Here is a 57,671-nt window from a genome sequence, read left to right as displayed (position 1 = left end):
TAATCACGCCCCATCCAGATACTGAGCATATCAACCGGATCGAATTTCAAGCCATTCCGGAACTCTCCGGCAGGCAGCGGAACCGGAGAAACCGTATTAGCTAATGCATAAATGCGTATCTCTTTCCGCCCTCCTACCGACGAAAGCACTTCGTAATTGCTCACCACACGGCTAGAGGAATTGGGTAACAGCTCCGATTCAGTGCGGTCCTCCGCCACGACCAGACGTTCTCCCTTATCCGTAACCAACGTTTGCAACCGACCGTCTGCTCCCGACTCTGCAGTCAGAAACTCCAACCTCACGGAAGGGTAAGGAGCACCATCATCTTCGTTACAGGAAAACAGGAAGACGGAAAACAATACAGACAGGACGATATGTAACGTCCATATTCTCATTGACGAGCGGCCAAATAGTTGGTCAACGGATTGGCATACATCAACAACAGCTTTTCACGCAAGAAAGAAATATCTTTGTTGGGAATCTCTATCTTTTCAAGCTGCTTTTCCACATAAGCCTCGAAACGTTCCTTCTCGGCCAACGTATAGTGGGATTCAAAATCATTCTTACCAGTCAACAGATCGTGAGCTACATAATTGCCCGGATAAAGACGGTAATTGCTATGAATGCGCTGATCGATCCACGTAGAGATACGTGCAAACAACTCTGGTTTCGGTAAAGAGCGATCTACTGTCGAAAGCAGGTCATTGAGGCAAGCTCCCGTCTGGAAATGCACCCGGCCTTTATAGCCAAACAAACCGGTCTGCATATTTTTCAGGTCATCTGCCATCGTTTTCTTATAGCCCTCTATATCACGCTTCAGCTGGAACTCCTGTGCTTTCAGGTAATCGCAGGGATCATATTCGTAGGAAATAGCGAGAGGAGCAATATTCATCTCCATCAGACGGCTGACCACATCCCCTTCGCCCCCCATTGCCAGCATCTTGAGTACACTGTCCTGAGTACGGTCGTTAGAGTCTTTGGCACGTCCTTCACGTTGTGCAATCCAAATGGACTGATTCTTTTCTCCGATTGTATAGTGCATATAACGGGACATGCGGGCAGACGACTCAAGCATTTGCCTCATGGTCAGTGCACGCTGCACGATAAATGATTTATTGACCCGGACAAACTTCTTGATCCACGGATAAATCAGCAGATTATCGCCAATGGCAATCTCCACCGTATCCATCCCCTGGTCGACTAACAATACAGATAAGAAACCGGAATCAAGAATGATGTCACGGTGATTCGAGATGTAGGTGTATGCTTTGCTCTTGTCCGGAATAGCCGTATGATCCAATGAAATACCATCCGTACAGTCGCCTGCAAGTTTCCATAGCAAACCGTAGCAAAAGGTTTTCTGAAATTCCAGTTTCGTTCTACAGGCACGCATCTTTTGTGCCAGCATCTCAAAGGGTACATCCGGTATCACCCCGGCAACCACCTTCTGAAAAGCCGGATCGGCAATCAGTTCTTCGAAAACCCCGGAGAGTTCTTCGTCGTTGTAAGGACGGATTTCATCAAACTCTGTTGTATTCATAGCTTTTATTCTTTTATAAACTACAAGTGACGAGCAACGAGTTACAGGTAATCAACGATAAGCTACAAAGGCTGCACCGCTCTATCCCGTACGGAATCGGTGCGGCTTGCCGACTGTAGCTCGTGGCCCGCAGCTTACAGCTAAAATTTATTTTCTATAATATCAGTCATCACGTCTTTTATATCCAGTCCGGCGGCACGCACCTGCTGGGGAATAAAACTGGTAGCGGTCATACCCGGTGTGGTATTCACCTCCAGAAGATTGATCTTCTCACCTTCCGTAATGATATAGTCCACTCGAATAATGCCGGAACATCCCAATATATCGTAAATAGCCGAGGTTAAAGTCTGGACACGCCGGGTCAGTTCTTCCGATATACGTGCCGGAGTGATCTCGTCCACCTGTCCGTTGTACTTTGCATCGTAATCGAAGAATTCATTATGTGTCACGACCTCGGTCAACGGAAAGACTACCGATTTTTCTTTCGTCTTATAACAACCGCAAGTCAATTCTGTTCCGCCCATAAAGGCTTCTATCATCACTTCCTCAGCTTCACTGAAAGCCTTGGCAATGGCAGGTTGAATCTGTTCGCGCGTCTTCACCTTAGTCACACCAAAGCTGGATCCTCCCAGATTGGGTTTGATAAAGCAAGGCAGGCCAATTTTTTCCACCACATCTTCATCGGAGACAGCCTGTCCCTGACGTAGCAACAACGATTCGGAGATACGCACACCAAATGCTTTGAGATACTGGTTGCAGACAAATTTATCGTAAGTGATGGCAGCGGCCAGTACGCCACAACATGAATACGGAATGCGTATCATGTCGAAATAGCCCTGCAAACGTCCGTCCTCTCCCGGTGTTCCGTGAATGGTGATATAAGCAAAGTCGAACACGACCTTCTCCGCCCCATTCATAAAACTAAAGTCGTTTCTGTCCACCGGTGTTTTACTTCCGTCCTGCAATTGCACTTCCCAACGCCGACCTTCCATTTCTACGATGTACAAATTATACTTCTCCTTGTCGATAAAGGAGTAAATGCCCTGTGCACTACGCAGGGAAACTACGATTTCGGAGGTATCGCCTCCTGCCACAATGGCAATGTTGCGTTTCATTCTAAATCTCTGTTACTAATATAACCTCTCCACTTCTCTATCAACCGGGTCATGTCGTCCGGCAACTCCGAAGTAAAATGCATCTCTTCGCCAGTGACGGGATGCACAAACCCCAGCGTCATGGCGTGCAAAGCCTGCCGCGGACAAGTGTCGAAGCAATTGTTTACAAATTGTTTGTATTTACTAAAGTGAGTCCCTTTCAGGATTTCGTGACCGCCATACCGCTCGTCATTGAAGAGTACATGACCGATATGCTTCATGTGCACACGTATCTGATGCGTACGCCCGGTTTCAAGAATACATTCCACCAAAGTGACATATCCCAGACGTTCAAGCACCCGGTAGTGGGTGACGGCATGTTTCCCTTGGGTAGGATCGGCCATAACGGCCATTTGCATCCGGTCTTTCGGATTGCGGGCAATACTGCCTACGATGGTACCTTCATCCTGATCGACAATGCCCCATACCAGTGCGCGGTATCTACGCTTAGTAGTTTTATTAAAGAATTGGACGCCCAGATTGGTTTTGGCATCCGGTGTCTTAGCGATAACCAGTAATCCAGAAGTATCTTTATCGATGCGGTGCACCAATCCCACATGTGGGTCGTTGGCATCGTAATCGGGGTTATCCTTGAGATGCCAAGCGATGGCATTGACCAACGTACCATGATAGTTTCCGTGTCCCGGATGCACCACCAGTCCGGCCGGCTTATTCACCACCATCAGGTATTTATCTTCATAGACAATATGAAGTGGAATATCCTCCGGAATAATCTCATTGTCATAACGGGGACGATCCATCATCACCGTAATCACATCCAGAGGTTTCACTTTATAGCTGCTCTTCACCGGTTTACCATTGGCCATGACAAAACCGTCTTCAGCCGCTTTCTGTATGCGATTGCGCGAAGCATTGACGATGCGTTCAAACAAATATTTATCGACCCTGACCATTGCCTGCCCTTTATCCACTACCACGCGGAAATGTTCATAGAGCTGGTTTTCGTCACCTACGGGTTCTATATCATCCAATTCGTCCTGTTCAATATCGTCAGGCAATTCTTCTATCATGCGTTTTTTCTACGTATACGTTTCTTATATTAAAACCAGGAATCATCATCTGTTCCGGAATCCTCAACAGACATAGCAGCATTTTCCACCATATCGACAGAATCGGTTGCGGTAGACTGCACTCCGTCACCTACCATCAGAGTCAGCGTAGCGCCGATGGGAGCTTTATCTCCAATCTGCAATTGGCGTCCCTGATAGATCACGCCATATACCCAGTCCTTCTCTCCGCTCACCATCCGGTTTTCGGTAAGTTTAAAGCCTGCGGCGATCAACTTTGCCTGCGCCTGACGCACGGAACTGTTATCGGCCACATCAGGCACCACACTCAAAGGAGTACTGAGGGTATTTATTGTCAGATAGATTGTTCGTCCTTCTTTCACTTTCTGCCCGACCGACGGGTTAAGATCCAGGATAATGCCGGAAGGTTTATTTTTTACGTAACTGGAGTCGGACACCACACAAGTCAGTCCATGATTCCGGAACATCTTTTCCGCTTCGCTTACAGACATTCCTTTTACGTCGGGCACTATTACAGCTTCGCCATGGCGTGTGTATATATCCAGTCCTTTAAGTGTGCCAACCACTATGAGCACAGCCACTACAACCATGGCTATGATGTTTATCCAGAAGAATCTATTGGCCTTGAAAGAAAAAAATTCTTTTATCGTCATAATTATAAGCTGTTAATGCGGACAAAGATACTATTTTCGTTACACAGTATCACAGACTTTCACCGAGTTTTTAAAAAAGCGTATCAAAACCCTCTCTTTGGGTTTTCCACCTTGCGCCTGATACCGTTATCAAATTGGAACCGGTTCTAAAACAAAAAGAAGCAAAGGAATCCTCCTTCACTTCTTCTTATTCGTTTGCAATGGCTAATACTTATGCCTTCACTCCGTTGTATTCGTCAGAAACAGTCAGTTTCTTACGACCTTTAGCGCGACGTGCAGCCAATACTCTACGGCCGTTAGCTGTAGCCATTCTCTCACGGAAACCGTGTTTGTTTTTTCTCTTTCTGTTAGAGGGTTGAAATGTTCTTTTCATTACTGTATCTTGTTTTTATGTTATTACTTCTACGGATTCGGGCTGCAAAAATAGGCACTTTTTTTAAATAAACCAAGAGTTAAGTCATTTTTAGTCAAAACATTTTGTGTTTTTTGCCGATTTAGATTACTTTTGCACCCGAAAAGGTTCAAAGATAACTCAATAACAATCTATAAAATAAAGAATATCAAGTATGATTAATGCTCAAGACATCAAGAACGGAACTTGTATCCGCATGGATGGCAAACTGTATTTCTGTATCGAATTCCTCCACGTTAAACCGGGTAAAGGTAACACCTTCATGCGTACAAAACTGAAAGATGTAGTAAGCGGCTACGTTCTCGAACGTCGCTTCAATATCGGTGAGAAGCTGGAAGACGTACGCGTTGAACGTCGTCCCTATCAGTACCTGTACAAAGAAGGTGAAGATTATATCTTCATGAATCAGGAAACATTCGATCAACACCCGATCGCTCACGACCTGATCAACGGTGTAGATTTCTTGCTGGAAGGTGCAGTAGTAGAAGTTGTATCGGATGCATCTACCGAAACCGTGCTTTATGCTGATATGCCTATCAAAGTTCAGATGAAAGTTACTTATACAGAACCGGGCTTGAAAGGCGACACTGCTACCAACACCCTGAAACCGGCTACTGTAGAATCAGGTGCAACCGTTCGTGTCCCGCTGTTTATCAGTGAAGGCGAAACAATCGAGATCGATACTCGTGACGGTTCTTACGTAGGTCGTGTGAAAGCATAAGTATACACAGACTCATTAACACAGCCTCCCTGCATTCTGCCGGAATATCCGGTTGGAATGCAGGGAGTTCTATTTTATCGCCACCTTTCATCCCCCCCAAAAAGCACAAAGACTACAGAGATTGGAACTATGATATATGCATATCTAAAAGAGAGAAAAACTCTATGACCTCCCTGTCCCCTACGATAAGACAAATTCAACCATTCTACAGAAATCTTTACCAAACTTATGGAAAGAAGCCTGAAAACATCGAAAGTGGAGAAGCCGCGCTCCTATCTTCAAAGGCTGTACCCACTACCTTTAAAAACCAAAGGCTTCCTGGTTTTAAACCAACACCACTTTGACCCCAAAGGTATTCAAGACAAAGCATAATGGACAAAAAGAGTGCATTAAAAGAGATTATCGGAAAATAATAATTTATCTTTGCCAATATTAAATATGAAGATTAACTATACATATATGATGCGATACTCCGTTATTATTCCCGTTTACAACCGTCCCGACGAAGTGGACGAACTATTGCAAAGCCTGACAGCCCAACACTTCAAGGATTTCGAAGTCGTGGTTGTAGAAGACGGATCATCTGTCCCTTGCGAAAAGATAGTGAACCAATACCAGGGAAAGTTGGATATACATTACTACAACAAACCGAACTCCGGTCCCGGACAAACCCGTAATTACGGTGCCGAACGTAGCAACGGCGAATATCTCATCATACTGGATTCGGACTGTATCTTGCCCGAAGGATATCTCGATGCAGTAGAGAAAGAACTGCAGACCGCCCCGGCCGATGCCTTTGGAGGGCCGGACCGGGCACATAGTTCTTTCACCGATATACAAAAAGCCATTAATTACTCCATGACTTCTTTCTTCACCACGGGAGGCATCCGCGGAGGCAAAAAGAAAATGGATAAATTCTATCCGAGAAGTTTCAACATGGGTGTCCGCCGGGAGGTTTATCAGGCATTAGGAGGTTTCTCCAATATGCGTTTCGGCGAAGACATCGATTTCAGTATCCGCATATTCAAGGGAGGATACCAATGCCGTCTCTTTCCCGATGCCTGGGTATACCACAAACGACGTACGGATTTTAAGAAATTCTTCAAGCAAGTGCACAACTCCGGTATTGCACGTATCAATCTCTACAAAAAATATCCCGAATCGTTGAAAGTCGTCCATTTGCTGCCGGCTGTATTCACGTTAGGAGTTGCACTTCTACTATTATGCACTCCCTTTTGCTTGTTCAGCCTCGTCCCGATTCTGCTTTATGCCTTACTGGTCTGCCTGGATTCTGCGCTGCAAAACAAAAGCTTACGCATCGGCATCTATTCCATCGCTGCTTCTTTCATCCAACTTATCGGATACGGCACAGGATTCTGGCGTGCCTGGTGGGAACGCTGTATACTGGGAAGGAACGAATTTGAGGCTTTCCGCAAGAACTTCTATAAATAAAGATGCTTCAACAAAACCTTATCCCGCAAAACACATTAAATCATGAACAAACAGAAACTAAACATCAAGCAGTGGTCCAAAGCCGATCGGCCACGCGAAAAAATGATGACAAAAGGTTCCGAAGCATTGAGCGACGCTGAACTATTGGGCATCCTGATAGGTTCGGGCAATACGGAAGAGAGTGCCGTTGAACTGATGAGAAGAATACTTGCCACTTGCGACAACAACCTGAATGAACTGGGGAAATGGGAAGTACGGAACTTTTCTTCATTCAAAGGCATGGGACCGGCCAAAAGCCTCACCATCATGGCCGCTCTGGAACTAGGCAAGCGGCGTAAACTGCAGGAAAGCAAAGAACGGGAACAGATCAGATGTTCAGAGGACATCTACAAGCTGTTCCATCCACTGATGTGTGATCTGCCGCAAGAAGAGTTCTGGATTCTGCTTCTGAACCAAGCATGTAAAGTAATCAACAAATTACGTATCAGTACAGGAGGCATTGACGGAACTTATGCCGATGTACGCACCATCTTACGAGAAGCACTGATAGGACGTGCCACACAAATAGCCCTGATTCATAATCACCCATCGGGCCATGCGAAGCCCAGCCAAGAGGACAAACGCCTGACGGGCGCCATACAAAAAGCGTCGCAAACGATGAACATCACCTTGGTGGATCATGTCATTGTCTGCGACGGTTGCTTTTATAGTTTTGCTGACGAAGGGCTTATCTGACCCGGCATAACGATTGGAATCCGGAAAAGTTAAAGTTGGGTTTCTCCTTCGATATAGTTCTCAAGAAACAGGTTCTCACCATCGAACACAGCATAAGAGAAGAAGTTGATCCAGTCCCCCAAGATAAGTATTCGCGCCGTAGCACTCAACATCAGGTCAAGTTCGATATGGCGATGACCGTAAATAAAGAAGTTAATATTAGGATGACTTTTCAAGTATTCCTTGGTATAAAGCACCAAAAACTCTTTATTTTCTCCCATATAATCCGGTTCTTTTCCACCCTCACGCTTCAGCCGGCTGTGTTTGGCCCAATTCAATCCCAAGTCAATGCTCCATCGGGGATGAATCGCAGAGAACAAAGTCTGTAACGTACGACTATGGAACATAGTACGTAGCAACTTGAACTTTTTATCCGGATCTCCCAGCCCGTCACCATGTGCCAGGTAGAACTCTTTTCCATAAATCTCAGTGGTAACCGGTTCACGATGAATCGTCACCCCACACTCCTTAGTCAGATAGTCGCCGCACCAGATATCATGATTTCCCGTAAAGAAATGCACCTCTACTCCCATATCAGTCAGTTCGGAGAGTTTCCCTAAAAAACGGGTATAACCTTTGGGAACAACCAAACGGAACTCATACCAAAAGTCGAACATATCGCCCAGCAGATATACTGCGGCAGCTTTGTGCTTAATGCTGTCGAGAAAATTGACCAGGCGCCGCTCCTGCGTACGTCCATGCTCTATGGCACGTGACCCCAAGTGGGCATCAGAAAGGAAATATACGTTTTTCATACTGTAAGAATGGATCGTTTAAGAATAGAGGTAAACTGACAATGGTTACAAAAAGCCCAATTCCAACTTAGCCTCTTCGCTCATCATATCTTTATCCCACTCCGGCTCAAAAACCAGATTGATTGTGGCAGAGTTTACCCCGTCAATCGACTCTACTTTCTGACGTACATCTTCCATAATGAAATCTGCCGCAGGACAGTTAGGAGCAGTCAAGGTCATATCAATAGATACTTCTCCATCCTCGGAAACATCTATTTTGTAAATCAGTCCCAGATCGTATACGTTTACCGGAATTTCGGGATCGAATACGGTTTTGAGCATATCTACTATCTTTTCTTCTATTTCAAACTTAGTCATATCTGTATTTCTTTGAAAATTCATAAGACAAAGCTAAAGAAATTCTTTGAAAGATAGAGAATATTGAGGATAAATTAACGGGTTATTTATACCCACCGGCTTTTGCGATGCGTTTCGGTATCTCCGTATTATCCATTTTACCGATGAACAGATCGGAACCGGCACCGATAGCAAATACCGGCACATATCCTGCAGAATGTCCGCCGCTTGTCCAGCCTACCATAGCGATTTGATCCATCACTTCTTTGGCTTTAGCAGCCATCGGCTCAGTCTTGGCATACATACTTTCGGCAAATTCCACTTTATTTCTTACAAATGACTTTTCATATTCGTCACGCAGTTTCTTCTCTTGCGCCCAGGTGATAGGAAGTACAGACCAGAAGCCCATCTCTTCGGACAGCAGATTCTTAATGTCTTCCCAAGCTACATGATTGTTCTTAGCTTTGCGCAAATCACTGATCTTTTTAGAGAGTACTTCGGCAGATGCTTTCTGGTTCTCAAGTGCTTTGAGATTCAAGGCATACTTTCCGGTTCCCAATGCGATACCTCCTGTTTCATGGTCGGCAGTTACCACAATCAAAGTTTCTTTCGGGTGTTTCTTGTAAAACTCATAAGCAACTTTGATGGCATTATCCATATCCGCCACTTCGTGGAACACCGTAGCGGCATCATTCCCGTGACAAGCCCAGTCTATCTTACCCCCTTCTACCATCAGAAAGAAACCTTTGTTTTTGCCTTTAGTCAAAAAGTCAATGGCGCTTTCTGTAATCTGTGCCAGAGTCAGGTCTCCTTCTTTACTATCGATAGCATAAGGCAAAGAGCCCGTATCGGCACCTTCTTCTTGAATCAATATCATCTTACCTGCCGCAGCAGCTTTGGCTTTATAATCGTTATACCCACGAGCAATGGTGTAACCGGCTTCTTCAAACATCGGGAAAATGCTCGGAGCTTCTTTCTTATCATAAGTAGTGGTTGGTTTCAGGAAACCGGCACCGGCATAAAAATCAAAACCTGCTTTAGGAAGATCGGTAGCTATTTCATAATACATATTCCGATCCGGCTGATGTGCGTAGAAAGCAGCAGGAGTAGCATGATCGACACTGACACTGGTAGTAACTCCCACCCTTTTACCGGCTTTCTTTGCTTTCTCGGCAACTGTCTGCAAAGGATTCTTCTGATCATCCATCCCAATGGAACCATTATAAGTCTTTTCGCCGGTGGAAAGAGCAGTTCCCGCAGCCGAAGAATCAGTCACGGAATTAGTGGCAGAGAAAGTAGTAGCCATTGTCCCCACCGGGAACTGTGTAAAAAGCAAAGGCTCTACACCAATGCGGCCCTTCTGGATTTCGGCACGATACATTTCCGTACCATTCACTTGATTGACACCCATTCCATCACCAATGAAATAGAAAACATATTTTGCCTGAGCATTGGCTATAACTGCCACACAGACAAAAAGAAAGAAATAAAAAAGTCGTTTCATTCTTGTACTATTTTAAGTTTATTCGAGTTAGTGATAGCAAAGATAAAAATTTTAAAAAGAAGAAAAGGAGAAAGAGATATGAATATTCTGTTAAATAGATCACCGAGCATCAATTACCCTTCAACCCAAACTGCCATCTCTAACCTGCCTCATATAAAAAAGCCGGAAAACAGAGAGTAGATCTCCGCCTCCGGCTTTTTATCTATAATTACTTATCAACCTTTATTTATCCAAGATAGCCATTGTATCAGAAGCAATCAGCAATTCTTCATCAGTCGGGATCACTACTACCTTCACTCTTGAATCATCAGTTGAGATAATAGCCTCTTCACCACGAACCTTGTTCTTTTCCGGATCGAGTTTCACACCCAGGAATTCCAGTCCTTCACAAACACCGGCACGGCAAGTCGCCTGATTTTCACCAACACCACCTGTGAACAGAATAACATCGACCCCACCCAAAGCAGCGGCATACGCACCAATATATTTCTTAATGCGATAGAAGTACATCTGTTCAGTCAGGATAGCCTGCGGATCACCTTTGGCAACGGCAGCTTCCAAGTCACGCATATCACTTGAGCCGTTCATCATACCGGCTACACCACTTTTCTTATTCAGCAGGTTAGAGATACCCGTAGTAGTCAGGCCCTCTTTATCCATGATGAATGTAACAGCTCCGGCATCGATATCACCGGAACGAGTACCCATCATCAATCCTTCCAACGGTGTCAGTCCCATAGAAGTATCGATACACTTACCATCTTTGATAGCAGCAATCGAACCACCATTACCGATATGGCAAGTAATCAGTTTCAAACCTTCCGGTTTAATTCCCAGGTATTCGCATACGCGCTGAGAAACATAACGGTGAGAAGTTCCGTGGAAACCATAACGGCGCACACCATACTTCTTGTACAATTCGTAAGGAATAGCATACAGATATGCATGCTCCGGCATAGTCTGGTGGAATGCAGTATCGAATACACCGATTTGCGGAACATTCGGCAGAATAGCTGTAATGGCGTCAACTCCTTTTAGGTTAGCAGGATTGTGGAGAGGTGCCAGATCATTGCAGGCAGCAAAAGCCTCAAGCACTTCCTTAGTCAGCAGTACTGATTTACTGAAGCGTTCACCTCCGTGCACCATACGATGACCTACGGCATTGATTTCTTCGAGTGATTGGATAGCACCATATTCGGGACTTACCAGTGTATTCAAGATAAATTCCACACCTACGGTATGTTCGGGGATATCCTTCTCCAAAATTTTCTTTTCACCATTCGGCAAAGTCAATTTCAGGAATGAATCTTTCAAACCGATCTTTTCGATACCACCCTGGGCAATCACTTCTTTGCTGTCCATATCGAACAGCTTGTATTTGATAGATGAACTACCACAGTTCAATACTAAAACTTTCATATCTGATTTTCGATTTAATTATTTACCATTCTTTGCAGCAATCGCCTGATTAGCTGTGATTGCAATCATTCTGTATACGTCTTCAATAGAGCATCCGCGTGAAAGGTCGTTCACCGGACGTGCAATACCTTGAAGAATCGGTCCTACCGCATCGGCATGCCCCAAGCGCTGAACCAGTTTATAAGAAATGTTACCAACTTCCAAACTAGGAACAATCAGTACATTAGCCTCGCCGGCAACCGGAGACCCCGGAGCTTTGCTTGCACCTACCGAAGGCACTAATGCAGCGTCTGCCTGCATTTCACCGTCGATATTCAAATCCGGTGCCATTTCTTTAGCTAATTTCAATGCCTCTACCACCTTATCCACGTTCTCATGTTTTGCCGAACCTTTAGTAGAGAAACTAAGCATTGCCACTTTCGGTTCAGCAATTCCTGCTACAGCCTGTGCCGTACGTGCAGTACAAACAGCGATCTGTGCCAACTGCGAAGCATCCGGAACCGGAGTTACGGCTACGTCACCCATCACCAGCAAACCATTCTGACCACATTCCGGAGCATGTGTCAACAACAACATAGCACCCGAAACGCATGTAATTCCCGGAGAAGTCTTAATAATCTGAAGTGCCGGACGAAGTACATCACCCGTAGTGTTGCGGGCACCTGCCAACTGACCGTCAGCATCGCCACTTTTAATGATCAGACAACCCAAGTACAACGGATCGAGCACCAACTTACGGGCTTCTTCGATAGTCATACCTTTTTTCTTACGAAGCTCGCACAATAACTGCGCATATTCTTCTTTCTTCGGATGGTTCTCAGGATCTATAATAGTAGCCCTATTAATATTTCCGAGTCCCCATTTGGCAGCAGCTGCATTAATTTCTTCCGGGTTACCCAAAAGAATCAAATCTGCAACTTCATCTGTCAAAATCTGGTTAGCAGCTTTTAAAGTACGTTCTTCCGTACCTTCGGGAAGGACAATGCGCTGACGATTTGCTTGCGCACGCGCAACGATAGAGTTAATTAAATTAAGCATAGATATTTAATATTGTATATAAATTCAGTAGGGTGTGTTATTTCACGCCGCAAAAGTACACAATATTGCAATATCAACATTGCAATTCGGGGTATTTTTTACCCCGAACTTGCAATTATTATAATATTTAACACTAGCGGATTATTTCCGGGGGTACACTCTTGAAACGGTCCATACACATTCCTATCGGAGCACCGATATAAGTCGGATCACAAATAAGATATTTTTTACCATCCAACAGGATGTAGTCACCCGAAATATCTTCGTTGAACCGTACAGCCGAAGCGATATGATTCGGATAGTCGAGCAACACAGCATCCAGTCCCAACAAATCTTTCACCAAGTTAGAAAACAGGATGGCTCGATCCTCACAATCACAAGCCGGATAATAAAAATTTTCGTCCATGAAGAAAGGCTTTTCATACCCAAATTGTTCACCATCCGTCTGATATTGGAATGAATTCTGCACAAAATCAATCAGGATATTCGCAGCATCTTTCTCCGATTTCCCCTTTATTGCCGCCTGCAAAGGCGGGTAAAGAGCACTCTTCAACTCCTTGCTCATAGGGGTTTTGTAGTAAACAGCAACTTCACATTGCGGATAGTCCTTATAGAAATCCATCAGATTCTTATTGACTGCCGTATTGACTTTAAGGAGAGATTTTTCGGATGGAGACACTGTCTTGCTAAACTCCTGCATGCCGAATTGAGGCACGGCGCTCAGATCCATACATACCAGATTCTTCGCATTGGCAAAATCCTGACTATATGTATAAACAGCCATTGACCCATCTTTATCCGCCTCAAAGACATAGTACTTCACACCTTTGAAGGTAATATAAGGTATGCCGAAAATAGTTCCTGCCGGAGCCACCAATAATTTTAATTTATCGTTTATCTTGGACAAACGCACCTTATATCCACATTTATTGAGGATGAACATCTGCAGAAAAGCTACATCGTCTTTTTTGGCAACACCACACACCTGCACTCCCAACTGCTTGATGAACATTAAAAATGCCCAGTCGTTCATCTGATGCTCCTTCTTTAAACGAATACAATCGTTAATCAACTGTTCATGATCGGCTTTACACAAACGACTCCAGGCACCTGCCACTTTACTTTCGCTTGTTCCACCCAATTCAAAACCGTCAATCACGTCTGTAGCCACTTCAAACCGTGTTCCATAAAACTCAATCGCATTGCGATGCGCTGAACTTCCGGGCAACGGAGCTGGGATATCTACCTTTACAGGGGTATAAGGTTTGCCCGGAACATAAACACCCGGAGCCGGTTTATCAGCCACTACCGGCAGATCCTGCTTCTTGACTTCCACATTCACTTCGCCTCCTACACCCGGTTTATCGGCTATGGGTATCTTAGGCACCGCCGGCTTAATCTCTACCGGAGCAGGAACCGGCTTTTTTTTATCAAAAAGTGTCGGTTTCACCGGTTCCGGCCGAGTGGGCATCGAATCCTCCATAGAGGCATTATACTTTTGCCACGCTTCCTTCAGGAAAGTGGCAAACTCTTCGTCTGCTTTATTCTTAAATTCTTTATATTCTTTTTGCTGTTTCTCTTGAAAAGTATCAAACTCCTTCTGATAGTTCACGTCCTGTGCTGTGATAACGGACGGTATCAGAAAAAGTGAAGCAAAAACGAAAGAAAAGTAATGTTTCGTTTTCATCATAATAAGTGATTAATGATTAACGGTCAGTGATTCGGGAATCACTATTTTATCAATACCATATCATAAAAAGCACAACGCTGAACCGCCGGGATAGAGTACACCCACTCCAATACATTCTGATAAGTGACTTCTTTAGTAAATGGGATATCTTCCTTGGTAGCCACCATCATCATATTTATCTTCTCGCTTTCCTTACCATGCTGCTTCTCCATACGATAGTCGACAGCATTACTAAAAGGGATCGCATATTCTTTACCGGCTTTCAACAATGTATTCGGTTCATAACTGTTAGGATAAAGCAGAGCCCCCCCATTACTGTCGAACCAGAAAAACTTCAAGTATGAATCCGTACCATGTATAGTCAGCTTACAGTGAAACACATCCCCTTCACGATAGAGTGTTTCCACTCCTTTCACCTCAAGGGCATACGAACTATCCGACTTGTCCTCTTTCCGAACCTCGGCGTCAATGGTCACTACCTTATACAGGCTACGGGTATCCGTGTCCCAAACCTCTTCAACTTTTTTATTAGTAACATTCACCATTCCCCCGATAGCCAGCACATTCATTTGCGAATAAGCTTCATGAAGCTCCTGGCCGTCTTCCTGGGTGATCTGGCCAAATACCGACCACACATTTTCCATCACACCCGCTTTCTGCAGAGCAGCTTTCTTCGCTTCCATGAAAGCCCTCTCTTCCGCCTGCTTCAATGTGATGTCATCGCTAACCTGCCAACGCCCCTGTACGCCTTTCACCTTCACGGGTTTCTGTGCATAAAGAGCGTTGGCGGCAGTCAGTAAAAGTATAGCTAAAATTCCTAATAGCCTGTTTACGTTCATTCAGTTTGCCTATTTATATTAAAACTTACTGAGCGAGTTTATCCAGTTCCTTTGCCAATTCCGGTGATTTTTTAGCCAATTCTTCGCTAAGTGCTTTGACAGCTACTTTGTTTGCAGCTTCCAGGCTATAACCGATGGTTACCATTACCTCTACATTTTTGTTAGGCAACGTTCTATATACTTCAACCAAAGGAATAGTACGTCCCAGCGTTCCACTGATAATACTCTTACCGGCAGCTACTGCGCTCGACAGACTGGCAGCTTCCTCCTGCCCCATATCGTCATTGGCTACTTTCGATTCGATCAACTGTGTAACCTTTGTCTGAACCTGTCCGGCGATATCAATCTTGGCCGTGTTGGTAGCCTGCATAGCTGCAGCCGACTGGTTTCCACCAATCACTCTTGATGTGGCAATATACCAGTATGGATTGCCATTCATATCAATTTCCATCTGTTTTTCCCATGAATTCTCCAGTTGTTTGTCCAACGGTAACTTTCCTACCGGAGTCTTGAATCCTTCTTTCGTCAGTTCCTTCGCTTGTTTGCGTGCTTCTTTAATGGCTTTTTTCTGCAAATCTTTGTTGATTACTTTTTCATCTTTCTGAATAGCTTTATAAGCCTTACCTGTCGCTTTTTCTTGTGCAAGTGCATTTAAAGAAATCATCATTGCGAGTGTTGCGAAAACACTGATTAACAAACTCTTTTTCATATCAATTCTGTTTTTAGTGGTTAATATTCGTTATGTATATTCGTTTTTCACTTTGCAAAAATATATAAAGTAATCCATTTCGTTTACTTTTTCTTTATTTTTTTGTAATTCCCCACTGTTAAATAAGAATCTTCGTGCCTTATTAGTTGCTACCCTAACTCTATTTTTCATAACTTTGCAACGTTTTCAAAAATCAATAGGTAATAGTATGATACGTCAGTGTGCCATTTTATTTGGCTGTTTGGCTTTGGGTGAATTGATTGTTTATCTCACGGGGATTAAGCTCCCGTCCAGCATCATCGGGATGTTGCTGCTCACCCTCTTTTTGAAATTAGGTTGGATCAAATTGCATTGGGTGCAGGGAATGTCCGACTTTCTAGTTGCTAATCTTGGTTTTTTCTTTATTCCTCCGGGAGTAGCCCTGATGTTATATTTCGACATCATTGCGGCACAGTTCTGGCCGATTGTGATAGCTACTCTAGTCAGTACCCTTCTTGTGCTTGTCATCACCGGATGGGTCCATCAATTAACACGTAAACTCAAATGAATTATTTAGAAAATGAATTCTTCCTGCTGGCAATCACTTTCGGGATTTACTTCTTTGCCAAGCTTTTACAAAAAAAGACAGGAATACTCCTACTCAATCCCATCTTGTTGACTATTGCAGTCATCATCATTTTCCTTAAACTGACAAATATCTCCTTCGAAACTTACAATCAGGGCGGACACTTGATTGAATTCTGGCTAAAGCCCGCAGTCGTAGCTCTTGGAGTTCCTCTATACCTGCAACTCGAAACGATTAAGAAGCAGCTGCTTCCTATCATTCTGTCCCAATTGGCCGGCTGCATCGTAGGCGTTATTTCAGTCGTACTGATAGCTAAGCTTATGGGAGCCTCACAGGAAGTCATCCTGTCACTTGCTCCCAAATCAGTCACCACTCCGATTGCAATGGAGGTAACCAAGACATTGGGTGGAATCCCGTCTCTGACAGCAGCAGTAGTTGTTTGTGTGGGTTTACTGGGTGCAGTATTAGGTTTCAAAACGATGAAGATCATGCATGTAGGCAGCCCTATCGCGCAAGGACTTTCGATGGGTACGGCCGCTCATGCCGTCGGCACCTCAACAGCCATGGATATCAGCAGTAAATACGGTGCCTATGCAAGCCTCGGTTTAACCCTCAACGGTATTTTTACTGCATTGTTGACCCCAACTATTCTGCGATTATTAGGAATTCTCTAACAAAATAGCTTTATCTTTGTTATATATAAACAGTTAAAAAGGAAATAACAACTTTATGATCGCATTCAGAGATATAACGATCCAAGACAAGGATACCATCACAGCCTACACGATGAATAGTTGCCGTCGCAACTGCGACCTCTCTTTTTCCAACTTATGCAGTTGGCGGTTCTTGTATCACACCAAGTTTGCCATTATCAATAACTTTCTGGTTTTCAAATTCTGGGCCGGCGATGAATTGGCCTATATGATGCCGGTTGGTGAAGGCAATCTTGAAGAAGTACTGAACGAACTGATTGAAGATGCCCGACAGGAGGGTGAACCTTTCTGCATGTTGGGAGTCTGCTCATGTATGCGCGAAGATCTCGAGGCCATTATGCCCGGTCAGTTTGGCTTTACGGTTGACCGTGATTATGCCGATTATATTTATTTACGTAGTGATCTCGCAACACTGAAAGGAAAAAAATTCCAGTCCAAACGGAATCACATTAACAAATTCCGCAATACATATCCTGACTATGAGTATTCTCCGATTACCAAAGACCGAATACAGGAATGCCTGGAGTTAGAAGCCAAATGGTGCAAAGCCAATGACTGCGACCAACAGGAAGGGACCGGAAACGAGCGACGTGCCCTGATCTACGCCCTCAATCATTTCGAAGAGTTAGGACTGACGGGAGGTATCCTGCACGTCAATGGACAGATTGTAGCCTTCACTTTCGGCATGCCGATCAATAAAGAAACTTTCGGTGTACATGTAGAAAAAGCAGATACCAGCATCGATGGCGCTTATGCCATGATCAATTACGAATTTGCCAATCACATCCCCGAACAATATATTTACATCAACAGAGAAGAAGATTTAGGAATAGAAGGGTTACGCAAAGCCAAGCTTTCGTACCACCCGGAAACTATTTTGGAGAAATATATGGCTTGCCTGAAAGAGCAGCCTGTAGAAATGATAAAATGGTAGCATAATCCAATGATAAAGGAGCAGGTAAAATCATTATGGAAACTTTGTTTCGATGATAGCGAGGCATTCATCGAACTTTACTTCCGGCTTCGTTACAATAACGAAGTCAACTTAGCCATTCAAAGTGGCGAAGAAGTGATTGCTGCGCTCCAAATGCTCCCTTATCCAATGACATTCTGCAATAAAATAGTACCTACTTCGTATATCTCCGGTGCGTGTACGCATCCCGATTACCGTGCGAAAGGAGTGATGCGGGAGTTATTATCACAGAGTTTTGCCCGCATGCTCCGTAACGGTGTTCTGTTTAGTACATTGATTCCTGCCGAACCCTGGCTATTCGGTTATTACGCCAAAACAGGCTATACTCCCGCTTTCCGTATCTCCCACAAAGTCTTCTCACTTTCAGAGTTGACCATTGGTCCGGAACCGGATACCATGATTGAAGAAACGACGGAATATCAAGAAGATTATTATCAATACCTGACCGGCAAGCTATCCGAACGTGCCTGTTGTTTACAACATACGCCTACAGATTTTAAAGTAGTCCTTGCCGATCTTGCCTTGACACAAAATACCGTTCTCATTGCCCGGAAGGATAATCGAGTAACGGGTATAGCTGTTGTCTATAAACACGATGATAGCTCGTATATCAACGAGTTGTTTGCTGACAATGAGGCTGTCCGGGCACAATTACTCTACCGGGCCGGACTAAGAAACGGCACTGAACGGATTATTCTTCAACTTCCCCCTGTAGAATCCCTGCCAAGTGTCCCATTAGGAATGGCACGCATCATTGATGCCCGGGCAGTTCTTCAACTCTATGCAGCAGGTTGTCCCGAAGTGGAAATGAATATCGAACTGACTGACGAACAGCTTTCGGTCAATAACGGTTATTACTATCTCTGCAAAGGAAAATGTATGACCAGTGAAGTCCGCTTGCCCGGAGTACATACCCGAATGACCATTGCCGAATTATCGGAAAAGATACTGGGTGAAATGCAGCCGTATATGAGCTTGATGATGAATTAGAGTTTTCCGTTCTTTTTCATTTAAGAATATAGCCCAACAAGCTGCATTTATCTTTTCAAATAATATTTTATAATAACAGGATTATCATCTTCCTTAATTTGCTCCATCTTACGTATTTCTTCCGAAGACATGAAGCGCTGATCAACGAGTCTGGACACATATTCAGGTTGATGTATGGAAAGCAATATATTATCGACTATAGCGAAACAACAATTCATAATAAAAGGCTTCCCTTCATTAGTCAAAAAACTCTCTTTCGTTTTCCGATTATAAATAAAGTTACTTCCGAAACCTTGAGTAGACTTTACAAAATAGACATAAACATAGTCTTCATTAAAAAATTTAATTAAGGGAACAAAGTGATTGTTAGAATGCTTCAAAAATTGAGATCTATCCTGCATTTCTTTTACAACCCTCAACCTCTCTTCATCTAAATCAGTTCTTTTACCCGCCGCACGCCCCGGTAACCCCTCTTCCTTTATCTCCGAATCACCAAAATCAAGGTATATCATCGGAGTAAATTTCATCTCTTTAGTATCTATCCGATAGAAATAATAATTAATGCCGGGAGGAATAAAATAAAAATTATCTCCTATTTTATAAAAGCATTCCTTATCCATCGAATTCCCACTGGATATCGTACCGTTATAGTTAGCATTATATATCTGCTGTGTTCTCAAATTAGCAAATGCTACCTCTTGATCTGTCCATAAAGAAGGATAAGTAAAAATATATTCTTCAGTATTGAAAGCTATAAGATGATCAATCGGAAATTCCGGCTTTATTTTTCTCTTTGCTAAAAGTTTAAAATCCAAACTATATGTATATATTGTACCATAGGGATTTAACAAATCAAGTCCTTGTAAATAAGGATTAAATTTTACGTCTATTGCCATATGATATTCATCAGGTCCCTGCCCTTGCATTTTTTTCGAATTACTAATAAAAGCCCCATTACCCGAGAATGTAAATATGACTTGCTCACGAGTATAAACAGCATAAACATCCGTTTCTTTATCATACATGACTTTTCTATATTTATGTAATAAGGATGAATCATTTGTCTCTAAAGGTACAAGTTCTATTTTATCGATAAATAATGAAGCATCTCGAGACACATTATGCACATCTATTGGTATTCTTTCAATTCCATCATTCATCTTCTGATTCATCGAAGAACATCCACAAATTAATACCAATAATAGCACGATACTCACTTTATCCATAACTTCTTTTGTAAAATTATTCATATTTAGACAATAGAACCGTTATCAAATGTTGTTTCACATTAGCCACCTTCTACTTCACAAGTAATCACAACTTATAACTATTCATCTTATTAGTACATACAATGTAGCAACCAGTTACAAATTTCAAAGCTCTTCATACATTTGCCTCCACAATCTTTAGTACTTTACAGTCCTATCACGTTTCAAATTATTTAAATCTATAAAATGCCAATACCGGATTGTCAGATTCCTGGATACTATTCCATTTATTTAAACCCAATTTCTCCACTACAACTGGGTTCAGACGACCAACTTCCGCTTTAACCCAAGAAGCCTCTACTGCATTTACCAGCGCTTCTCCTTCAACCCCGATAGCACCCCAGAATCCAAAAGAATTTTTATTTTCCAACTGGCAACCCTTTATGTCTACAACCGGCACTTCATCATTCGTTTTTGAATAAAATAGAGAATAGGCATTCCCCTTATACACAAAATCTAACACTTAATAAAATAAAAAACGGCCTCATAGTACTCTCCCAGTTAAAGTCTGACACACAAATATATACTTTTTCGGAAGAACAATTGTCTTAATCCGGTAAGTTGTTATAAATCAAATGCAAAATATTGTCTTCCATTTTTATAAATAAAGACCTGCTCTTCGCGTCCCTTTGTGCGATTCCTCAACCATAGCAGAGCATTTTGTGGCACCAGAAAATCAATTTCTCTTTCTGTAGCCACCTTGCTGCCTAACGACTTCCATCCATTTATTCCGTCCTGATAGAATAACTCATAATTATCCCCGGGCCAAATGTAATTATCATCGTTACGCGGAGAAAAAACAATTCTTTCGATCAGCGTACTTTCCCCCAAATCATAGGCCAGATAACAAGATGTATCACGTGCCTGAAAATAAGTCAGTATATTACCATCTGTAACATACTCTAATTTTGCAATCGGTTCTATACTGTTTATTCTCCCCAACCGAACCTTCTCCTTACATAATGAATCCTTAAACAGTGCCAGTTCCGCCAACTCCATTCTTTTCCCTATCGGAGCAACATAACGAACATATCTATACTTCTTTCTTAGAAGCGGAGTCAACACACAATAATTAGTGGTAAGCGTATCCTCAAATTGCCATAACAGATCCGCCTGCATAAATGCCAAATCATCAGCTGCTTCAACTTTTGCCCCTATGATAGCTCGATAAGCCCATTCCGCAATCGTCTTTTGCTGAGGCATTTTCCGCTTTAATATAGCTTCCTCCATCAAATCGATATTGGGTTTCAGCAAAACAAACCCACCCCCCGTTTTAGATATAAACGGATATCCTGCCGGATACAGTTTTCCCCCATCTCCCTGATAAAGAGTCTGATAAATCACATCGGGTTCTATATCCCGGAAAGTAACCTTACCAGCACTACCAAGTGCCATATCTATAGGAATCCATCCGCCGGGACTAAATATCCCTAAGTAGATATATTGCTCTCCAGACATTTGTATCGGTATTGTCGTATCATTACTTCCAAAATATTCAGATGTCACATCTTTCACAAATCGATTCTTAAGCACAGGAGATAATTGCCTGTTTCCCGAAGTTCCGGAGTTTTTATCCGCCTGCATACCGAAACAATAGCGATACACCTTCCCCTTTTTCCTTCCGTCATGCCGTAAGGTATCACGTGACGCTTCAAACTCATTAAATCCGAATTGAAGAAAAGTTCCCGTTGTGTCACGCAACATCGTCCAACAATGATAATGTTGATAATCGGGTGAATAAACAAAATAGTCGGTCGCAACAGGAATACCACAAGCACGCATAGCATATATTGTCAGGTCGCATGCTTCACGACAATAACCAATCCGGTTATGATAAAGAAAAACAGCATTCAAGTGAGGTACCCGAAAATCAGTATTGTAGATGTAATACAGCTTTCTCAGTTTCCCGTCAATGATCTTAGAAGCTTCAATAACATCATCCCCCTTATAAAGAGAATCGAGTAGAGTTCCATAATCTTCATAATACAATTTACGCCAATCCGATAAAGGTTCATCGGCTATTCTGTAAGGTAATATCAGTTCGCAAAAATCATCGAACGGCAAATTTCTATTCCAAGGATATTTCCTCCAAACTTCAAAAGCCAGGTCTATATTATCTATCAAATATTCCGCTGTTATCACTTGGGCGTCATATATCTTGGAGAGAGAGTCAAAGGAAATTCTGTTCCATTTATTCTTCTCCCTTTTAGATATAGAACGCCCTTCACAAACCCCAACTAATAAATGGTGAATAGAATCAAGTTCATTTCCTTCATAAGAATACCATCCCGGCATATTACGAATTAAAAAACGAGCTGCCTCCAATTTTTCCGGATCAGTTCTATAATGTTCTAATACCTTTTCAAGCTCCACGCGATTATCGCCGGCAAATTCCAAAGCATATTCCAACCGCCTATCTTTCTCCGATTGACAAGCTGCCAAAGTTAAAACTAACAGGATAAACAATACATATTTCATAGTTAAAACAAATGCTTATTTTCTATTCAGACTTATTCTTTCTAAAATATTCATGTTTTAGGATTGAATTTGACATCGGAGGCAATCCTATTATTTTAGTTGATGAATTCATAAGCCTGTGTTAGGAACCAAGAAATCATCCAGGTCTAAATAAAGCACGTCATCTATTTGGGGATTTGTCACATATAATCTATTTCGGATAGGATCTATCCACATCTGCCCAATGCTATAATCCGTCTCTATTTTTTGTACCAGATTCCCATCCCAATCATATACATGAATGATATTCATGTGTGGAGTCTCAAAACGTTCCCAACGCTCTTTTCCCCAATATACTGCATATATGTAATTGTCATCTGCCTGAACCCTTGTAAAATACGACTTTATTTTTTCATCACTTTTAAAAACAGAAAAGTCCGGTTCACCTTCCAAACGATAGCCGCTCACATGACCTGTTTCAAGATCCAGAATATTCAATTGCGCAAGATGAACCATAGCTTGCACCACTTTAGTTCCATCCGGTTTAATGGCATCATTCGAGTAGAAAAAAGACTCCGGCAGAATGGAAGCTTCATCATTCCTTATCGACTTCTTATAGCTTGAAAAGCTCTTCAGCAACTTATTCGTGTCAAGTGTCCGTTTTTGATAAGCGGGCAAAGTAGCTTCTTTATCATTAAGCGGGAACGACTGTAACTCTGTAATTAATGTATTTTCATCCTTCAGAAACATCAAATAGTATGGAGCACCTCCATTCTCCTCTCTCCAGGGATAGGAGATTTGCTTATCCATAACAGTGGTGTCCCGCTTGATCGACTGAGTTATATTCCAGATAAATAGCTTCTCTTCATTAGGAGCGAACAGTAGAGTTTTCAGATCCCCTTTTTCTTTAAAGAAATGAAAAATCGGACCCAAAGCGGCAACTTCCCCAGGACCACTTCCTCTATAACAAAAAGTGCCTATTTCTTTTCCGGTGTCTATATTAAATATATTATAAAAGCGATCCGGTAATTTAGGATTCATAAAAAACATCAGTGAGTCGTATGTGGATAGCCATCCAAAATTCGCTCCATCCAATGGAAGTATTTTCAATGTAGCTTTCTTCGTGTCTTTGATACTATCTTCAATCGTTTGAATTTTACCATTGAAGTATGCGGTGTCATCATTTTCATGACAACTAACGCAAATATTCAATATTAGTGCAAGACTAAATATCACTTTAATGATATGCATATTTTTAATTTAGTTTATATTGTGATTATTATTTGAAACAAAATAAATCAGTAGCTCTTCCAACTGTTTTTTTATCTCAAAAATAGATGTGATTTTCTCGTGCCTCTATTTGAACGAAATTTATAGGGAAGCAAGAAACCAATATCTACTTTTGAGATAATTATCTAACTAAAGACCAACTTTATTTAGTACACCGATCCTGCTTATTATCATCATACCACCCAGACTCCATTGAAGATGGACATGGATAGATTGTATTTTTATCAGTTTTACTATCGCAAAAATATTTATAACCTCTTTTTGTACTCCAAGTATCTTCCAAATAACAATAGCCGGCATTAGTTCCTTCGCCATCAGCCAATGCTTCTACATTTGCCATAGCTACATCTGACAACTGGATTGCTTTTTGTGTTTTATACACATTATAACCAGTAAACGACAGAACCATCACTGCGACGAACGCAATCGTAATTTTCATTCTTGTTTTCATTTTATTTTCTTACTTTAGTTGATTATCTTTTTATTTATTCCGCTTATCATTTCCACGGAAAAGCAACCCAATTGCCTTCTAAAGCAAACTTTTTCCATAGGCTAACGTTCTCCATAATTTTTAAGATTAACTATTAGTTTTCTTTATCAACTGCATTACCCCGAATCTTCAAACGTATTGGAGAGGTGGAAGTATTACAATATACAGTAATGGTCTTCTCAAAATGTTCGGGATGCTCTGCACGGTAAGTAACCTGAATATCGGCAGATTTCCCCGAAGACACAGGCTCCTTGCTATAAGCAAGATGTACACCCACACGAAGTATTTATGTCCTCGATAATCAGAAGATGATTGCCAAGATTCCGCAAACTAAAAGTAGCGGTCTGGGGAGTTTTCCAATCAAAATCGCCCATTTCATCGATAAAAGTCGGATAAAGGAATCAGCCCTTCGTCAATCAATGTCTATACACATACATCAATACATGAGACTGCACTATCCAGAGGAGAGAATCAAGTTTAGCATTCTATTTAGAAAGCGTTTGAATTCTTCTTCCGGTATCTCTTTATTGATTTTTAAGTTTAACCTTTTCATTGGTTCCCATCTTGGTTCTATTTCGCTAACTTACTAACAGACAATCATCCCTTCTCATACCCCTAATACTCATTTTAACCTCAAAAGGCTAAGTATCGCAGTTTGCTCATTTATCTCCTGTTGCTGATAAGCGGACGGAAATGCATCATCCGGGAATTCATCTGTATAAACTGTCACAAATGTATTAGGGATATTAGATGAAACCGGACGTCCCATTTCCGAATATCCAGGAATATCCATCTTGGTCAAATTTCCTTGCTCTATCCGCCCATCCTTCTTAAAATAGACAGACCACATTCCCTTATTGGGTGAATTAAAAGACCAAAGAGAGAAAACAAGATTCTTTCCATCCACTGTAAAAAGACTGTATGTGCACTCCTCTTTCGTTTCGTACAATTCCCGGTCCGAGCAGTGAAAATCCGCCAACATAGGCAAATTAGACTTCTGCCTCATGGTTCTTACCACCGTATCATTCACAGCATCATATTGATAATAGCTTCCATCTACCGGATTATAGATTTTTATAGTTCCATCCTCTTGAGCACACAGTGTATTCCAATAGGAGTTCTTGCAAGGAGTCCCTTTTTCATATTCTAATAAGTTCTTCACTCTTCTCCCTTTCTGATCCAGAATCCAAAGCCCTTTACAGTTTTCAGACTGAGAAGGACGATGGCAGAGAAAACGGCCATCCGGCAACTCAACAACATCATTGAAAACAAGAGAATAAGGGAAGCTCAACGAATGAAGAAATTTTCCATCAAAACTGTAAGAATAAATAGTCCGTTTACTCATATCACAGACATAAACACAATCCTTTCCCACGAAAAAAGAGTCCATCTCTCTATACTCTCCCGGTCCCTCACCCCGCTGACCAATCGCATTCAAAAAAGTACCATTCTTGCTAAATCGAAATGCCATTTCTTGCTTTCTATCCGAAATGTAATAACAAGAATCTTTTGAAATTACATTATCGACCATACCCCAAAAATAAGGAGAAGGTAATTGCAGCCTGACAGACTCAATGGTGTCCACCAATACAGACATCGGCAGATATGGATTAGAAATAGACAGATCAACGGTCATTTCAAATCCCTTATCAACCTGTTTCCGACAAGATGAAACACAATATATAAACAATATTCCCACTACAATTAAACTGAAATTTTTCATAATATAAAAATTATAACCAGTAAATACCGCCATAACCAAACATACAATTCTCTTCTTCCTCCTATTTTTTTTAACCGATAGCGATATAACGAATCTTTCACCACTCATAAAACGACAAAAGAAGTACTTTCTTCACTATCTGTGAAAACAAATGGAAATATATCGGCAGGAAGACTAAATCCATATATGGTGTGAATCATTAATCTAGCGCATAACATATTATTTTCCATCCACTTGAACTATTTTTCACAGCAGCAAACAAACTCTGTTGGGTACTATCCACTGCAATATAATAAGCATCAGTATCTAACGAATATTTTTTAATCGGATTACCATCCCAGTCAAAAACCAATACGGTATCTGATTTTCGGTTATTTTCGTACATTTTTTTATCAGAATACAAAGCATAAACATACTTAGAGGTAGCGCTAAGATCTATATAACCCGTCTGAGTATTTTCTGTTAGATCGACATAATAAATACCTTCTTCATTAACGGGTTTATTGATTGGATCTCCCAACCTCAACGATTTTATCAACTCAATTTTATTGTTTACTATTTCAAAAAAGTCTATGTTGGACGAGAAGTTAATTGAACCGGCAAATGTATGTTTCTCAGGGTTCATTACTAAATTTCCTTGATTAGAAAGATATCTGGTGTATGTTTGAAAAGCGCTATCCGCAGCATTATACACATCCACACCGTAATCCAGCACACTGTCATTTTTGTTAAATAACAGATATTGGTAACGGGATTTATATGTCCCGGCACACAAAAAAGTCGTATCGTCTATCGCTATGAGCTTTGAAATCTGTGCCTCCGGAATTTTATATTGCGCCAGACGTACCGGCGAACCATCCTTCTTGCGACTGTTGCGTAAAGAGTCAAGACTGTATTTCATCACAATGCGTGTTTGGTCATCAAAAACAGTGAAATCGCTTTCCGTTAAGTAGCCATAACAGGGTGAAGGCAGTTCAGCCGGCCCCTGTCCGATAGTCCCAAAACGAGCGATATATTCACCTGATTTTTTGTCAAACAGCGTATAGCAACATCCCGAGTGATAGTCATTAACTATGAGATTCTTTCCGTCACAACTTAATCCCTCTATTATTGCTATAGAATCTTCATTAACATAAAAGTCCTTCTTTGGAGACAGAGATTGGGATTCAGAAAACAATTCCAGAACTGTATGGGATTTCTCTTTTTCGCATCCCTCCAAGATACACATAGATAACAAGAGGAGTAGGGTGAAGCTTAAATACGGTCGTTTGATCATGATTCAATATTATTAAATGTTTTTTTATAATGGAATATATCGAATCGATATATTCCATTACGACATGAAGCTTTTCTCTTTCTAAACTATTGCATACATCTATTCTTTAATTTTATAATTAGTATTTTGTGGATACAAATTAAAGACAAATGTATTGTGCAACCGTTTGTTCTAATTAATACATGGAGAATTTAATCTAATTCCCTTGATGACAGTCGTGGTACCATTAGGTAACATAACCTTCATACAATCACCGTAATTACCACAACAATATGTTGTTGAACTACCGCCTTCACCAGTGTTAGCTAATGCTTCTACATTGGCCATTGCTATATCGGATAATAATTCTGTACTCTGTACTTTATACACATTATATCCAATAAAAGACACTGCTATCACTGCTATGAACGCAATCATTGCTTTAACTTTCTTTTTCATTTTTTTTATTTTAGTTGATTATCATTTTATTTATCCCGCTTATCATTTCCACGGAAAAGCAATCCAATTGCCTTCTAAATCAAACTTTTTCCATAGGCTAACATTCTCCATAATTTTTTAAGGTTAACTATTAGTATTCTTCATCAATCGCATTACCCCGAATCTTCAAACGTATTGGAGAGGTGGGAGTATTACAATATACAGTAATGGTCTTCTCAAAATGTTCGGGATGTTCTGCACGGTAAGTAACCTGAATATCGGCAGACTTCCTCGGAGACACAGGCTCCTTGCTGTAAGCAACAGATGTACAGCCACACGAAGCATTTATGTCCTCGATAATCAGAAGATGATCGCCAAGATTCCGCAAACTAAAAGTAGCAGTCTGGGGAGTTTTCCAATCAAAATCGCCCATTTCATCGAGGTTTTTATCCAAAACCACTTTTGTTTGGGAAGAGGTAGCGACTCCGGTTTGCCGTCCGGTAATAATTTGCAAATAAAGGTCACGCACCTTTTTATTATGGACAGGATTACCAATCGCAATCACCTTGTTCTGACTGTCCAAAAGGAAAGTTTGAAAGTTCACATCCGAAGGGAAATGATTCAAAGCATCAAAACCTCCCTTTTCATCGATAAAAACCGGATAAAGGAATCGATCTCTCTTCAATAGAAAAGAGATTTCTTTTTTGTTTTTCGGATGGAAAGCAAAGAGAAAAGATACCTTTCCATTGGCCATTGTGTCGACCATAGAAATGAAATATTTCCATGTAGGAAGTTGCAATTTGCAACTGGTGCAGCCCACCGAATCCACGTAAGTCATTATGGTATATTCATTTTGGGGAAACGAATAACCGGCACTGTCCTTTCCCAAAACACTGAATGTCATATCAGCGGGATAGACAATCGTTCTACCCTCCCATTCGTGAATCAAACGGGATATTTGCTGCTCTTTGGTCTCTTTACATGAGCAAAGTGCCATCAGAAAGCATAAATAGCCGATAATTTTAATGGGACGGCCCATTATTCTTCACGGTATACTACTTCAACTTTCAGATATGTGAACGGACAGTCCACAGATCCGTCACCGATACAGGCTATATCTCCATCGGGGAACGGCTCTCCTGTAGCCAAAGCCTCCACATTTTGCAATAGCAAACCGGCTTCTTGTACCTTTCCTTCTTTTCTCACAGAAACAAGACCTATTAGCAATAGCCCGATAAGTCCAATAGTAATTTTTGCGTTTTTCATACTCTATGTTTTTATTGCAAAGGTATGGCTTATCTCGCCCACCGCCAGTGAGAAAGACTGATTTCTCACTGATTTTTCACTGATTTCTTACTATTTTCTAAACTAAAGTGGAGTTGATAGCCTCCATTTACCAAGGTAACGCTAAGATTAGCCCCTATTTTCCTTAAATCGGTACGTAAATCAGTTATCAGTCGGTTCCTGCGTTCCATAAAAGAATCGACATTATCCAATTCTTTCCAGAATAGTTTTTTCAGATCTTCATTCAACAACAAATGGCCGGGTGCTTTAAGAAATGCCAACAATACCTCAGCAACTTGTTTTCGGAGTATACAAGTCTGATCATGATAAGTGATACTCCTCTGCAGATAATCAAATGTAAGTCCATCGACCTCCCAAACAAATTCACCTTTTTGTTGAGCAAGTGGTTGCGACGATTTAACATGATTATCTACTATTCTGAACTTAGATAAAACTTGAACAAGAAAAAGACGAACACCCGGAACATAAAACAAACAAAAGATCAGTGAAAAAAGAACATAGTTCCAAGTCCAGATATTATTCCAATGCGCTTTTAAAACAACGGTCGCCCAAAAAGGTCTTATAAAAGCATCCATTTTTATACCATAACCGACCCCTGTACTATAGGCTAATAAAAAACAATCGGGTTCATTTAGCCCACTCGATGCCGATATCCGCTCTCCGTTCTTTAGAGAATTTGTTAGTTTTATTCCGGTATTAGCACAGATTCCATCCATACGAAGTTTCAACTGCCATTTCTGATTCAGAGAATCCACATTAATAGAGTTTCGCTCTATAAGGTAAGATTGTTTAACTCTATGCACAAAAGATGTATCCGTATAAACAGTATCAATGGCAAATTGACGTACATTGTGAGTCCCGCTCTTATCTGTAAGGGTTACTTTCTTATTCTTTGTATGTTTCTTTCCGGTAACGTACGCCTGATTGGGTTTCAATTTTCGGAATCTACATTCCAAGTCTTCATCAATTGTACGCAACAAGAGTTTTTGTGCACTTGCATTTACAATAGGCAGACCCATACGATAAAGATAGGATCCAAAAGTAATTGTAACCCCTATCCAAAGTAAAGCAAATAAGATACTATAGATAAATTTCATTGTTCATCATTTTCTTTTGCAAAGAAAATCAAAAAAAGAGTTGATTGCAAATAAAATATAATTTTTCTACCTCCAGTTTCATCTATAAATCTTATCAATAACAGTCTGACATTATCCAACTGAGCCACATGCAAATACACTATTGATTCATTACTCTTCACACAATTTCCCAAAGACCTTTTCCCCTGCACAAATAAGGAAGAGATTAACTTGATTTCCCCCATATCACAAACCTTTATGAACAAGATAATTACCATTTTTCATACGATCTCTACTCCGCCCCGCATACCGGGGCTCATCGGCCCACATACTCGGGCTATTGGGCACAGACATGCGGGCCCGAATAAGATTCAGACCATTTTCACTAAAGTAAGTTTTCTTTTACTCATGGAATCTAATTCAGTTTTCGGAAGTGTAAGCCCTCGTTTATAGTTGACAAAAAAGCAAGTATCCCGGCTTTCGCCCGAAGAGTCCATCCGTGAGGTGAAGAAGCGAATCTTAGACTAAACCATCTGAAAATCAACATCTTTAAAAAGTAAGATTTCTGTCCTCAAAAGCTTTGTTTTAACACTGAGTTAAAACTTGTTCTTTGGATGTGAATAACAAGTTCTTTAAATGCAAAAGACTTGTTATTTGCGCACAAGAACCTGACAACCTGCAAAAGACGTTAACAATGTTAATTGAAGAAAGGTGTAAGAATGAAGATACCGGTTCAGACAGCGTAAATTCACTTCCGGAACTTGAGCTATCTTATTCAGCCGATATCTGTTTTTTCTTATTAAAGCAGGCAAAAAGGACAATTATCAACTTGAAAATAAAGAAATAAAGAATTTACCACCAAATTTGAAGAAGAACCATTTTTTGTATGAGAGCGTGATATTTAGCTTTCCTTTGTCAGCAGGCTTTCCAGTTCTTCGGCACTCTGCCGCAAATAGAACTGACCGCGCCATGCCACAGAGATGGCTCCGGTTTCTTCGGAAACAATGATGGCCAAAGCGTCCGAAACCTGCGATATACCCATTGCCGCCCGGTGGCGAAGTCCCAATTCTTTGGGTATGTCTAGGTTGTGGGATACCGGAAGAATACATCCGGCCGCTTTAATACGTTTTTTACTGATTACCATTGCGCCATCATGCAAAGGGCTGTTTTTAAAGAAAATGTTCTCAATCAGCCGCTGGTTAATATTGGCATCGATAATTTCACCGGTACGAATGACATCGTCAAGCGGTACATTACGCTCCATAACAATCAAGGCCCCTACTTTCTGCTTTCCCATACTGATGCAAGCCATCACAATCGGCATGATATCATCATGCTGGAGTTTTTCTTTTTTGTTGCCGGTAAGGAAACGTACCAAGGCACTGGCGTGCTGGTGCGAACCCAGGGTCAGCAAAAAGCGCCTGATCTCATCCTGAAACAGAACAATCAGCGCCAAGACTCCCACACTCACCAATTTGTCGAAAATGGAGCCCAGGAGCTTCATCTCGAGCACCTGCGATACAACCAGCCAAATAAGGATAAACACCAGGATACCGGTGAACACATTAATAGATCCGGAGGCTTTCATCAGCTTATAAGTGTAATAAAGCAGGAAAGCCACTAACAGGATATCAATAAAATCTTTTATGCCAAATTCAAAAAACACGGGACTAAAGTATTAAGGGTTAAGTATACGGGTATCAGGAACAAGCCGATACACTTTTTAATTTCTCTATCAGCCGAACCGACTCGACAGCTTCACGCACATCATGCACACGGAGAATATCGGCACCTTTCATCAAAGCTACCGTATCGAGTACTGTTGTCCCGTTGAGTGCTTCCTGCGGTGTGGTTCCAAACAAACGATAAATCATCGACTTGCGGGAAACTCCCACCAACAAGGGAAGTTCGAAAATGCCGAACTCTTCCAGATGCGCCATCAGTTCGTAGTTATGCTCCAACGTTTTGCCGAAGCCGAAACCGGGATCGAGAATAATGTCTTTCACTCCCAAGTCACGCAATTGCTGTACTTTCCGGGCAAAATAGATGAAGACCTCTTTCAGCAAATTTTCATAATGGGGCTCCTTTTGCATGTTTTGAGGAGTACCTTGCATGTGCATCATAATGTAAGGTACATTCAGGCGAGCCACCGTCGGAAACATCTGTTCGTCCATCTCACCGGCCGAAATGTCATTGATAATAGCCACTCCGTACTCCTTCACACATTCCTCAGCCACTCCGGCACGGAATGTGTCAACTGAAATGATAGCACCCGGATGATTCCGGTTCAATATTTCCAGACCGGTACGCAAACGCCGCATTTCTTCTTCGGGCGAGATGTGTTCGGCATTCGGACGTGACGAATAAGCTCCTATATCAATCATAGAGGCCCCTTCATCAAGTATCTGACGGGCACGTGCAGCAATATCGGCTTCTGTCCGGCTTCGGCTACCTGCATAAAAAGAATCGGGTGTAACATTGAGTATACCCATAACCTGCGGAATGGAAAGATCAAGTAAACGACCGTTCACATTCAGGCTTTTGAAAATCGTTGAATCCATTTTCTGTTATTACGGTTGATTGACGCAAAGATAAAGAAAAATAAATGTCCTAATGCTATCAGCACACTAAAAATAAAGTTATCTTTGCAGCTATCAAGACTACTCAAAAATATGTCCTCCAAACCGTACCGTCACTTCATAGCACTCCTGCTGGTTTTGTTTTGTTCGCGATTCGAAGCCCAAGCCGAAGACCTGTTCGCTAAAACGGACAGTACTCTTCAACAATACTTGATCAGATGTAAGGCACAAATCAAAGATCCGGACTTTCTGCAAACAAATGATACTCTTACGCGCATGGCTCAAGAAAAAAATGACAAACGGATGCAGGTGATTGCCGTGGCCCTGAAACTGGATTATTACTACTATCAAAACAATCCGGACAGTATCCTTGTCATGGTAGACCGCGTGAAGAAAATCAGCCGAAGGAATAATGAACTGAAATATTTCTACTTTGCATGGGGAAGCCGATTGATTATCTATTATATCAAACAACACCAAACCAACACTGCCATTTACGAAGCCCGGAAAATGCTTCAGTCAGCGGAGGCTGATAATTTCATTCCCGGAATCGTACAATGTTACCGTACATTGGGGACGGTCTACATGACTCAATCGAATCCTAAACTGGCTTATGAAAACTTCCGGAAACAAATAGCCTTGATTGAAGAAAATGAAATAGAAGATATCAATCTGCCCACTCAATATGCTTCACTCGCCCAATGCGCTCTTGAAATGCACCGCCCCGACGAAGCGCTGAAAGCACTGGAAAAAGGATCGAAATGTACCAGGAGTTCATATCAGATATTCACTGTACAGAAAGCCTATATTCTATATTATCTGGAAACAAAAGAATACGAAAAAGCCCGGAAAACACTTGTGGAGTTGGAGCAATTGTTCGAAAAAGATAAATCACTCACACTCTATAAAAGCGGATTATTCTATATACAAATAGAATACTACCGGAACACCGGACAGTACCGGAAAGCACTTGACGTGATAGAAGAGATCAAGAATGATTCATCGAGCATTAACAAATACCTGGACTATACACTCACCCAGAAACAAGGCGACATCTATTGGGAAATGAACCAGAAGGCCCGGGCTGCCCAATATTATCGGGATTATATCCTGGCAACAGACTCCATCCGAAGCCAGGAAATACAAAACTCAACCAACGAGTTCTATACCATTATGGAAGTAGAACAGCTACACAAAGAAAAAAATGAACTACTGCTGCACATGCAGGAAGAAAAATTGCAGAAAATCAATATCGCACTTGTCTCGCTGGTCATTATTCTGGTGGCAGGAACGATGTTACTTTTCCACATCTCAAAGTTGAATAAAAAACTGAAGAGATCGGAAGCCAAAGTGATACAGCAGAACAAAGAATTGGTAGAAAACGGAGAAGAATTACGCAAAGCCAAAGAACAGGCGGAAAACGCAAGCCGGATGAAAACAACTTTTATCCAGAGTATGTCACACGAAATTCGCACTCCTCTTAATTCAATCGTCGGATTCTCTCAGGTACTGAGCAACTATTTCAAAGAAGAAGATAATGATGAAATCAGAGAGTTCGCCTCGATCATCGAAATCAGCAGCAGCAATTTACTGCGGCTGATCAATGACGTACTCGACATCTCTTACCTAGACCAGTCGGAAATATTGCCCTACGATAAGCCCGAAGACATCAACAATTGTTGCCTGCTCAGCATCGAACGAACCCGGAACAGTATAAAGAAAGAGGTATCACTCCGTTTCGAACCGTCATGCGGACCACTTATGATATTGACCAACCCGGAAAGGGTAGCGCAGATACTGACCCACTTGCTACACAACGCAATTAAATTCACTGACAAGGGGAATATCACGCTGGCTTACACCATCTCGCCCACAGAAAAACAGATTGTATATACCGTTACCGATACAGGGAAAGGTATCCCAGTGGAGCAACAAGAGTATGTATTCGAACGTTTTGCCAAGCTGAACGATTTTTCGCAAGGAACAGGGTTAGGGCTTCCCATCTGTCGGATTATTGCCGAAAAGCTAGGAGGTAGCCTCATCATAGATAAGACTTATACCAAGGGATGCCGCTTCATACTTACATTGCCGCTGATAAAAGCAGACTGATAATACCCCAAAAAGGTTGCCCCTCAGGCGGAAACCGCCCTCGGAGCAACCTAAACAAAAAAACGGTAAAGCGTTACCGCTACTTCTAATCGACGATGGTCACTCTCGCACCATTGAATACATTCAATCCCAATTTGTTCATGATGTACTTAATGGCCAACTGTGCTTTCACCGAGTTGCCCGAGCCATCCAAAGGAGGAGCAAAGGCAGATACACCGAATACACCCGGCAATACTCCCATCACACCACCACCTACACCGGTCTTGGCAGGAATACCTGAAGTATACATCCAGTCGCCCGAATGTTCGTAGAAGCCTACGGTAGCAATCATAGATGTGATTTTAGGAGTCAGTTCGGCATCGAACACCTGCTTTTTAGTCACAGGATTCACACCGCCATTGGCAACCGTACCGGCAGCCACCGACAACATCTGTGCAGTTACCCCCAAAGAGCACTGGCGAGTATAAAGGTCCAGTGACATATTGGGATCGTCATAGATACGATTATAGTTCTTCAGTAACCAGGCAATAGAACGGTTATTGAAATTGGTAGCTGTCTCCGACTTATAGAGTTCTTCGATCAACTGTGGAGCAGAACCGCAAAGATCGGTAATGTTCTGTACGATAGCGTCCCATTTCTTATCTGAATTACCAATCGGAGTCACCATGGAACAAGCCGAGATGGCTCCGGCATTTACCAACGGAGTAGACGGATGGTCATTCTCCAACAAGATGGCAATGATAGAGTTAAAAGGAAGTCCGGTAGCATCCGCACCGATCATCTCAAGCACTTTCTGTGCCCCGTATTGGCGGAGAATCAGAATGGCTGTATGCACTTTAGATACGGATTCAATACCGAAACGATAATCAAAGTCACCCACGGTAATGGTCTGACCGTTCAGCAGGCAGACACTGATACCAAAAAGGTTTTTGTCTATATTGGCCAGATAAGGAATATAATCGGCATTCTTACCGCCTGTATTACCTTTTACCTGTTCGTAGGCCTGCTGCACAACCTCTTTTATTTGGGAAATAGATATTTTTTTGTCCATACTAATTCATATTATTTATTTCTTGGCAGCTTGTGGTTTACCGGTATGGTTAAATACTTTGGCTTCTACCGGCAGATTCTTCTCCTGGGCAATACGAGTGGATGTCGGGTATTCCAGTTTTTCCAGTTCGGCAATAGCATTCTTAATGTCGCCCAGCAACATGTCGGCCATATCACGACTGAATCCCTGACGGACAACGACACGCATAACCACATAATCTTGCAGCTTGGCAGGCAATGTATATGCCGGAACCATCCAGCCATGCTGAGCCAGCTTATCCTGCAAATCGTAAAGAGTCCATTTGGCGTTCTTTGCATATTCCGGCTTCATGTACCAAATGAACAACGGGTTTACTACATCTTCCGAGTAGTTGACGAACGGAGTCATCTTAGCAATCTGGCTGTGGATGTATTTGGCAATCTGCAAAGAGTTGTATTGTACTTCCTTGTATCCCTGGAATCCTAAACGAATAAATTGATAATATTGTCCCAAAATCTGAGCTGCAGGACGAGAGAAGTTCAAACCTACCTGAGTAATGTTAGCTCCTAAGTAGTTTACGCTGAAAGCCATTTCTTCGGGCAGATATTCTTTGCCTTTCCAGACAACCCAACCCAAACCCGGATATACGAGACCGAACTTATGGCCGGATACACTGATGGAAAGAACCCATTTCAGACGGAAGTCCCATTTGGTATCAGGATACAGGAACGGCAGGATGAAACCACCGCTGGCAGCGTCTACGTGAATAGGAATATCATAACCGGTTTTAGCGTTATACGCATCGAGGGCTTTGTCAAGGGCTTCAACATCATCGTTCAGACCGGTCCATGTAACCCCTTGGATTGGAACTACACAGATTGTATTTTCATCACACATCTTCAGGGCTTCTTCCGGGTCAAGTGTGGTCTTGTCCAGCGTCAAAGGCACCTGACGCATCTCAATCTGCCACAACTGAGCAAATTTTTCCCAAACAACCTGGAAACCGGTTGAAATGACAAAGTTAGGTTTATCAAATGGTTTACCCTGGGCCTGACGTTTTTTGCGCCAACGCAACCAGGCAGCTACACCACCCAACATACAAGCTTCTGAAGAACCGATAGCCAATGCACCGGTTTTCCAGGTATCTTTTTCCGGAGAGTTCCACAAATTAGCAACGATATTGATACATTTACCGTTCATCACAGCAATGCGAGGATATTCTGTCTCATCAATGTAGTTGATATTGATAGCTTCGTTCATCAGCTTCGTTGCATAATCATCCATATAAGTAGTCACGAATGTAGCAAGATTCAGACGGGGCTGAGTTTGAGCAAAAGTTTCGTCCTTCACCATCTGATAGGCGATTTCCGGAGTAGTAGGACCATCAGGTATTTTCTCTACCGGAGAGGGTTGTAACATTCTGTTTGAACCAAATGCTTCTGTTTTAGCATCACCTTTTCTGAAATTTAAATCTTCCATAATTACTCTTATTTTTAATTAGGTTTAGGCGATGGGGATTTTCCCCGTCGAATTTCCCACAACAACAGTGAGAGGATATGAAAGTTCTTCGGTTTTACATTATTTGGGGTTTATTAAAAAGGGGGGCGACGGAAAAGTTAATAAGTTATCTCCAGCCCTAATAGGAAGATATCCCAACACACTTTCTGCTGCTTGTGTGCCGAACATTCTAACGGATCGTTTGTTCTTCACACACCTAAACTTTATAATACCTATATAACTATGCGTATTCAAACTGGCCATGGGACTATTCCCCTTATTACCCTCATCGGCATCTGGTCTATCTCGGCCTTGAATGCCCTACCGGGGCTGGCGGTTTCTCCTATTCTGGGGAAGCTCTCCGCCATCTTTCCACACTCCACCGAACTGGACATACAAATGCTTTCGTCTCTGCCTTCACTATTGATTATCCCATTTATCCTTTTGGCAGGTAAACTGACGGAACGGGTCAATTTCATCCGTCTGCTCCAAGCCGGACTTGCCATCTTTGCTCTAAGCGGAGTGCTCTACCTGCTGTCGGGACAGATGTGGCAACTGATTGCCGTGAGTGCCTTACTGGGAGTAGGCTCCGGACTGATCGTCCCGCTATCCACCGGATTAATCTCCAAATACTTCGTAGGTTCATACCGTGTGAAACAGTTCGGATTAAGTTCGGCCATCACCAACATAACACTGGTAGTAGCTACGGCAGTAACCGGATACCTCGCTGAAGTCAACTGGCATCTCCCATTCGTCGTCTATCTGCTTCCAATCATTTCACTCGTACTCTCGGTATATCTGCAACGCAGCATGGCAAGCGAAGGCAGTACCTCGCTTACCAACGACAAAGCCCCGGCAGACAAAGAAGAAGATGTAGATACCGGTAACAGCAAATACGGCATTCACGTTCGCCATCTTGCAGGCATTATGGGTGTTTACGGACTGGCTACCTTTCTGGTACTGGTAGTCAGTTTCAACCTGCCATTCCTGATGGAAGAATATCATTTCACCAGTGGTAACTCCGGTATTATGATTTCTCTCTTCTTTCTGGCTATCATGACTCCCGGTTTTTTTCTGAACCGGATCGTAGGCACTCTGAAAGAGAAAACAAAGTTCTACAGTTTTTTGAGTATCGGCATCGGACTGGCACTGATCTGGATCTCACCCAAAGAATGGGTGATAGCTCCGGGATGTATCCTGGTCGGGCTGGGGTACGGAGTTATCCAACCTGTTGTCTACAACCAGACAACCCATACGGCTATTTCACGCAAAGTGACACTGGCACTGGCATTCGTAATGGCGATGAACTATCTTGCCATCCTGCTATGTCCCTTCATTATCGACTTCTTCCAGTCGACTGTATTCCACATCAAATCTCAGCAGTTTGCTTTTGTATTCAATCTATGCATCAGCATCGTAATGCTTGTCATTTCCTATACCAAGCGAAATTCTTTCTTGTTTAATGATAATCTGAAATAGAAAATGTAATTTTGCACCCACAACAGAGAAAAACCGATTATTATGAAACTTTCTGCTCTCTACAAGATATTCCTGGATTGTGCCGTAGTGACCACCGACAGCCGCAACTGCCCTGCAGGTTCACTGTTTATTGCCCTGAAAGGCGAATCATTCAATGGAAACGCTTTTGCAGCTCAAGCATTAAAAGACGGCTGTGCATACGCCATCGTAGATGAAGCCGAATATGCTCCGGAAAACAACAGACATATCATTCTGGTGGACAATTGCCTGCAAACCCTTCAGCAACTGGCTAATTATCACCGCCGCCAACTGGGTACAAAAGTGATCGGCATTACCGGAACCAACGGGAAAACAACCACTAAAGAGCTGATTTCTGCTGTCTTGTCGAAATCTCACAATGTACTCTACACAGAAGGAAACCTAAACAACCACATTGGAGTGCCCATGACTCTGCTTCGCCTAAAAGCAGAACATGAACTGGCAGTGATCGAAATGGGGGCTAATCATCCCGGAGAGATAAAATTTCTGGTACACATTGCCGAGCCGGATTATGGAATGATCACCAATGTGGGAAAAGCGCATCTGGAAGGATTCGGTTCCTTCGAAGGAGTGATCCGCACCAAAGGAGAATTATATGACTATCTCCGTGAAAAGGAAGATTCTACCGTCTTTATACACCATGATAATGCTTATCTGATGGACATCGCTCATGGCCTGAATCTGATTCCCTACGGAAGTGAAGACGCACTTTATGTAAACGGACATGTGACCGGGAATTCCCCTTATCTGACTTTCGAATGGAAAGCAGGCAAAGATGGTGACTTGCACAAAGTGCAAACTCAGCTTATCGGCGAATATAACTTCCCAAATGCGTTGGCCGCCGTTACTATCGGTCGGTTCTTTGGAGTGGAAGCCGGAAAAATAGATGAAGCACTAGCCGGATATACTCCCCGCAACAACCGTTCACAACTAAAAAAAACCGCGGATAATACACTAATTATAGACGCCTACAATGCCAATCCGACCAGCATGATGGCAGCTCTGCAGAACTTCCGTAATATGACTGTGAAAAAGAAAATGCTGATATTAGGCGATATGCGTGAATTGGGGGCGGAAAGTGCAGCTGAACACCGCAAAATCGTGGACTTCCTGCAAGAATGTTCTTTTGAGAAAGTCCTGCTGGTTGGAGAACAATTTACAGCAACTCATCCTCCTTATCACACCTATGCCAATGCACAGGAAGTGATAAAGGAACTGCAAACGGAAAAGCCTAAAGACTACACCATCCTGATCAAAGGATCGAATGGTATCAAACTGAGCACGGTTGTTGAATTTTTATAAAAGTCTACTTTTTACTTAATATACGTGGACGGACAATAAAATATCCTATCAGACTGGCCAATACCGCACCTGTGGTATTGGCTGCAAAGTCCATCCAGTCTCCTCCACGATAGGTCGTACAATATTCCTGCAACAATTCTACACATCCGCTGAACAACACCGGACAAATGAATGCTCCTACCCAAGCATGCCACACCGGAGTGTGGTCTCTACGGTGTGCCCGTAAAAACTCCAGCCATAGCATACCGGACATGCCAAAGTACATACAAATATGAACGACCTTATCGATATTAGGAATTTTACTAATCTCCGTTGAAGGAGGTTTGAAGAACGACAGATAGATGACCGCAAGAATGATAAAGAGCGATACGGGATATTTCTTAATATACGATAGCATACCTAAATAAATTACAGATGAATCGCAAATATAAGGAACATTTTCTATATTTGCACGTTTAAAGCGAGAAAATCTATCGAATTGTAAGATAACATATACTTTTTATGACAAAAAAAGAAAGAGGAAACTTTGGTAGTAAACTGGGTGTGATATTAGCTTCTGCAGGGTCAGCCGTCGGACTGGGCAATATATGGAGATTCCCTTATGAAACGGGAAATCATGGAGGAGCTGCTTTTATTCTTATTTATCTGGGATGCATCCTCCTACTCGGACTACCGATTATGATAGCTGAATTTTTAATCGGACGGCACTCACAGGCTAATACTGCCCGTGCTTACCAGATACTGGCTCCCGGCACTCAATGGCGTTGGGTAGGACGAATGGGAGTTTTGGCAGGATTCCTTATTCTTGGCTATTACTCTGTAGTGGCCGGATGGACATTAGAATATATATTCGAAGCTGTCAGCAACAGTTTTGCAGGTAAAACTCCGGCGGAGTTCATCTCTTCTTTCCAAAGTTTCTCCAGCAATCCCTGGCGTCCGGCCCTATGGCTCACGTTATTCTTACTCGCTACCCATTTCATCATCGTGAAAGGGGTAGAGAAGGGAATCGAAAAATCATCTAAAATTATGATGCCGACCCTCTTCATCATTATCTTAATACTGGTGGGATGCTCTGTCACTTTGCCGGGAGCGGGCAAAGGCATAGAGTTTCTGCTAAAACCAGATTTCAGTAAAGTAGATGGCAATGTATTTCTGGGAGCTATGGGGCAAGCGTTTTTCTCACTCAGCCTTGGAATGGGATGCCTGTGTACCTATGCCTCCTATTTCAGCAAAAACACCAACCTCACCCGAACGGCTTTCAGCGTAGGAATCATCGACACATTTGTCGCTGTACTAGCCGGTTTTATCATCTTTCCTGCAGCGTTTTCGGTAGGAATTCAACCGGACGCCGGACCCAGTTTAATTTTTATAACCCTTCCTAACGTGTTCCAACAGGCTTTCAGCGGAATACCGATACTGGCATATATTTTTTCAGTGATGTTCTACGTATTGCTGGCACTGGCAGCTCTGACTTCTACCATCTCATTGCACGAAGTGGTTACGGCCTACCTGCACGAGGAGTTCAACTTTACAAGGGGAAAAGCTGCCCGGTTAGTGACGACAGGTTGTATTCTGTTAGGGATACTCTGTTCACTCTCTCTGGGAGTTACCAAGGAGTTCACCATCTTCGGACTGGGTATGTTCGACTTGTTCGACTTCGTAACTGCCAAACTGATGTTGCCATTGGGCGGATTACTCATTTCCATTTTTACCGGATGGTATCTGGATAAGAAACTCGTTTGGTCGGAAATCACGAATAACGGTACCCTGAAAGTTCCTACCTATAAACTGATTATCTTTATTCTGAAATACGTAGCCCCGATTGCCATTTCAGTGATCTTCATTAATGAACTGGGGCTACTGAAATAAAAATGTGGAAAGACTTCTTTTACTTCACACGTGCAGAACGGCAAGGTATCCTGATACTTGCCGTTTTGTGTATTCTTGTATTTGTGGCCGGATGGTTGATCCCTGTCAAAGAGAACACGGCAAAAAACGATACGGAAAAGTTTAAAAAGGAATATGCCGGTTTTATGTCCTCCATCCGCGAAAAAGAACAAAAGATATATTCACACAATAACCGCTTTCAGCCCCCACGAACAGTCCGTCTGACTACATTTGACCCTAATATCACCGACTCTGTCGGATTCCTTGATTTGGGACTGCCGGCATGGATGGCAAAGAACATCCTAAAGTATCGAAATAAAGGTGGAAAATTCCGTCGGGCGGAAGACTTCCGGAAAGTATACGGATTAACGCAGGAACAATACGAAATGCTCCTACCTTATATTTATATAGCTACGCTCGCAAAGCCCAAAGATACACTTCGCCTCTATACCCGAAAGATAGAAGAAGACACACTGAATTTTTTTAAATATGCAGCCGGAACAGTAGTCGAACTGAACAGTGCAGACACAACGGAACTGAAGAAGATCCCCGGTATAGGTAGTGGAATTGCCCAGATGATAACAGGATATCGCAACCGTTTAGGAGGATTTTATGATATAGCACAATTGAAGGAGATACATCTCGATGTAGAAAAGCTCCGCCCCTGGTTTAACGTGGCAACCAGCAATACCCGACGGCTGAATATCAACCGAACCGGTATCGAACGGCTCAAAGCTCATCCTTACATCAACTTCTACCAAGCCAAAATAATCGTAGAATACAGAAAAAAGAAAGGAATATTAAAAAGTCTGAAGCAACTTTCTCTCTACGAAGAGTTTACGCCTCAAGATCTGGAGCGAATCAGCCACTACATCTGTTTTGAGTAATCAAATGATATTTCCATCTACCATATGGATCGTACGGTCGGTGATTTTTGCTAATGCTTCATCATGGGTCACGATCACAAAAGTCTGTCCGAAACGATTTCTCAGGTCAAAAAAGAGTTGATGCAATTCTTCCTTATTATGGGAATCCAAGCTTCCGGAAGGTTCATCGGCCAAGATAACTGCCGGTTGATTGATCAATGCACGGGCTACAGCTACCCGCTGTTTCTCTCCGCCGGAGAGTTCATTCGGTTTATGAGATGCCCGTTCCTTCAATCCCATAAAATCAAGAATCTCCATAGCACGCATCGAAGCTTCCTTAGTCGGCACTCCGGCTATAAATGCAGGAATCATTACATTTTCAAGTGCCGTGAACTCCGGTAACAACTGATGGAACTGAAAGACAAATCCAATGTGTTTGTTACGGAAAGCGGAAAGCTCTTTCTCCTTCATCCGGCTTACATTGGTACCGTCAATGTTTATCATCCCCGCATCGGGACTGTCCAAAGTACCCATTATCTGAAGTAAAGTAGTCTTCCCCGCTCCACTGGGTCCCACGATGCTTACCACTTCTCCTTGGGTTATCTCCAAATCTATCCCTTTCAATACTTGTAAAGAGCCGAAACTCTTGGTTATACCTTCTAAATGAATCATAATCTTACAATCTTTTGATAACGTACTCTGCCAAATAACAGCCAAACACCGCCGGCATATAGCTCACAGTTCCGCAAGTGGATTTCTTGTTCCTCTCATCATCAGTCAGCAATACTGCTTTCGAATCCGCCTGTTCCGTACTGAACACCACGGGAAGCTTACGCTTTACCCCCATTTTTTGCAAACGCTTCCGGACGGCCTTGCTAAGACCACAATGATAAGTATCCCAAAGGTCGGCAAAACGCACTTGTGTAATATCACTCTTTGCTCCTGCACCCATACTCGATATTATTTTAATGCGTCGCTGAAGAGCATGATAAATCAGATAACACTTTGGACTTATGGTGTCAATGGCATCGACTATAAAATCATAACGTGCAGCATCCAGCAGTTCGGGTATGTTATCGTCTTTCAGATAAACAGGCAATACAGTCAACTCTATTTCCGGATTAATATCTCTGAAACGTGCTTCCAACACCTTCGCTTTTTCCATACCCAAAGTGGCATGAGTAGCCGGCAACTGGCGGTTAATATTAGTGGGCTGTACAATATCAGCATCTACTATTGTCATTCGCCCTACGCCTGCACGACAAATCATTTCGGCTGCATAAGCACCTACTCCTCCTAATCCGACAACCAACACATGCGATTTCCGCAAGCGTTCCATCTTCTCCGCTCCTAAAAGGAGTTCTGTTCTCTGTTGCCAGTTCTCCATTAATTCTTCTTTAACCATTTATAGAACCATTTACCTACCTTATCGTAATGTTGAGACTCGTTGTAGCCACGCGGATCAGAGAATGAAACAATTTCCTGTGGTTCACCAAACTGATCGGGATACAATATAATCAGACTGTTGTTTGAGAAATATTTTCCGAGCTGATTGGGTAGACGTTCGAATGAAGGGTCGTATGAGATAGATCCGCGCCGTGCACTAATAACCACCAACAGATGGTCAAAATTTACCTGCCCGGTCAGTAGAAGCAGATCATCCCACTCGTCCAACCTGGAAAATTCAGTGGGCGTACTACCATGCTTTTTCTTTACCAACTGCTGCAGTCGCATCAGGGTTTGCTCGTTGGCAAAGAAATGTACCCGACATCCTAAAAGACTTCCCATGCGGCAGAAGTGCTCTACCCATTTGGAAAATCCGGTTTCATATTCAGCCTTTGGCGGCACAGCAATAATAATACGCCGAAGTGTATTGACGGGCATTAAGAATTTGGCGATGATCACTTCCCGATGGGTACCTTTCAGCAAGCTTTCGGCCAGATTACCAAAAAATGAATCGACAATATTTGCCTTACGGTGCAAACCGATCACTACATCTGTAGCATCGTACTCCTTAATGGTATGAATAATGCCCGAAGCAATATTAAGATCATAACGACTCACCATATTGACCGAAACATCGGCAGAAGCAGCAATCATTGCCGCCTTTTCCAGATTCCGCTTACCCTGTAATTCCTTATTTTCCGAATTGTTATTATCATTGATTACATTGAGTGCGATCAATTCTTTTTTCTGTTTAGTATCTCTGATGACCAAGGCAAGATTAATCAGATCTTCAATGGTATCCGGATTTGCTACCGGAATCAGAATCTGCTCCTGTTCTGTCTTCTCTTTATTATCTTCAAACTGCATCTCTTCGTGCAGAGCAAAACGCCTTGCCGAACGTTCGGTTACAAGCGAACTGATGACGCACGTAAAGAGAATCATTACTACCGTGCCATTGAGCACATCGTCATTCAGCAACCGCTCTCCATTTTCCATAATGATTTCATGCCCTATCAATACTGCTGCCAGCGTAGCAGCAGCCTGCGCATTGCTCAAACCGAACATCATACTTCGTTCATTGGGCTGCATATGATAAATCTTCTGTGTGATCCAAGCTGCCAACCATTTACTTAGAGTAGCGAATACGGTCATCACTACGGCAACCTTTAGAGCTTCACCACCGGTAAACAGGGTTCGGACATCGATTATCATCCCCACACCAATCAGGAAATATGGAATAAACAAGGCATTTCCGACAAACTCCAACCGATTCATCAGAGGAGAAACATGCGGAATCAAGCGATTCAATACAAGTCCGGCAAGAAAAGCTCCCAAAATACCCTCCATACCGACAAACTCCATCAAACCACTACCTAAAAAGACCATCGCGAGTACAAAGACAAATTGCATTACGCTATCATCGTACTTACGGAAAAACCATCGACCGATACGCGGGAAGAAGAAAACGATCAGAAAACTCAGAAATGCAACTTTCACCACTAACAGCACCCAAAACATACCGTCGACAGTTCCTTTGTACATACCACCAATGACGGCAAGAATAATCAAAGCCAACGTAACCGTTACCGCCGTACCGCCGATGGTTATATTTACACTCCTGAGTCTGGACAATCCATAACGGCTGATAATGGGATAGGCAATCAGTGTATGGGAAGCATACATACTGGCGAGTAATACCGCTGTAGTAAATCCATATCCCAGCAATTCCATACTACTCCATACCCCCAATGCCATCGGAATGATAAATGTAAACCATCCGAAGACCAGTCCTTTTGTCCGGTTCTTCTTAAAATCCTCCATATCCATTTCCAGTCCGGCCAGAAACATGATATAATAGAGGCCTACTTTTCCGAACAATTCGAAACTACTGTCCCGCTCGAGAACATTAAAGCCATATTCACCGATAACCACTCCGGCCAAAATCATGCCGATAATATGAGGTATATGCAGACGTCCTAATATCATCGGTGCGAAAAGAATAATGATCAAAACCAAGAAAAACACCCACGTGGGGTCTGTTATCGGGAGTTGTAAACTGAGGTCAAACCAATGCATATATCAGTATTTTTGTATTTATCTGCAAAATAACAAAAAAGTTATCACACCGCCAATTCATAAGGAAAGAGATTTTCAAAGAGAAATCTTCTCTCTAAAATGCTGATTATATTGCAAAATGTTATAATTTTGCAGCCAAATCCTTACGATTGGCTTGAATTGTAAGGAGAGTATTCACATAAAAACAAAAGAAAAAGATGAAAGTAGCTATTGTTGGCGTAAGCGGAGCCGTAGGACAAGAGTTTCTACGCGTGCTCGATGAGAGAAATTTCCCGTTGGACGAGTTAGTTTTGTTCGGTTCTAAACGTAGTGCCGGAACTAAATATACTTTCCGCGGTAAACAGATCGAGGTCAAACTTCTGCAACACAACGATGACTTTAAAGGGGTGGACATTGCTTTCACTTCGGCCGGTGCAGGCACGTCTAAAGAGTTTGAGAAGACTATTACCCGGTATGGTGCGGTAATGATTGATAACTCCAGCGCTTTCCGTATGGATGCCGATGTACCCTTGGTAGTGCCCGAAGTAAATGCAGCTGATGCTAAAGATCGTCCACGTGGTGTGATTGCCAACCCGAATTGCACAACCATTCAGATGGTTGTCGCACTGAAAGCCATCGAAGAGCTTTCTCATATAAAAACTGTGCATGTATCTACTTACCAGGCAGCGAGCGGTGCCGGTGCAGCAGCTATGGACGAACTCTACGAACAGTATCGTCAGGTTTTAGCCAATGAACCTGTCACTGTTGAAAAGTTTGCGTATCAGCTGGCCTTCAACCTGATTCCTCAAATTGATGTATTCACAGAAAACGGATATACGAAAGAGGAAATGAAAATGTATAACGAAACACGCAAAATCATGCACTCTGACGTGAAAGTAAGTGCTACTTGTGTACGTGTTCCGGCACTTCGTGCTCACTCTGAAAGTATTTGGGTGGAAACAGAACGTCCTATTTCGATAGAAGAAGCTCGTGAAGCTTTTGCCAAAGGTGAAGGATTGGTATTGCAAGACAATCCTGCCGAGAAAGAATATCCGATGCCCTTGTTCCTGGCAGGCAAAGATCCCGTTTATGTAGGTCGTATCCGTAAAGACCTGACCAATGACTGTGGATTAACCTTCTGGATTGTAGGTGATCAAATCAAAAAAGGAGCCGCACTGAATGCTGTCCAGATTGCCGAATATCTGATTAAAGAAGGAAATATCGGATAAATTAAAATCCGGATTTAACCGCAGATAACCATTATAAGATTTAATATTTCAATTCATCTCAGCCAGGTAGTCAATCCGGCTGAGATTTTCTTTTTATAAACTTCATACAATCTATTAAATAAGAATGATTTGATCAGGTCCGACACAAGGATAAAAACAAAAGATTGTTCCGCACAAGCATTCAAAGAGGGAACTACATTTCCGAATGCATTTATTTGATATGAAAAAACTTTCCGATCAAAACAAATCAAATTACAAAAAATATTATATATTTGTATCCAAATCAAAAAGGCTGCGAAATGAAACTTATTGCGGAAAGTGGTTCTACAAGAACGGAATGGGCATTGGTTGAAGACAATCATCTCGTACAACGTGTGTTTACCGAAGGGCTAAACCCTTTCTTCCAGACTAGAAGAGAAATTAGCAGAAGCGTCAGGTTGGGACTACCGGAATCATTCTTCAAAAAAAAACTGGATCAAGTATATTACTATGGTGCCGGATGCAGTTCATATGAAAAGAAAAATATCTTAGGTGCCTCTTTAGTGGCACAATTCAAAACTCCCATTCAGGTTGAAAGCGATTTGCTGGCAGCAGCTCGTGGTTTATTTAAATGTGAAGCCGGAATTGCCTGTATCTTGGGTACCGGATCAAATTCCTGTTTTTACGATGGTAAAATTATAGTCAAAAATGTGAAAGCTGCCGGATATATTTTAGGAGATGAAGGCAGTGGAGCCGTTCTTGGAAAACTTTTTTTAGCTGACCTTCTTAAAGGACTAGCTCCCAAAGAATTGGCAAATGAATTTCATGAGAAGTTTCGTATCTCGGTCAATGATGTCATGGAATCTGTATATAATCTTCCTTTCCCTAATCGTTTTTTAGGAACCATTGCGTATTTCTTAGGAGATTATATGGATAATGAATATGTATATAACCTATTAACTAACAATCTCCGTAGTTTCTTTAACCGCAACGTATGCCAATACGATTATATAAACTATCCCATCCGCTTTGTAGGCTCACTAGCTTATGCGTATCCAGATATTTTACAAGAAGTAGCACAGGAATTCGGAGTAGAGATAGATGTTATAGAAGAGACACCTATGAATGGTTTAATCGAGTTTCACTCCATGAACATCGAAGAGTCCTAAAAGCGCGCACAATATCTAAAAAATGTTTCTAAACCTTAAGAACCATCGCTTATAAATGTATTCACAGATCATTTTTATAAAACAGAGAAGCGTCATAATGTGAATATACAAATATAAATCTAAATTATATAAAATATTTGTTCTTGATATTAAAATAAAATATATCTTTGCCATAGTAGAACTCCAAAGAGTTTCTAAACCTTTGTTAATAATAAACAATTTATCTCTTAAAAGAATCAACAAAGCCAATTGATATTAATTAAACTGGCCAAAAACAAGGATTAACAGGACTTATTAAAAACAAATAGAGATAACATAAAAATTAAAACCTTTAAATGAAATGCCTATGATAAATAATTATCCAAACCAAGGATAGCTTAGCCTACCCTCCTATTTTACCTTTACCTGCATTTTCCTGAGAAATCAAATGAAAAACAAAACAATTAAATCATCTATCTTTTATGAATGAAGATCGCAAGAAACGAGGATTAGCGAACAGCAACCTCCTTATAGCCATGGCTATTACTGCCTTAATTATAGGTAGCAGCAATGCAATGGCTAATCAAACTGCTTCCGGCAGTAGTTACAAGGTGACTGAACAAATGCAAATACAAACCGTGACGGGTGTAGTAGTAGATGCAAACGGCGAACCGATTATTGGTGCCAGTGTCGTAGAGAAAGGGACAACCAATGGGATTGTAACCGACATGGATGGCAAATTTTCACTAAATGTAAAAGTAGGTACCACTCTGCAAATCACATTTGTAGGATACCAACCGCAAGATGTGAAAGCAACTAAAAGCATGAAAGTTGTCCTGAAAGAGGACAACGAATTACTAGATGAAGTGGTAGTGGTAGGTTATGGAACCCAGAAAAAGGCAAACCTTACCGGAGCAGTATCCACTGTAGATGTCAGCAAGACTTTGGAAGCCCGTCCACAATCCGATGTGTCCAAAGCTCTGCAAGGTGTAGTACCGGGATTGACCATCACTAATACCAGTGGAAAACTAAACAGCAAACCAACCATGACTATCCGTGGTACCGGAACACTGAGTAACAGTGCAACCAGTAACCCGCTTATTGTCGTAGATGGTGTGCCAATGGACGATATCTCATATTTAAATACACAGGATATCGATAATATATCTGTTTTGAAAGATGCAGCCTCCACTTCTATCTATGGTACAAGAGCAGCATTTGGTGTTATATTAGTAACAACAAAATCTGCAAAGAAAACAGATAAAGTCACAATCAATTATACCAATAATTTCTCCTGGGATACACCAACCATACTTCCGAACTATCCGGATGTAGCTACACAGGCCAGAGCTTTGCGTGCGGCCAACACTCGTGCCAATCTCGAGAATGAATTGTTCGGTATGTACATGGATGACAATTTCATAGCAAAAGCTGAAGCTTGGAAGCAAAGACACGGAGGTAAAAAAGCCGGATATCGCGAAATGATTCCGGGTGATGATTTTGATTTGGGAGAAGATGGTAGCGCACTATATTATGCAGATTGGGACGTGGTTGGAATTATGTTTCGAGACTGGAAACCCGCACAAAGTCACAATATATCAATACAGGGAACCAGTGGGAAAACATCCTATTTTTTGTCCGTTGGCTATAATCACGAGGAAGGAGTGATGACATTCAACCCGGATAAGTTGAATAAATACAACGCTAATATGAATGTCACTTCCGACATAACAAATTGGTTACAAATCGGTGGCCGCTTCAGTTATAGTGACAAGGCATACACCACCCCTAATACCCGCCGTAATACTTATACGTATATGTGGCGCTGGGGAAGTTTCTTCGGTCCTTATGGTACTTATCAGGGAATCGATATGAAAAATGATATCGCATACCTTAAACAAGCAGGAGATGATAAGACTAATGACTCTTATACTCGTATAGGTGCCTTCTTAAAAGCAACTATTATCAAAGGGTTAACCTTGAATGCCGATTATACATTTAATATCAACAATAAAACGACCAAATCAGTAGGATTACCCGTAATATGTTGGAACTCTTGGGGAGGTAAACTAAATACTCCTACTACCGCAGCAGGAGCTAATGGAGATACATGGGTATATCAGAATTCAGTCCGCGACAATTCTTACGCATTAAATGTATTCGCTAATTACGAACTAACAGTTGCAAAAGACCACCATTTCAACTTTATGATCGGTGCCAATGCTGAAGAAGGTGAATATCAGAATCATTGGTCACAACGTAAAGGGCTATTGGATGATAAACTACCTGAATTCAACCTGGCAACAGGAGATCAAACTGTAGGTGGAACGCATAACGAATGGGGTACTGCCGGATGGTTCGGACGCATCAACTATGATTATAACGGTATCTGGTTGTTGGAATTGAACGGACGATACGACGGTTCATCCAAATTCCCATCAAGTGATCGCTGGGCATTCTTCCCTTCCGGCTCTGTAGGCTATCGTATCAGTGAGGAAAAATTCTTCGAGCCCATCAAAAAAGTAGTCAGCAACACCAAAATACGTGCCTCATATGGTGAAATCGGTAACCAGGCAGTAGGTAGCAACATGTACATTTCAACTGTCTCAAAACGAACAGACGGCAATACACACTGGTTGAACGGCAGTAACAAAGTGGTAGCTTACGATCTTCCTTCTTTGGTCTCTCCGACCTTAAAATGGGAACGTATTCAAACACTGGATATCGGTGGTGATTTTGGTTTCTTCAATAACGAATTGAACATATCTTTTGACTGGTACCAACGCACAACCAAAGATATGTTAGCACCGGGTCAGACAATGCCGGACGTGCTAGGTGCAGGTGCACCGAAAATCAATGCAGGTACCTTACGCACACGTGGTTGGGAATTAAGTATTGATTGGCGTCATCATTTCAATGAAGTAAACGTATATGCCAATGCCAGTATAGGTGATTTCAAGACTGTCATCACCAAATGGGATAACGACAGCCAACTCTTGAATGAAAACTATAGCGGTAAAGTATATGGAGATATATGGGGATTTGAGACCGATCGATATTTTACAAAAGACGATTTTAACGCTGACGGTTCTTATAAAGAAGGGATTGCTTCTCAGAAAAAATTAGAACAAGACGGATTTGTTTACGGTCCGGGGGATATTAAATTTAAAGATCTGAATAACGACAAAGAAATTAATGGAGGTGAAGGTACGGTAAAAGATCACGGAGACTTAAAGGTGATTGGTAATACCACTCCCCGTTACCAGTACGGCTTTCGTCTGGGTGGCGAATGGAAAGGAATAGATATTGATATGTTCTTTCAAGGTGTAGGCAAATGTGATGCATGGACACAATCAGCTTTCGTAATGCCAATGATGCGTGGTGCCGATGCGATTTATGCAAATCAAGCTAATTATTGGACAGATGAAAATCCGGACCCTAATGCTGATTTCCCACGCATGTGGCCGGGTAATGCAGGAAAAGGTACAGTCAGCGTACTTGATTTAGGTAATCATAACTTCTATCCGCAAAGTAAATACCTGGTAAACATGGCCTATCTACGTTTCAAAAATTTGACTATAGGATATACCTTACCAAAAGATTGGACACGTAAAGTTTACATGGATAAAGTACGCGTTTATTTCAGTGCTAATAATATTTGCGAACTTATAAATAAGAGTAATGCTCCTGTAGACCCGGAAGTAAATACTTCTGAAGCTATAGCCAATGGCGGAAGCAGTGATTACGGCAATGGAACTTGGGGACGAGTAGACCCGATGTATCGTACCGTATCGTTCGGTTTACAAGTTACTTTCTAATATACCATAAACAATTAATAGCGAATTATATGAAAAAAATTAAATATATAGCATGTCTGCTGTCATTGGCTGTAGTATCCGGTTGTGACAGTATCTTAGACAAAGGTCCTCTGGACTCTTTTACCAATGATAACTTTTGGACCGGTGAAGGAAATATATCCGGATATGCAAATGCATTCTACGAACAATTCTTAGGATATGGTAACGGCAATGGTTACGGTGATTTCTATTTCAAGACATTATCTGACGATCAAGCCGGAATGAGCTTTGCCAAATGGACTTATCCGGACAATGCACCCTCAACAAGTGCTGCCTGGAAAAATGGCTGGATTGAGGTTCGCCGCGCTAACATCATGCTCGAGAATGTACCGACAGTTGCTTCATTGGACGAAGCAACCAAAAATCATTGGCTCGGAGTAGCCCGCTTAATGAGAGCTTGGCAATACTATCACTTAGTACGTATGTATGGTAATCTACCTTGGATAGACAAAGCACTTAACATCAATGATGAAGGAGAAATATATGGCAACCGCGAGGATCGGGATATGGTGATGGACAAAGTGCTGGAAGATCTGGACTTTGCGGTAACCAATATCAAAGATATTCCCAGTAAAACGACTTGGAGCCGTTCATTAGCCAACGCAATGAAAGCTGAGGTATGCCTCTACGAAGGCACTTTTCGTAAATATCGCAAAAATGAAGATGGACAGCAAGCCCCCGATGCAACAGGTGCTGCCAGATACCTCACAGCCTGCAAAGAAGCATGTCTGGCCGTTATGAGCAAAGGTTATAAATTAAACACCTCTTATCAGGGGAATTATAACTCGACAGATTTAAGCAGTAATCCGGAAATGATTTTATACAAAGCATACAAAGAAGGATTACTCATGCACTCCACTATCGACTACACATGCTCATCCACTCAAATCAGCGGTATGAGTAAAAATGCGTTCGAATCCTACCTGTTTAAAGATGGTAAGCCCATGGCATTGACTTCTTTGAATAAAAGTGACGAAGCACCTTTCCAATACGGACATTTATCTTTAAAAGCCATTCTCGCTGTCCGGGATAAACGACTGGCCCAAACAATTGATACAGTACTCCTGTATAATGGCAGAGGATTTACACGATTTAACACCGGCATGGAATCAACTTCTTCGACAGGTTATGGAGTGGCTAAATACGATAATGAAGCTATCCCGGAAGGTTTTAGAAGTCAATCAGGAAAGAATTATACTCATGCTCCTTTATTTTGGTTGTCAGTAATTTATTTAAATTATGCGGAAGCCTGCGCTGAATTAGGTAATATCACTCAAGATGACTTGGATAAATCTATCAACTTACTAAAAGACCGTGCTGGATTACCACATCTAAACCCTATCGTCGGTTTCAGTGATCCTGCAAATAACCATGGGGTTAGCGATTTAATCTGGGAGATTCGTCGTGAACGCCGTTGTGAACTGATGTTCGATAATGATAACCGATATTGGGATTTAATACGTTGGCATCAACTCGATAAATTGGATACAACCAAATACCCCGATATCATCTTAGGTGCTAACGTAGCCAATGACATGGATGGTTGTGAAGCCAATAAAGTTGGTAAATATATTGACGGAAGTAAAGATGGTAGTCGTATATACGATAAAAAACATTATTTATATCCGATTCCAACCGGACAAATAGCTTTAAATCCACAATTAGCCCCCAATAATCCGGGTTGGTAATCAACCATACCTGGTAAATACAGAGATTCTTCCTGTTTCCATAGTCTTGATAGCTATGGAATTAGGAAGAATTTTACACCTTTAGCTAAAAAGTTTTACTCTGTAACAACCAATCTGTAAATTATCAATTATAATATAAAATATTTCTAAATAATTGTTTTTGATATTAAAATAAAAAGTATCTTTGCTACAACAAGAACTTCCTCCTAATACTATTTTTATGAAAAAGATCCTACTCATAGTCGTCTTATTATGTAGTACTCTCTTTGCTCAAGCACAAAAGAGCGATGTAATTATAGGTGCTGAGCAGACTAAAGCATATTTTCCAATTCTAAAAAATAAACGAATTGCTATATTTTCCAATCACACCGGAATGGTGGGAAATAAGCACTTGCTGGATATATTATTGGAAAACAACTTTAATGTAGTTGCAATTTTTTCACCAGAACATGGTTTCCGTGGAAATGCTGATGCCGGCGAACATGTATCCAGTACAATCGATTCAAAAACAGGAGTACCCATTCTTTCTCTTTACAACGGAAAGTCGAAGAAACCGAGTGAAGCCTCCATGAAAAAGTTCGATATATTGATTGTAGACATACAAGATGTGGGGTTACGCTTCTACACTTATTATATATCTATGGTGCGTTTGATGGATGCCTGCGCAGAATATGACCGCAAAATACTGATTCTGGACCGACCAAATCCAAATGGCCATTATGTTGACGGACCAATATTGGATATGAAATATAAATCGGGAGTAGGCGGATTACCTATCCCCATTGTACACGGAATGACACTAGGCGAACTTGCCTTGATGGTCAATGGCGAACGATGGCTACCTTCTTCACGAATTTGCGACGTGACCGTCATTCCTTGTAAGAACTATACACACCAGACAATGTATCGCCTGCCCATTCCTCCTTCGCCTAACTTACCGAACATGAAAGCGATTTATCTATACCCTTCCATCTGCCTTTTCGAAGGGACTCCAGTAAGCTTGGGACGTGGCACCACTCTACCTTTTCAAGTATACGGCCATCCTAATATGACCGGATACAATTACAATTTCACTCCTCGTAGTATTCCAGGAGCAAAAAATCCGCCGCAACTTAACAAATTATGCCACGGAGTAAACTTGAGTAATCTTAGTGACGAAGAAATTTGGAAAAAAGGAATAAACTTAGACTACTTAATTGACGCCTATCATAATCTGAATATGGGAGATCGTTTTTTCAGACCTTTTTTTGAATTACTGGTCGGTACCGACTATGTACGTAAAATGATAGAAGGAGGTAAAAGTGCTGATGAAATAAAAGCAAGATGGAAAAGAGATGTCGAAAGGTTCAAGATACAACGAAAGCCTTATCTACTCTATCAAGACAACTGACTAGCCCTAATAAAATATTTCATTCATTAATCTGAAAAGCATGACACCTGTAGCGGTATTAATCACTATTGCCCCCTACTTCCTGATCCTGTTTACCATTTCGTACATTGCAGGAAGAAAGGCTGATAACGAAGGCTTCTTTGTGGGTAACCGCAAATCAGCTTGGTATGTAGTGGCTTTCGCCATGATCGGCTCCAGCATATCAGGAGTTACTTTTGTATCAGTTCCGGGTATGGTAGGCATCAGTAATTTTTCATATCTACAGATGGTATTGGGATTTGTAACCGGACAAATTATTATCGCCTTTGTTCTGATACCCTTATTCTACCGGATGAACCTTGTATCTATTTATGAATACTTAGAAAACCGTTTCGGTACCTCTTCCTATAAAACAGGCGCATGGTTCTTCTTCATTTCCAAAATATTGGGAGCAGCCGTACGTTTATACCTCGTATGTCTCACATTGCAACTTCTGGTTTTTGAACCTTTCCACATGCCTTTCATCATGAATGTAATTCTCACTGTGGCATTGGTTTGGCTCTACACATTCCGCGGAGGAGTTAAATCGTTGATCTGGACCGATTCACTGAAAACATTCTGTCTGATAGTATCTGTTGTATTATGCATTTACTACATTTCCACTGATCTTAAGCTCAGTTTCACAGAAATGTTTTCCACTGTTTCAGATAGTGCTTTGTCACACATGTTCTTTTTCGATAACGTGAATGACAAACGTTACTTCTTCAAGCAGTTTTTGGCCGGTGTGTTTACAATGATAGCTATGACAGGACTCGACCAAGACATGATGCAGCGTAATCTGAGTTGCAAAAACTTTAAAGACTCACAAAAGAATATGATTACCAGTGGCATTTCCCAATTTTTTATCATTCTTTTATTTCTAATGCTGGGGGTACTGCTCTATACATTCACATCACACCAAGGTATCACAAATCCGGCAAAGAGCGACGAACTTTTCCCTATGATCGCTACAGGAGGGTATTTTCCTATCATCGTAGGCATCTTGTTCATTATTGGACTGATTTCATCCGCTTATTCTGCGGCCGGATCGGCCTTAACAGCACTGACAACCTCGTTCACTGTAGATATCTTGGGAATCAAAGGAAAGACGGAAGACACTGTACGAAAAACACGTAAGAAGGTACATGTCGGCATGGCCATAGTCATGGGAATTGTCATTTTCATATTCAACTTACTGAATAACACCAGTGTCATCGATGCTGTTTATATCCTTGCCAGCTATACCTATGGCCCCATCCTGGGATTGTTTGCTTTTGGCATTCTCACAAAAAGACAAGTACGCGATCGATACATCCCATTAGTATCTATCCTTTCACCCATCCTCTGCTTCATCTTACAAAAAAATTCGGAGACTTGGTTTCACGGCTATCAATTCAGTTATGAGCTATTGATATTCAATGCCTTGTTTACTTTTATAGGTCTGTGCTTTTTGATTAAAAAAACAATTAACTTAACATAATAATG

Annotated in this window: 55 protein-coding genes and 1 pseudogene (2 of these 56 running past the window's edge); 21 read left to right on the top strand and 35 right to left on the bottom strand. The window is 41.8% G+C overall.

Annotated elements, in window-relative coordinates; translation table 11 throughout:
• From BF9343_RS02040 to rpmH, 6 genes are all read right to left on the bottom strand, one after another.
• Positions 1-395, bottom strand: partial view of a NigD1/NigD2 family lipoprotein gene (locus BF9343_RS02040; protein ID WP_010992044.1) — the 5' portion only. 301 nt of this gene lie to the left of the window's left edge; only the first 395 of its 696 coding nucleotides appear in the window; its start codon is at positions 393-395; the stop codon falls past the left edge of the window.
• Positions 392-1,540 (bottom strand): 1-acyl-sn-glycerol-3-phosphate acyltransferase, encoded by a 1,149-nt coding sequence (locus BF9343_RS02035; RefSeq protein ID WP_005784346.1) that lies wholly within the window; start codon positions 1,538-1,540, stop codon positions 392-394. Before BF9343_RS02035 ends, BF9343_RS02040 begins: the two co-directional genes overlap by 4 nt.
• 140 nt (positions 1,541-1,680) lie before the next feature.
• Positions 1,681-2,655 (bottom strand): D-alanine--D-alanine ligase, encoded by a 975-nt coding sequence (locus BF9343_RS02030; RefSeq protein ID WP_010992043.1) that lies wholly within the window; start codon positions 2,653-2,655, stop codon positions 1,681-1,683.
• Positions 2,652-3,725: an RluA family pseudouridine synthase gene (locus BF9343_RS02025; protein WP_005796526.1), complete on the bottom strand. Its 1,074-nt coding sequence runs from the start codon at positions 3,723-3,725 to the stop codon at positions 2,652-2,654. The genes BF9343_RS02030 and BF9343_RS02025 overlap by 4 nt, the downstream gene beginning before the upstream one ends.
• A 29-nt stretch (positions 3,726-3,754) precedes the next feature.
• The gene (locus BF9343_RS02020) at positions 3,755-4,396 is read right to left on the bottom strand and encodes a PASTA domain-containing protein (RefSeq protein ID WP_005784340.1); all 642 of its coding nucleotides are present in this window, start codon (positions 4,394-4,396) and stop codon (positions 3,755-3,757) included.
• Positions 4,397-4,607: 211 nt separating this feature from the next.
• Positions 4,608-4,769, bottom strand: coding sequence for a 50S ribosomal protein L34 (gene rpmH / locus BF9343_RS02015; RefSeq protein ID WP_004292199.1), 162 nt, complete (start codon positions 4,767-4,769; stop codon positions 4,608-4,610).
• Between the two features lie 193 nt (positions 4,770-4,962).
• On the opposite strand from rpmH, the gene efp reads away from it, so the two are divergent.
• The 3 genes from efp (at position 4,963) to radC (ending at position 7,716) form a co-directional block, all read left to right on the top strand.
• Positions 4,963-5,529, top strand: coding sequence for an elongation factor P (gene efp, locus BF9343_RS02010; RefSeq protein ID WP_005784338.1), 567 nt, complete (start codon positions 4,963-4,965; stop codon positions 5,527-5,529).
• Between the two features lie 462 nt (positions 5,530-5,991).
• Positions 5,992-6,981 carry a glycosyltransferase gene (locus BF9343_RS02000; protein ID WP_005784336.1) on the top strand — a complete coding sequence of 330 codons (990 nt, stop codon included), beginning with the start codon at positions 5,992-5,994 and terminating at the stop codon, positions 6,979-6,981.
• A 42-nt stretch (positions 6,982-7,023) separates the two neighbouring features.
• Entirely contained in the window at positions 7,024-7,716 is a 693-nt protein-coding gene (gene radC / locus BF9343_RS01995) for a RadC family protein (RefSeq protein ID WP_008769305.1), read from the top strand.
• 29 nt (positions 7,717-7,745) lie between these two features.
• Here radC and BF9343_RS01990 read toward each other — a convergent pair whose 3' ends face one another.
• From BF9343_RS01990 to BF9343_RS01955, 8 genes are all read right to left on the bottom strand, one after another.
• Complete coding sequence (locus BF9343_RS01990) at positions 7,746-8,510, bottom strand: UDP-2,3-diacylglucosamine diphosphatase (protein ID WP_005784332.1); 765 nt, start codon at positions 8,508-8,510, stop codon at positions 7,746-7,748.
• 45 nt (positions 8,511-8,555) lie between these two features.
• Positions 8,556-8,867 carry a metal-sulfur cluster assembly factor gene (locus BF9343_RS01985; RefSeq protein ID WP_005784330.1) on the bottom strand — a complete coding sequence of 104 codons (312 nt, stop codon included), beginning with the start codon at positions 8,865-8,867 and terminating at the stop codon, positions 8,556-8,558.
• Positions 8,868-8,949: 82 nt separating this feature from the next.
• Entirely contained in the window at positions 8,950-10,350 is a 1,401-nt protein-coding gene (locus tag BF9343_RS01980; RefSeq protein WP_010992040.1) for an alkaline phosphatase, read from the bottom strand.
• Between the two features lie 222 nt (positions 10,351-10,572).
• A complete protein-coding gene (locus BF9343_RS01975) occupies positions 10,573-11,769 on the bottom strand; it encodes an acetate kinase (protein WP_005784326.1) in 1,197 nt (398 codons plus the stop codon).
• Positions 11,770-11,787: 18 nt separating this feature from the next.
• Positions 11,788-12,807 (bottom strand): phosphate acetyltransferase, encoded by a 1,020-nt coding sequence (gene pta, locus BF9343_RS01970; RefSeq protein ID WP_005796541.1) that lies wholly within the window; start codon positions 12,805-12,807, stop codon positions 11,788-11,790.
• 133 nt (positions 12,808-12,940) lie between these two features.
• Positions 12,941-14,494: a hypothetical protein gene (locus tag BF9343_RS01965; protein ID WP_172579067.1), complete on the bottom strand. Its 1,554-nt coding sequence runs from the start codon at positions 14,492-14,494 to the stop codon at positions 12,941-12,943.
• 44 nt (positions 14,495-14,538) lie between these two features.
• The gene (locus BF9343_RS01960; protein ID WP_005813560.1) at positions 14,539-15,336 is read right to left on the bottom strand and encodes a DUF4384 domain-containing protein; all 798 of its coding nucleotides are present in this window, start codon (positions 15,334-15,336) and stop codon (positions 14,539-14,541) included.
• 25 nt (positions 15,337-15,361) lie between these two features.
• Positions 15,362-16,045 carry a hypothetical protein gene (locus BF9343_RS01955; RefSeq protein ID WP_005784319.1) on the bottom strand — a complete coding sequence of 228 codons (684 nt, stop codon included), beginning with the start codon at positions 16,043-16,045 and terminating at the stop codon, positions 15,362-15,364.
• 208 nt (positions 16,046-16,253) lie between these two features.
• Between BF9343_RS01955 and BF9343_RS01950 the strand changes: the two genes are divergently transcribed.
• The 4 genes from BF9343_RS01950 to BF9343_RS01935 are packed head-to-tail and all read left to right on the top strand — an operon-like array spanning position 16,254 to position 19,286.
• Entirely contained in the window at positions 16,254-16,592 is a 339-nt protein-coding gene (locus BF9343_RS01950; protein WP_005784314.1) for a CidA/LrgA family protein, read from the top strand.
• On the top strand, positions 16,589-17,284 hold the full coding sequence (locus BF9343_RS01945) for an LrgB family protein (protein ID WP_005784312.1): 696 nt from the start codon (positions 16,589-16,591) through the stop codon (positions 17,282-17,284). The genes BF9343_RS01950 and BF9343_RS01945 overlap by 4 nt, the downstream gene beginning before the upstream one ends.
• A gap of 55 nt (positions 17,285-17,339) precedes the next feature.
• Entirely contained in the window at positions 17,340-18,257 is a 918-nt protein-coding gene (locus tag BF9343_RS01940) for a DUF2156 domain-containing protein (RefSeq protein ID WP_005784309.1), read from the top strand.
• A 9-nt stretch (positions 18,258-18,266) separates the two neighbouring features.
• Positions 18,267-19,286 (top strand): GNAT family N-acetyltransferase, encoded by a 1,020-nt coding sequence (locus BF9343_RS01935; RefSeq protein WP_010992038.1) that lies wholly within the window; start codon positions 18,267-18,269, stop codon positions 19,284-19,286.
• 47 nt (positions 19,287-19,333) lie between these two features.
• Here the strand turns inward: BF9343_RS01935 and BF9343_RS01930 are convergent, their stop codons facing one another.
• The 13 genes and pseudogenes from BF9343_RS01930 to BF9343_RS01870 all read right to left on the bottom strand — a co-directional run bounded on the left by BF9343_RS01930 (position 19,334) and on the right by BF9343_RS01870 (position 30,833).
• Positions 19,334-20,512: a 6-bladed beta-propeller gene (locus BF9343_RS01930; RefSeq protein WP_053873509.1), complete on the bottom strand. Its 1,179-nt coding sequence runs from the start codon at positions 20,510-20,512 to the stop codon at positions 19,334-19,336.
• Positions 20,513-20,723: 211 nt separating this feature from the next.
• Positions 20,724-20,924, bottom strand: a complete 201-nt coding sequence (locus BF9343_RS01925) for a hypothetical protein (protein ID WP_224223185.1) — start codon at positions 20,922-20,924, stop codon at positions 20,724-20,726.
• 194 nt (positions 20,925-21,118) lie between these two features.
• Positions 21,119-23,032: a hypothetical protein gene (locus tag BF9343_RS01920; RefSeq protein ID WP_010992035.1), complete on the bottom strand. Its 1,914-nt coding sequence runs from the start codon at positions 23,030-23,032 to the stop codon at positions 21,119-21,121.
• 108 nt (positions 23,033-23,140) lie between these two features.
• Entirely contained in the window at positions 23,141-24,262 is a 1,122-nt protein-coding gene (locus BF9343_RS01915; RefSeq protein ID WP_010992034.1) for a BF3164 family lipoprotein, read from the bottom strand.
• Positions 24,263-24,443: 181 nt separating this feature from the next.
• Positions 24,444-24,752: an NVEALA domain-containing protein gene (locus tag BF9343_RS21565; protein ID WP_010992033.1), complete on the bottom strand. Its 309-nt coding sequence runs from the start codon at positions 24,750-24,752 to the stop codon at positions 24,444-24,446.
• A 133-nt stretch (positions 24,753-24,885) separates the two neighbouring features.
• Positions 24,886-25,174: pseudogene (locus BF9343_RS01905) on the bottom strand (DUF1573 domain-containing protein); the annotation flags it as partial.
• Between the two features lie 239 nt (positions 25,175-25,413).
• Complete coding sequence (locus tag BF9343_RS01900) at positions 25,414-26,514, bottom strand: BF3164 family lipoprotein (RefSeq protein WP_077687798.1); 1,101 nt, start codon at positions 26,512-26,514, stop codon at positions 25,414-25,416.
• A gap of 199 nt (positions 26,515-26,713) precedes the next feature.
• On the bottom strand, positions 26,714-27,790 hold the full coding sequence (locus BF9343_RS01895; protein WP_010992031.1) for a BF3164 family lipoprotein: 1,077 nt from the start codon (positions 27,788-27,790) through the stop codon (positions 26,714-26,716).
• A 171-nt stretch (positions 27,791-27,961) separates the two neighbouring features.
• Positions 27,962-28,228, bottom strand: a complete 267-nt coding sequence (locus BF9343_RS01890) for an NVEALA domain-containing protein (protein ID WP_010992030.1) — start codon at positions 28,226-28,228, stop codon at positions 27,962-27,964.
• A gap of 130 nt (positions 28,229-28,358) precedes the next feature.
• Entirely contained in the window at positions 28,359-29,246 is an 888-nt protein-coding gene (locus BF9343_RS01885) for a DUF1573 domain-containing protein (RefSeq protein ID WP_010992029.1), read from the bottom strand.
• Positions 29,246-29,473, bottom strand: coding sequence for an NVEALA domain-containing protein (locus BF9343_RS01880; protein ID WP_010992028.1), 228 nt, complete (start codon positions 29,471-29,473; stop codon positions 29,246-29,248). Before BF9343_RS01880 ends, BF9343_RS01885 begins: the two co-directional genes overlap by 1 nt.
• 65 nt (positions 29,474-29,538) lie before the next feature.
• Positions 29,539-30,609 (bottom strand): response regulator transcription factor, encoded by a 1,071-nt coding sequence (locus BF9343_RS01875; RefSeq protein WP_010992027.1) that lies wholly within the window; start codon positions 30,607-30,609, stop codon positions 29,539-29,541.
• Complete coding sequence (locus BF9343_RS01870; protein ID WP_032575431.1) at positions 30,606-30,833, bottom strand: hypothetical protein; 228 nt, start codon at positions 30,831-30,833, stop codon at positions 30,606-30,608. Before BF9343_RS01870 ends, BF9343_RS01875 begins: the two co-directional genes overlap by 4 nt.
• Positions 30,834-31,204: 371 nt before the next feature.
• Between BF9343_RS01870 and BF9343_RS23860 the strand changes: the two genes are divergently transcribed.
• On the top strand, positions 31,205-31,435 hold the full coding sequence (locus BF9343_RS23860) for a hypothetical protein (protein ID WP_032539019.1): 231 nt from the start codon (positions 31,205-31,207) through the stop codon (positions 31,433-31,435).
• 54 nt (positions 31,436-31,489) lie between these two features.
• Here the strand turns inward: BF9343_RS23860 and cdaA are convergent, their stop codons facing one another.
• Positions 31,490-32,254: a diadenylate cyclase CdaA gene (cdaA, locus tag BF9343_RS01860; RefSeq protein ID WP_005779023.1), complete on the bottom strand. Its 765-nt coding sequence runs from the start codon at positions 32,252-32,254 to the stop codon at positions 31,490-31,492.
• 34 nt (positions 32,255-32,288) lie between these two features.
• On the bottom strand, positions 32,289-33,149 hold the full coding sequence (gene folP, locus BF9343_RS01855; RefSeq protein WP_005796563.1) for a dihydropteroate synthase: 861 nt from the start codon (positions 33,147-33,149) through the stop codon (positions 32,289-32,291).
• A 111-nt stretch (positions 33,150-33,260) separates the two neighbouring features.
• Between folP and BF9343_RS01850 the strand changes: the two genes are divergently transcribed.
• The gene (locus BF9343_RS01850; RefSeq protein ID WP_010992025.1) at positions 33,261-35,276 is read left to right on the top strand and encodes an ATP-binding protein; all 2,016 of its coding nucleotides are present in this window, start codon (positions 33,261-33,263) and stop codon (positions 35,274-35,276) included.
• 85 nt (positions 35,277-35,361) lie between these two features.
• Here the strand turns inward: BF9343_RS01850 and glsA are convergent, their stop codons facing one another.
• Positions 35,362-36,327, bottom strand: coding sequence for a glutaminase A (glsA, locus tag BF9343_RS01845; RefSeq protein ID WP_005784278.1), 966 nt, complete (start codon positions 36,325-36,327; stop codon positions 35,362-35,364).
• 15 nt (positions 36,328-36,342) lie between these two features.
• Entirely contained in the window at positions 36,343-37,785 is a 1,443-nt protein-coding gene (locus BF9343_RS01840) for a glutamate decarboxylase (protein WP_005784276.1), read from the bottom strand.
• 31 nt (positions 37,786-37,816) lie between these two features.
• Between BF9343_RS01840 and BF9343_RS24145 the strand changes: the two genes are divergently transcribed.
• Genes BF9343_RS24145 through BF9343_RS01830 form a run of 3 tightly spaced genes read left to right on the top strand, consistent with a single transcriptional unit; the run spans position 37,817 to position 40,623 of the window.
• Positions 37,817-38,044, top strand: a complete 228-nt coding sequence (locus BF9343_RS24145) for a hypothetical protein (protein WP_005784274.1) — start codon at positions 37,817-37,819, stop codon at positions 38,042-38,044.
• A gap of 2 nt (positions 38,045-38,046) precedes the next feature.
• Positions 38,047-39,282, top strand: a complete 1,236-nt coding sequence (locus BF9343_RS01835) for an MFS transporter (protein WP_005801628.1) — start codon at positions 38,047-38,049, stop codon at positions 39,280-39,282.
• A gap of 42 nt (positions 39,283-39,324) precedes the next feature.
• On the top strand, positions 39,325-40,623 hold the full coding sequence (locus BF9343_RS01830; RefSeq protein WP_010992024.1) for a UDP-N-acetylmuramoyl-tripeptide--D-alanyl-D-alanine ligase: 1,299 nt from the start codon (positions 39,325-39,327) through the stop codon (positions 40,621-40,623).
• A 4-nt stretch (positions 40,624-40,627) separates the two neighbouring features.
• Here the strand turns inward: BF9343_RS01830 and BF9343_RS01825 are convergent, their stop codons facing one another.
• Complete coding sequence (locus tag BF9343_RS01825) at positions 40,628-41,020, bottom strand: VanZ family protein (RefSeq protein ID WP_005796576.1); 393 nt, start codon at positions 41,018-41,020, stop codon at positions 40,628-40,630.
• A gap of 104 nt (positions 41,021-41,124) precedes the next feature.
• On the opposite strand from BF9343_RS01825, the gene BF9343_RS01820 reads away from it, so the two are divergent.
• On the top strand, positions 41,125-42,492 hold the full coding sequence (locus tag BF9343_RS01820; protein ID WP_005796577.1) for a sodium-dependent transporter: 1,368 nt from the start codon (positions 41,125-41,127) through the stop codon (positions 42,490-42,492).
• A gap of 2 nt (positions 42,493-42,494) precedes the next feature.
• On the top strand, positions 42,495-43,397 hold the full coding sequence (locus BF9343_RS01815) for a helix-hairpin-helix domain-containing protein (RefSeq protein ID WP_010992023.1): 903 nt from the start codon (positions 42,495-42,497) through the stop codon (positions 43,395-43,397).
• Here the strand turns inward: BF9343_RS01815 and BF9343_RS01810 are convergent, their stop codons facing one another.
• From BF9343_RS01810 to BF9343_RS01800, 3 genes are read right to left on the bottom strand one after another with little or no spacing between them, the layout of a single operon-like run.
• A complete protein-coding gene (locus BF9343_RS01810; protein ID WP_005784263.1) occupies positions 43,398-44,048 on the bottom strand; it encodes an ABC transporter ATP-binding protein in 651 nt (216 codons plus the stop codon).
• A 4-nt stretch (positions 44,049-44,052) separates the two neighbouring features.
• Entirely contained in the window at positions 44,053-44,781 is a 729-nt protein-coding gene (locus tag BF9343_RS01805; protein ID WP_005784262.1) for a tRNA threonylcarbamoyladenosine dehydratase, read from the bottom strand.
• Positions 44,763-46,898: a cation:proton antiporter domain-containing protein gene (locus tag BF9343_RS01800; protein WP_005796581.1), complete on the bottom strand. Its 2,136-nt coding sequence runs from the start codon at positions 46,896-46,898 to the stop codon at positions 44,763-44,765. The genes BF9343_RS01805 and BF9343_RS01800 overlap by 19 nt, the downstream gene beginning before the upstream one ends.
• Positions 46,899-47,095: 197 nt before the next feature.
• On the opposite strand from BF9343_RS01800, the gene BF9343_RS01795 reads away from it, so the two are divergent.
• The 7 genes from BF9343_RS01795 to BF9343_RS01760 all read left to right on the top strand — a co-directional run.
• Positions 47,096-48,106 carry an aspartate-semialdehyde dehydrogenase gene (locus BF9343_RS01795; RefSeq protein ID WP_010992021.1) on the top strand — a complete coding sequence of 337 codons (1,011 nt, stop codon included), beginning with the start codon at positions 47,096-47,098 and terminating at the stop codon, positions 48,104-48,106.
• A gap of 299 nt (positions 48,107-48,405) precedes the next feature.
• On the top strand, positions 48,406-49,254 hold the full coding sequence (locus BF9343_RS01785) for a hypothetical protein (RefSeq protein WP_005784255.1): 849 nt from the start codon (positions 48,406-48,408) through the stop codon (positions 49,252-49,254).
• Positions 49,255-49,715: 461 nt separating this feature from the next.
• Complete coding sequence (locus tag BF9343_RS01780; protein ID WP_010992020.1) at positions 49,716-53,051, top strand: SusC/RagA family TonB-linked outer membrane protein; 3,336 nt, start codon at positions 49,716-49,718, stop codon at positions 53,049-53,051.
• A gap of 29 nt (positions 53,052-53,080) precedes the next feature.
• The gene (locus tag BF9343_RS01775) at positions 53,081-54,778 is read left to right on the top strand and encodes a RagB/SusD family nutrient uptake outer membrane protein (protein WP_010992019.1); all 1,698 of its coding nucleotides are present in this window, start codon (positions 53,081-53,083) and stop codon (positions 54,776-54,778) included.
• 220 nt (positions 54,779-54,998) lie between these two features.
• Positions 54,999-56,168, top strand: a complete 1,170-nt coding sequence (locus tag BF9343_RS01770; RefSeq protein ID WP_010992018.1) for an exo-beta-N-acetylmuramidase NamZ family protein — start codon at positions 54,999-55,001, stop codon at positions 56,166-56,168.
• 40 nt (positions 56,169-56,208) lie between these two features.
• Complete coding sequence (locus BF9343_RS01765) at positions 56,209-57,666, top strand: sodium:solute symporter (protein ID WP_010992017.1); 1,458 nt, start codon at positions 56,209-56,211, stop codon at positions 57,664-57,666.
• 2 nt (positions 57,667-57,668) lie between these two features.
• A protein-coding gene (locus BF9343_RS01760) for a golvesin C-terminal-like domain-containing protein (protein ID WP_010992016.1) crosses the window boundary here: on the top strand, positions 57,669-57,671 show its 5' portion. It continues 3,069 nt past the right edge of the window; 3 of the gene's 3,072 nt are visible here — the first part of the coding sequence; the start codon lies at positions 57,669-57,671; its stop codon lies beyond the right edge, outside the window.

It is taken from the genome of Bacteroides fragilis NCTC 9343, assembly GCF_000025985.1.
Taxonomy (GTDB): Bacteria; Bacteroidota; Bacteroidia; order Bacteroidales; family Bacteroidaceae; genus Bacteroides; species Bacteroides fragilis.
The sequence above is the reverse complement of the archived record's forward strand: the minus strand, read 5'-3'. Positions and strand labels throughout refer to the sequence as shown.

Bases quoted from the DNA above. Each gene is read 5' to 3' on its own strand.
- BF9343_RS02030 (WP_010992043.1), bottom strand. From the start codon at position 2,655: ATGAAACGCAACATTGCCATTGTGGCAGGAGGCGATACCTCCGAAATC.
- glsA (WP_005784278.1), bottom strand. From the start codon at position 36,327: ATGGACAAAAAAATATCTATTTCCCAAATAAAAGAGGTTGTGCAGCAG.
- BF9343_RS01820 (WP_005796577.1), top strand. From the start codon at position 41,125: ATGACAAAAAAAGAAAGAGGAAACTTTGGTAGTAAACTGGGTGTGATA.
- BF9343_RS01875 (WP_010992027.1), bottom strand. From the start codon at position 30,609: ATGAAATTTATCTATAGTATCTTATTTGCTTTACTTTGGATAGGGGTT.
- BF9343_RS01900 (WP_077687798.1), bottom strand. From the start codon at position 26,514: ATGAAAAATTTCAGTTTAATTGTAGTGGGAATATTGTTTATATATTGT.
- pta (WP_005796541.1), bottom strand. From the start codon at position 12,807: ATGCTTAATTTAATTAACTCTATCGTTGCGCGTGCGCAAGCAAATCGT.
- BF9343_RS01815 (WP_010992023.1), top strand. From the start codon at position 42,495: ATGTGGAAAGACTTCTTTTACTTCACACGTGCAGAACGGCAAGGTATC.
- BF9343_RS24145 (WP_005784274.1), top strand. From the start codon at position 37,817: ATGGGGATTTTCCCCGTCGAATTTCCCACAACAACAGTGAGAGGATAT.
- BF9343_RS01930 (WP_053873509.1), bottom strand. From the start codon at position 20,512: ATGGATAAAGTGAGTATCGTGCTATTATTGGTATTAATTTGTGGATGT.
- BF9343_RS01800 (WP_005796581.1), bottom strand. From the start codon at position 46,898: ATGCATTGGTTTGACCTCAGTTTACAACTCCCGATAACAGACCCCACG.
- BF9343_RS01890 (WP_010992030.1), bottom strand. From the start codon at position 28,228: ATGAAAAAGAAAGTTAAAGCAATGATTGCGTTCATAGCAGTGATAGCA.
- BF9343_RS01915 (WP_010992034.1), bottom strand. From the start codon at position 24,262: ATGCATATCATTAAAGTGATATTTAGTCTTGCACTAATATTGAATATT.
- radC (WP_008769305.1), top strand. From the start codon at position 7,024: ATGAACAAACAGAAACTAAACATCAAGCAGTGGTCCAAAGCCGATCGG.
- BF9343_RS01775 (WP_010992019.1), top strand. From the start codon at position 53,081: ATGAAAAAAATTAAATATATAGCATGTCTGCTGTCATTGGCTGTAGTA.
- BF9343_RS02035 (WP_005784346.1), bottom strand. From the start codon at position 1,540: ATGAATACAACAGAGTTTGATGAAATCCGTCCTTACAACGACGAAGAA.
- BF9343_RS02000 (WP_005784336.1), top strand. From the start codon at position 5,992: ATGCGATACTCCGTTATTATTCCCGTTTACAACCGTCCCGACGAAGTG.
- BF9343_RS01950 (WP_005784314.1), top strand. From the start codon at position 16,254: ATGATACGTCAGTGTGCCATTTTATTTGGCTGTTTGGCTTTGGGTGAA.
- BF9343_RS01840 (WP_005784276.1), bottom strand. From the start codon at position 37,785: ATGGAAGATTTAAATTTCAGAAAAGGTGATGCTAAAACAGAAGCATTT.
- BF9343_RS01810 (WP_005784263.1), bottom strand. From the start codon at position 44,048: ATGATTCATTTAGAAGGTATAACCAAGAGTTTCGGCTCTTTACAAGTA.
- BF9343_RS01980 (WP_010992040.1), bottom strand. From the start codon at position 10,350: ATGAAACGACTTTTTTATTTCTTTCTTTTTGTCTGTGTGGCAGTTATA.
- BF9343_RS01765 (WP_010992017.1), top strand. From the start codon at position 56,209: ATGACACCTGTAGCGGTATTAATCACTATTGCCCCCTACTTCCTGATC.
- BF9343_RS01805 (WP_005784262.1), bottom strand. From the start codon at position 44,781: ATGGTTAAAGAAGAATTAATGGAGAACTGGCAACAGAGAACAGAACTC.
- BF9343_RS01880 (WP_010992028.1), bottom strand. From the start codon at position 29,473: ATGAAAAACGCAAAAATTACTATTGGACTTATCGGGCTATTGCTAATA.
- BF9343_RS01920 (WP_010992035.1), bottom strand. From the start codon at position 23,032: ATGAAATATGTATTGTTTATCCTGTTAGTTTTAACTTTGGCAGCTTGT.
- BF9343_RS01990 (WP_005784332.1), bottom strand. From the start codon at position 8,510: ATGAAAAACGTATATTTCCTTTCTGATGCCCACTTGGGGTCACGTGCC.
- BF9343_RS01955 (WP_005784319.1), bottom strand. From the start codon at position 16,045: ATGAAAAAGAGTTTGTTAATCAGTGTTTTCGCAACACTCGCAATGATG.
- BF9343_RS01895 (WP_010992031.1), bottom strand. From the start codon at position 27,790: ATGATCAAACGACCGTATTTAAGCTTCACCCTACTCCTCTTGTTATCT.
- BF9343_RS21565 (WP_010992033.1), bottom strand. From the start codon at position 24,752: ATGAAAACAAGAATGAAAATTACGATTGCGTTCGTCGCAGTGATGGTT.
- BF9343_RS01960 (WP_005813560.1), bottom strand. From the start codon at position 15,336: ATGAACGTAAACAGGCTATTAGGAATTTTAGCTATACTTTTACTGACT.
- BF9343_RS01850 (WP_010992025.1), top strand. From the start codon at position 33,261: ATGTCCTCCAAACCGTACCGTCACTTCATAGCACTCCTGCTGGTTTTG.
- BF9343_RS01985 (WP_005784330.1), bottom strand. From the start codon at position 8,867: ATGACTAAGTTTGAAATAGAAGAAAAGATAGTAGATATGCTCAAAACC.
- BF9343_RS01945 (WP_005784312.1), top strand. From the start codon at position 16,589: ATGAATTATTTAGAAAATGAATTCTTCCTGCTGGCAATCACTTTCGGG.
- BF9343_RS01965 (WP_172579067.1), bottom strand. From the start codon at position 14,494: ATGAAAACGAAACATTACTTTTCTTTCGTTTTTGCTTCACTTTTTCTG.
- rpmH (WP_004292199.1), bottom strand. From the start codon at position 4,769: ATGAAAAGAACATTTCAACCCTCTAACAGAAAGAGAAAAAACAAACAC.
- BF9343_RS01940 (WP_005784309.1), top strand. From the start codon at position 17,340: ATGATCGCATTCAGAGATATAACGATCCAAGACAAGGATACCATCACA.
- BF9343_RS01975 (WP_005784326.1), bottom strand. From the start codon at position 11,769: ATGAAAGTTTTAGTATTGAACTGTGGTAGTTCATCTATCAAATACAAG.
- BF9343_RS01780 (WP_010992020.1), top strand. From the start codon at position 49,716: ATGAATGAAGATCGCAAGAAACGAGGATTAGCGAACAGCAACCTCCTT.
- BF9343_RS01830 (WP_010992024.1), top strand. From the start codon at position 39,325: ATGAAACTTTCTGCTCTCTACAAGATATTCCTGGATTGTGCCGTAGTG.
- BF9343_RS01795 (WP_010992021.1), top strand. From the start codon at position 47,096: ATGAAAGTAGCTATTGTTGGCGTAAGCGGAGCCGTAGGACAAGAGTTT.
- BF9343_RS01770 (WP_010992018.1), top strand. From the start codon at position 54,999: ATGAAAAAGATCCTACTCATAGTCGTCTTATTATGTAGTACTCTCTTT.
- BF9343_RS01870 (WP_032575431.1), bottom strand. From the start codon at position 30,833: ATGGGGGAAATCAAGTTAATCTCTTCCTTATTTGTGCAGGGGAAAAGG.
- BF9343_RS01885 (WP_010992029.1), bottom strand. From the start codon at position 29,246: ATGGGCCGTCCCATTAAAATTATCGGCTATTTATGCTTTCTGATGGCA.
- BF9343_RS01785 (WP_005784255.1), top strand. From the start codon at position 48,406: ATGAAACTTATTGCGGAAAGTGGTTCTACAAGAACGGAATGGGCATTG.
- BF9343_RS02020 (WP_005784340.1), bottom strand. From the start codon at position 4,396: ATGACGATAAAAGAATTTTTTTCTTTCAAGGCCAATAGATTCTTCTGG.
- BF9343_RS01935 (WP_010992038.1), top strand. From the start codon at position 18,267: ATGATAAAGGAGCAGGTAAAATCATTATGGAAACTTTGTTTCGATGAT.
- BF9343_RS01835 (WP_005801628.1), top strand. From the start codon at position 38,047: ATGCGTATTCAAACTGGCCATGGGACTATTCCCCTTATTACCCTCATC.
- BF9343_RS01825 (WP_005796576.1), bottom strand. From the start codon at position 41,020: ATGCTATCGTATATTAAGAAATATCCCGTATCGCTCTTTATCATTCTT.
- efp (WP_005784338.1), top strand. From the start codon at position 4,963: ATGATTAATGCTCAAGACATCAAGAACGGAACTTGTATCCGCATGGAT.
- folP (WP_005796563.1), bottom strand. From the start codon at position 33,149: ATGGATTCAACGATTTTCAAAAGCCTGAATGTGAACGGTCGTTTACTT.
- BF9343_RS02025 (WP_005796526.1), bottom strand. From the start codon at position 3,725: ATGATAGAAGAATTGCCTGACGATATTGAACAGGACGAATTGGATGAT.